Origin of the sequence: Flavobacterium sp. C3NV (assembly GCF_046825355.2) — a bacterium.
In the GTDB taxonomy this organism is placed as follows: domain Bacteria; phylum Bacteroidota; class Bacteroidia; order Flavobacteriales; family Flavobacteriaceae; genus Flavobacterium.
On sequence record NZ_JBKQBJ020000015.1, the window covers coordinates 115,343 to 173,013 of the forward strand.

General features: G+C 36.2%; 32 protein-coding genes (1 of these 32 cut by a window edge). 16 read left to right on the forward strand and 16 right to left on the reverse strand.

The window, feature by feature from the left end; all coding sequences use genetic code 11:
• The 8 genes from ACIDC4_RS19430 to ACIDC4_RS19465 form a co-directional block, all read right to left on the reverse strand.
• On the reverse strand, positions 1-3,035 hold the 5' portion of the coding sequence (locus ACIDC4_RS19430) for a hybrid non-ribosomal peptide synthetase/type I polyketide synthase (RefSeq protein ID WP_412044017.1). It extends 7,951 nt beyond the left edge of the window; only the first 3,035 of its 10,986 coding nucleotides appear in the window; the start codon lies at positions 3,033-3,035; its stop codon lies off the left edge, out of view.
• Between the two features lie 74 nt (positions 3,036-3,109).
• On the reverse strand, positions 3,110-7,468 hold the full coding sequence (locus ACIDC4_RS19435) for a beta-ketoacyl synthase N-terminal-like domain-containing protein (RefSeq protein WP_412044018.1): 4,359 nt from the start codon (positions 7,466-7,468) through the stop codon (positions 3,110-3,112).
• A 30-nt stretch (positions 7,469-7,498) separates the two neighbouring features.
• Positions 7,499-15,148 (reverse strand): amino acid adenylation domain-containing protein, encoded by a 7,650-nt coding sequence (locus tag ACIDC4_RS19440; RefSeq protein WP_412044019.1) that lies wholly within the window; start codon positions 15,146-15,148, stop codon positions 7,499-7,501.
• 6 nt (positions 15,149-15,154) lie between these two features.
• Positions 15,155-21,538 carry an amino acid adenylation domain-containing protein gene (locus ACIDC4_RS19445; RefSeq protein ID WP_412044020.1) on the reverse strand — a complete coding sequence of 2,128 codons (6,384 nt, stop codon included), beginning with the start codon at positions 21,536-21,538 and terminating at the stop codon, positions 15,155-15,157.
• Positions 21,539-21,900: 362 nt separating this feature from the next.
• A complete protein-coding gene (locus ACIDC4_RS19450; protein WP_412044021.1) occupies positions 21,901-30,591 on the reverse strand; it encodes a non-ribosomal peptide synthetase in 8,691 nt (2,896 codons plus the stop codon).
• 15 nt (positions 30,592-30,606) lie between these two features.
• A complete protein-coding gene (locus tag ACIDC4_RS19455; protein WP_412044022.1) occupies positions 30,607-31,128 on the reverse strand; it encodes a UpxY family transcription antiterminator in 522 nt (173 codons plus the stop codon).
• A 267-nt stretch (positions 31,129-31,395) separates the two neighbouring features.
• Positions 31,396-33,315, reverse strand: coding sequence for an ATP-binding protein (locus ACIDC4_RS19460; protein WP_412044023.1), 1,920 nt, complete (start codon positions 33,313-33,315; stop codon positions 31,396-31,398).
• Between the two features lie 162 nt (positions 33,316-33,477).
• The gene (locus tag ACIDC4_RS19465) at positions 33,478-33,696 is read right to left on the reverse strand and encodes a hypothetical protein (RefSeq protein WP_412044024.1); all 219 of its coding nucleotides are present in this window, start codon (positions 33,694-33,696) and stop codon (positions 33,478-33,480) included.
• Between the two features lie 314 nt (positions 33,697-34,010).
• Here ACIDC4_RS19465 and ACIDC4_RS19470 point away from each other — a divergent pair, with 314 nt between their 5' ends.
• The 3 genes from ACIDC4_RS19470 to ACIDC4_RS19480 all read left to right on the forward strand — a co-directional run bounded on the left by ACIDC4_RS19470 (position 34,011) and on the right by ACIDC4_RS19480 (position 37,518).
• Positions 34,011-34,679 (forward strand): response regulator, encoded by a 669-nt coding sequence (locus ACIDC4_RS19470; protein ID WP_412044025.1) that lies wholly within the window; start codon positions 34,011-34,013, stop codon positions 34,677-34,679.
• A 1,118-nt stretch (positions 34,680-35,797) separates the two neighbouring features.
• Positions 35,798-36,034: a DUF6965 family protein gene (locus ACIDC4_RS19475; protein ID WP_412044026.1), complete on the forward strand. Its 237-nt coding sequence runs from the start codon at positions 35,798-35,800 to the stop codon at positions 36,032-36,034.
• A 638-nt stretch (positions 36,035-36,672) separates the two neighbouring features.
• Positions 36,673-37,518 carry a GNAT family N-acetyltransferase gene (locus ACIDC4_RS19480; protein WP_412044027.1) on the forward strand — a complete coding sequence of 282 codons (846 nt, stop codon included), beginning with the start codon at positions 36,673-36,675 and terminating at the stop codon, positions 37,516-37,518.
• 520 nt (positions 37,519-38,038) lie between these two features.
• Here ACIDC4_RS19480 and ACIDC4_RS19485 read toward each other — a convergent pair.
• A complete protein-coding gene (locus ACIDC4_RS19485; RefSeq protein WP_412044028.1) occupies positions 38,039-38,596 on the reverse strand; it encodes a hypothetical protein in 558 nt (185 codons plus the stop codon).
• Positions 38,597-39,325: 729 nt separating this feature from the next.
• Between ACIDC4_RS19485 and ACIDC4_RS19490 the strand changes: the two genes are divergently transcribed.
• Positions 39,326-39,550, forward strand: a complete 225-nt coding sequence (locus ACIDC4_RS19490) for a hypothetical protein (RefSeq protein ID WP_412044029.1) — start codon at positions 39,326-39,328, stop codon at positions 39,548-39,550.
• A gap of 124 nt (positions 39,551-39,674) precedes the next feature.
• On the opposite strand, the gene ACIDC4_RS19495 is transcribed toward ACIDC4_RS19490, so the two are convergent.
• The 3 genes from ACIDC4_RS19495 to ACIDC4_RS19505 are packed head-to-tail and all read right to left on the reverse strand — an operon-like array spanning position 39,675 to position 41,291.
• Positions 39,675-40,118 carry a putative quinol monooxygenase gene (locus ACIDC4_RS19495; protein WP_412044030.1) on the reverse strand — a complete coding sequence of 148 codons (444 nt, stop codon included), beginning with the start codon at positions 40,116-40,118 and terminating at the stop codon, positions 39,675-39,677.
• Positions 40,119-40,129: 11 nt separating this feature from the next.
• A complete protein-coding gene (locus tag ACIDC4_RS19500; protein ID WP_412044031.1) occupies positions 40,130-40,870 on the reverse strand; it encodes a carboxymuconolactone decarboxylase family protein in 741 nt (246 codons plus the stop codon).
• Positions 40,871-40,880: 10 nt separating this feature from the next.
• On the reverse strand, positions 40,881-41,291 hold the full coding sequence (locus tag ACIDC4_RS19505) for a cupin domain-containing protein (RefSeq protein WP_412044032.1): 411 nt from the start codon (positions 41,289-41,291) through the stop codon (positions 40,881-40,883).
• Between the two features lie 286 nt (positions 41,292-41,577).
• On the opposite strand from ACIDC4_RS19505, the gene ACIDC4_RS19510 reads away from it, so the two are divergent.
• Positions 41,578-42,474 carry a helix-turn-helix domain-containing protein gene (locus ACIDC4_RS19510; RefSeq protein WP_412044033.1) on the forward strand — a complete coding sequence of 299 codons (897 nt, stop codon included), beginning with the start codon at positions 41,578-41,580 and terminating at the stop codon, positions 42,472-42,474.
• Between the two features lie 381 nt (positions 42,475-42,855).
• Here ACIDC4_RS19510 and ACIDC4_RS19515 read toward each other — a convergent pair whose 3' ends face one another.
• Positions 42,856-43,311, reverse strand: coding sequence for a response regulator (locus tag ACIDC4_RS19515; RefSeq protein ID WP_412044034.1), 456 nt, complete (start codon positions 43,309-43,311; stop codon positions 42,856-42,858).
• A gap of 323 nt (positions 43,312-43,634) precedes the next feature.
• Between ACIDC4_RS19515 and dinB the strand changes: the two genes are divergently transcribed.
• The 7 genes from dinB to ACIDC4_RS19550 all read left to right on the forward strand — a co-directional run bounded on the left by dinB (position 43,635) and on the right by ACIDC4_RS19550 (position 51,835).
• Positions 43,635-44,819: a DNA polymerase IV gene (gene dinB / locus ACIDC4_RS19520; protein ID WP_412044035.1), complete on the forward strand. Its 1,185-nt coding sequence runs from the start codon at positions 43,635-43,637 to the stop codon at positions 44,817-44,819.
• Positions 44,820-44,829: 10 nt separating this feature from the next.
• Complete coding sequence (locus ACIDC4_RS19525) at positions 44,830-47,886, forward strand: DNA polymerase III subunit alpha (protein WP_412044036.1); 3,057 nt, start codon at positions 44,830-44,832, stop codon at positions 47,884-47,886.
• A 56-nt stretch (positions 47,887-47,942) separates the two neighbouring features.
• Positions 47,943-48,563, forward strand: a complete 621-nt coding sequence (locus tag ACIDC4_RS19530) for an alpha-ketoglutarate-dependent dioxygenase AlkB family protein (RefSeq protein WP_412044037.1) — start codon at positions 47,943-47,945, stop codon at positions 48,561-48,563.
• A 114-nt stretch (positions 48,564-48,677) separates the two neighbouring features.
• On the forward strand, positions 48,678-48,884 hold the full coding sequence (locus tag ACIDC4_RS19535; RefSeq protein WP_412044038.1) for a DUF3606 domain-containing protein: 207 nt from the start codon (positions 48,678-48,680) through the stop codon (positions 48,882-48,884).
• Between the two features lie 4 nt (positions 48,885-48,888).
• Positions 48,889-49,095: a DUF2188 domain-containing protein gene (locus tag ACIDC4_RS19540; RefSeq protein WP_412044039.1), complete on the forward strand. Its 207-nt coding sequence runs from the start codon at positions 48,889-48,891 to the stop codon at positions 49,093-49,095.
• The gene (locus ACIDC4_RS19545; RefSeq protein ID WP_412044040.1) at positions 49,082-49,309 is read left to right on the forward strand and encodes a hypothetical protein; all 228 of its coding nucleotides are present in this window, start codon (positions 49,082-49,084) and stop codon (positions 49,307-49,309) included. Before ACIDC4_RS19540 ends, ACIDC4_RS19545 begins: the two co-directional genes overlap by 14 nt.
• Positions 49,310-49,459: 150 nt before the next feature.
• The gene (locus ACIDC4_RS19550; protein WP_412044041.1) at positions 49,460-51,835 is read left to right on the forward strand and encodes an ATP-dependent helicase; all 2,376 of its coding nucleotides are present in this window, start codon (positions 49,460-49,462) and stop codon (positions 51,833-51,835) included.
• Positions 51,836-52,258: 423 nt separating this feature from the next.
• On the opposite strand, the gene ACIDC4_RS19555 is transcribed toward ACIDC4_RS19550, so the two are convergent.
• Positions 52,259-52,507, reverse strand: a complete 249-nt coding sequence (locus ACIDC4_RS19555) for a hypothetical protein (RefSeq protein ID WP_412044042.1) — start codon at positions 52,505-52,507, stop codon at positions 52,259-52,261.
• Positions 52,508-52,733: 226 nt separating this feature from the next.
• On the opposite strand from ACIDC4_RS19555, the gene ACIDC4_RS19560 reads away from it, so the two are divergent.
• Both ACIDC4_RS19560 and ACIDC4_RS19565 read left to right on the forward strand, forming a co-directional pair.
• A complete protein-coding gene (locus ACIDC4_RS19560) occupies positions 52,734-52,973 on the forward strand; it encodes a hypothetical protein (RefSeq protein WP_412044043.1) in 240 nt (79 codons plus the stop codon).
• Between the two features lie 120 nt (positions 52,974-53,093).
• Positions 53,094-53,318: a hypothetical protein gene (locus ACIDC4_RS19565; RefSeq protein ID WP_412044044.1), complete on the forward strand. Its 225-nt coding sequence runs from the start codon at positions 53,094-53,096 to the stop codon at positions 53,316-53,318.
• 293 nt (positions 53,319-53,611) lie between these two features.
• Here the strand turns inward: ACIDC4_RS19565 and xseB are convergent, their stop codons facing one another.
• Both xseB and xseA read right to left on the reverse strand, forming a co-directional pair.
• Entirely contained in the window at positions 53,612-53,821 is a 210-nt protein-coding gene (gene xseB, locus ACIDC4_RS19570) for an exodeoxyribonuclease VII small subunit (RefSeq protein ID WP_412044045.1), read from the reverse strand.
• Positions 53,799-55,235 carry an exodeoxyribonuclease VII large subunit gene (gene xseA, locus ACIDC4_RS19575; RefSeq protein ID WP_412044046.1) on the reverse strand — a complete coding sequence of 479 codons (1,437 nt, stop codon included), beginning with the start codon at positions 55,233-55,235 and terminating at the stop codon, positions 53,799-53,801. The genes xseB and xseA overlap by 23 nt, the downstream gene beginning before the upstream one ends.
• A gap of 408 nt (positions 55,236-55,643) precedes the next feature.
• Between xseA and ACIDC4_RS19580 the strand changes: the two genes are divergently transcribed.
• Together ACIDC4_RS19580 and ACIDC4_RS19585 are read left to right on the forward strand one after the other, a co-directional pair.
• Complete coding sequence (locus ACIDC4_RS19580) at positions 55,644-55,931, forward strand: hypothetical protein (RefSeq protein ID WP_412044047.1); 288 nt, start codon at positions 55,644-55,646, stop codon at positions 55,929-55,931.
• Positions 55,932-56,558: 627 nt separating this feature from the next.
• On the forward strand, positions 56,559-56,960 hold the full coding sequence (locus tag ACIDC4_RS19585; RefSeq protein ID WP_412044048.1) for a lipocalin-like domain-containing protein: 402 nt from the start codon (positions 56,559-56,561) through the stop codon (positions 56,958-56,960).
• The last annotated feature ends 711 nt before the right edge of the window (positions 56,961-57,671 follow it).

A 57,671-nucleotide genomic window follows, 5' to 3' on the forward strand; every position in this document is an offset into this window, starting at 1 on the left:
GGAAGCTTTGCTCTGTCTATTTTTCCGTTTGAGGTTGTCGGCATTTCGGGTACCGGAATAATTAACGAAGGAATCATGTAATCCGGTAGATTTGCCCTTAAGTAATCTAATAAGGCACTTTCTTTATATTCTTCACCTGCAAGTATATAACCAATCAAATTCTGGTTTTCAAATTTATCTTTTTTGATTAATACGACACATTGTTTTACAAGGCCTGATTGTTCCAGAACAGATTCTATTTCTCCAATTTCAACTCTGTTTCCTCTTATTTTTACCTGATTATCAATTCTTCCTATATATTCTATATTGCCATCTGGCAGCCAGCAGGCCAAATCTCCTGTTCTGTAAAGTCTTTCTCCTTTTTTAAATGGACTTTCAATAAATTTTTCCAAGTTTAATTCAGGACGGTTCATGTAACCTTGTGCCACCTGTACACCGCCAATGATAAGTTCTCCCGCAACACCTATAGGCTGCAGTCTCAGTTCTTCATTTGTAATGTATATAGAAGTATTGGCAACAGGCGCCCCAATTGAAACCCTGTTCATGGTATCCTGTTCCGTAAGATCTATTGCCGTGACATCTATCGCAGCTTCGGTTGGGCCATAATAATTGTGGATTCTTACCTGTGGCAGTTTCTCTTTAAATTCTTTTACAACAGCAACAGGCAGACTTTCACCGCTGCACACCACATGTTTTAAAGAGCTACATTTATCTGAATCTACATCTAAAAGAAACACGCCAAGCATAGAAGGCACAAAATGCAGCAGACTTACCTTATTTTCTTCGATCAGGTTTTGCAGGTATACTGGATCCTTATGACCATCTCGTTTTGCAAAAACCAATTTGCATCCTGTAACTAAAGGCATGATAAGTTCCCAAACAGAAACGTCAAAAGTATAAGGTGTTTTTTGTAATATAATTTCGTTTTGGGTGATGTTTAAATCGTCTTTCATCCACATCAAACGGTTAAATAATCCCGCATGACTGTTCATCACTCCTTTTGGAATACCTGTAGACCCTGATGTAAAAATTACATAGGCCAAATCATCGGTATTAATAACTGGTTCCTGGAAAAATCCGGAATACGTATCTTGATATTTCTGAAATGCTTTTAACTCCTCATCATCAATAGACAGTGCATAGTTACTATCCTCTTTTATGTATTCTATTCTTTTCTCCGGATAATCAGGATCAATTGGCACATAGGCTTTGCCCATTCTCAATATTGCCAGAATAGATACCAGCATCCATTCGCTTCTGTAGAGCTTAACTGCTATTATTTGTTTGGATTCTAAATCATAATTAGCAGAAAGATAATTGGCCAGCTGACCTGAAAACTGATCTAATTCTCTAAATGTTAACTCTTTATCTTCAAAAACAACCGCTATATTATCTGGATTCTCTTTCAACTGCTGTTTAAACAGATCAATAACTGTTTGATTTTCCGGATAATCTGTTTTGGTACCGTTAAATACTTCTAAAATCTGTTTTTTCTCTTGTTCTAACAGAAAGTCAACAGTTCCAATTTCTTTTTCAGGTTCAGCCAGTACGTTTTCTAATAGGTTAATATAGTGTGTGATCAGGTTAGACACCATCTCTTTCTCATATACCTCTGTGTTGTAAATAGTTTCAAAAAACAACTCATTAGCTGTGTTGTAGAAAATTATTTCAATATCTAATTTTGCAGGCCTGTTACCGCGATCTGCTATAGCATTATCTTTTGACAAGTTAAGTTTTACAGCGCTTGATTCCTGAAGTACAAGCAGTACATCAAATAATTTATTTCTGCTGGTATCTGTAGTAATTTGTAATTCTTCTAATAAAACATCAAAAGGATATTCCTGATAGTTGTAAGCTTCTAACGTAGATTCCTTGATGCTGTTTAAGAAACCAACAAAGCTTTTTTGCGAATCTATTTTGTTTTTAAAAAGTATCGTATTAACATAAAATCCTATCTGATCCCTTAAATCAGTATGATATCTTCCTGATACCGGAGAACCAATTGTGATCTCTCTTTGAGAGGTATAACGATGCAGCATTATATTCCAGCTGGCCAGCAATCCCATAAAAAGGGTGGCATCCTGTTCCTGACATATTTTTTTAAGTTTGCCTGCCAAAGAAGATGGAATTTCCGCTCCCAGACAATGTCCGGAATGCCCCATTAAATTTGGACGTACTTTTTTTGATGGCAGGTTTAATATGCTGTTTTCACCCGAAAACTTATTTTTCCAGTATTCTTGATGAGGAGCAAAAACGCCTTCTTCTAATTTTTTCTTCTGCCAGGCTGCGTATTCTTTATATTGAATTGCCAGCTCCTTCAAAACGGGTTTATTTCCGTTTTTATAGGCATCATGACATTCTAAAATTTCTTTTATAAGGATTTTCAGCGATTCTCCATCGCTTATAATATGATGCATGTTGAAGTAAAATACAAAATCAAGATCAGAAATTTGTAGTATAGATACTCTCAATAACGGTCCATTTTCTAAATCAAAATGACGGTACGAATCCTTTTTAATATAATCCTGAACATTCAAATCTTTACTTTCTTCTTTACGGAAATCTCTAACTGTAACATTTAATTGCAGTTCGTTTCTTGTAAGTACCTTTTGTCTTATTTCATCCGAAGCAGTTTGGATAAATACAGTCCTTAAAACTTCATGTCTGTCCATAACTGTTTCTACCGCTTTTATAAGGCTTTCAATATGATAATCACTGCCCAGTCTTGTATGAAAAGGCATATTGTAGGCTATTGATGCTTCTGAAAACTGACTCAGAATCCATATTCTTTTTTGGGAAGAAGAAACAGCATAATCATCTTGCGGCTGTACCTGAAGAATCTCAGTGTGGCTGCTTTTTCTAGAGATGCCTTTTAAATACTCAATTATAGCCTCTTTATTGGCCTTCACTAAGTTTATAGCAGCAGCATCTATTTCCAAATCATTGATTTGATGCATTTCCAGATTCTCTTCCGAATAATTCAGTACAATTCCTTTAGTTCTAAGTTCCTTAAGTAAAATTTGAATGTTGGTCATTTTTAAATTGTTTTAAAAGGCTGTAAAAGCTATATTTCAATTATATTATCTTGAATGCGTTTAAGGCTGTTTTATTAAATAAGAATATGGTTTGACGTTTTATGTTTTTCAGTCAGCCATAGTTTTTCATCAATTAATCCTGCTAATTCCTTGATTGTATTCTTTTTATAAAGCTCATCGATGTTGATGCTTACTTCAAATTGCTTTTCTATTCGTTTTGTAACCGAAATGCCTTTGAGGGAATCCAAACCATACTCAAAGAAATCTTCTTCTGTGCCTATTCCTGAAATCCCAAAAAACTCTTCAAATAAGCTCGTGATCTCTTTTTCTGTAGCGGTTTCAGCAGCTTTGTAATTTTTATTGGCCAAAGAATCTTTATTTGTTCTTTTTTGAGGAACTGTATTTTTAACTTTCTCTGAAGTCTCATTAAAGACCAAAAGCTGTTTGATTTGACTGTATTTAAAACTGTTTTCAAAAGCCTGAGCAAACTCTTCAGGAGAAACAGTCTGGGCTGCTGTCGCAGAAATACCACATACATTTAACAAGGACCAGGATTTTGTATGAGCACTAATATTCAATACGATATCATCTAATAAAGCATAAGAGGCCGCGTAAGTTCCATAAGATATTCCTCCTGAAAAAACAGACATGCTGGAAATCACTTTTACAAAATCAAGATCTTTATTTTGCAGGATTTGATATAAATTCGAAATCCCATTTATTTTTTCAGAAAAATGAGCTTCCAACGTTTTTTGCGAAATAGATTCTATTACCGGAAAGTTTTCCAGACCCGTATTTCTTTCGGCGTAAATTAAACCGTCAATTTTACCGTAACGCAGCTCAATATCCTGAATTTCATTAGTTAATTTATCGAAGTCTAATAATGAACAATTGATATGAGTCAGTTTCCCGGAACTTCTGAAAACATCAAAAAGCTGATTATCTTCTTTTGGAGAATCGTAATCTTCTTGATTAATAAGAAAAACGTTTGCCTTATAATTTTCAATTAACTGACTCAGTATAATACGGTTATGTGCATGAAGTTCTCCAATCACCAGATAATTTCCTCCTGCTTTGATTTCTTTTTTACCCGAATGCTCTTGCACAACAGCTGGCAAAGGCTCAAAAGCACATTCCCATTTTCTTTTATTTCTATAGGCAATTCGAGAAAACTTCTTTTCCTTTTTTATTTCATTTACTATTAATTCACAAGTAAATGCATCGAAATTATCTACATCAATGCTGATGCTTTTCAAACCTGGGTTTTCTTCTGAAAAAACCTGTAAAACCGACGCTAATCCTGAAGTATAGTGGGCTTTTTCTCCGCCTAAAACTTCAATATTGTTTAAGCTTATATTGACAATTTTTAAAGGATTATCGACTAAATGCCCGCTTAATTCTTTAAGAATTGTGATAAAATCCTTTGTGGTTTTTATATATTCTGAATAATTCCCGTTTAGCCCTTTTGGTGAATCAACGCCCCAGCCATATATTACGGTCGAAAAAGCAAGATTGTTGTTCTTTAAATAATCAAACAGTGCTTTATAATCTTCCGGAGATTCTGGATTAATGCCAATTGAATTTCCGTCTACTCTAAACGTTTCTTCTTTATTTACTACGATTGTATCTACATTGTGTTTTGACAATATTGCAGCTAACTGTCCGGCCTTTTTTTCTTTGTCTATAAAAAGCAGCACGTTTTGGATTTCTTTTTCTTCGTGTTTACTTTCAACTGGGCAATATTTCCAGGATTGGTAATACAGATGTTTTTCCTGATTGTCGTTTTTCCTGATTTTATTCTGACTTAAATTCTGATAAGGCTTTACTCGAACTGGAAAGGTGTAATCATCAAAAGCATAAGTAGGTAACGATATTTTATTTCTTGTTTCCTGTTGATAGTAGGATTCCCAATTTAAACTGAATCCATAGCTGTTTAATTTTGAAATTGCTTTTAATAAAAATGCTTTATCACTGGTTTCTTCTTTAGGATGTTTTACGGTTTGGATAACAACATTCTCTTTTTCAGGACTATTAATCTGCCTGAACAATCCTGTAAGCGTTTTTCCCGGGCCAACTTCTACAAATACGGTATTACCCATATTGGTTAGTGTTTTTAAGCCTTTTGCGTAATAAACAGGTTCTAATAGATGTTTTATCCAATAATCAGAAGAAGATACTTCTTCATTAGTAATTAACTGTCCTGAAACATTTGAAATGTATTGAATTGAAGGTTTACTTAAAGTGATATTTAACAAATATTCTTTTAATTCGTCTACTATAGGAAGCACCATTTTTGAATGAAATGCATGAGACGTTTTGAGCTGTACACACGAAATATCATTTAAAAGACATAAAGCCTTTATATTTTCTATTTCATCCTGCGTTCCTGACATCACAAAATTACCCGGCGAGTTTACTGCTGCCAATGATACTCCTGCCAAAATCGTTTTATCAAATTTCTCGTAATCTGCTTCAATGCTAAGCATTATTCCTTCTTGTAAAGAAGACATTAGCTTTCCTCTTTTAACGATTAGCTTTAAGGCATCTTCAAAAGAAAAAACTTCACTTACGGCAGCTGCAACATATTCTCCTAAACTGTGTCCTATTAAATAATCAGGCTGGATTCCCCATTTGATAAGCGTTTTGGCCAATGCATATTCAAAAAGAAACAAAATAGGCTGTGTATATTCTGTAACGTTGATGAGAGAACTGTCGGCATGATTAAATAAAATTTCTTTGTAATTCGTATTGTCAATCTCAGATAAGATTTCAAAGCCTTGGTCAAGTATTTCTTTAAAGTATGCTTCTTCTTCGTACAACTCTGCTCCCATTTTATAGTATTGGCTTCCTTGTCCCGGAAACATAAATACTATTCTTTCTTTTTTATCAATCTCCTGATATGGGTTTTGTTTACTTTCTAATACCGCTATAGTTTCTTCGATATTTCTTTCAATTATGTATTTGGAATATCCAAATTGTTTTCTGCCGACTTGAAACGTATAAGCTAAATCTGCGAGGTTTGTATTTTTATTTTCCTTTAAAAACTTTGTTAATTTTGCCTCATAAGCCTCCAACGAACTAAGGGTTTTAGCTGAATATTGTATTAATTTATACGCTCTCTGGGCAGTTGATGATGCATTGTTACGGTTTTCGTTTTCCTGTAAAACGACATGAACATTTGTGCCGCCCACACCAAAACAGTTTACACCCGCAATTAATGGGATATTATTTTTTCTTTCCCATTTTTTAGTTTTGGTGACTACGGAGAATGGTCCGTTTTTGAAATTAATTAACGGATTCGTATTCTCGAAATTAATACTGGCCGGAATTATTCCGTTTTTTATCGATAAGGCTGTTTTTATAAGACTTACAACACCTGCAGCTTCATCTGAATGGCCTATATTAGATTTTACAGAACCTATATCGCATTTGTGATTTATGTCATTATCAAATGCTTTGTTTAAAGATTCAATTTCTATAGGGTCGCCTACTTTGGTAGCGGTGCCGTGAGCTTCGATATACGTTATGTCTTTAGATTGTATACCAGCAATTTTGTGAGCTAATTTTATGCATTCAACTTGTCCTTGAATACTTGGCATGGAATAACCCGGTTTACGATTACCATCATTATTCATGGCCGAAGCTTTAATTACGGCGTATATCTGATCGTTATCGTTTATTGCATCTTCTAATCTTTTTAAAACTACTAAGCCTGCACCTTCCGCGCCAATAGTTCCGGAAGCATCAGCATCAAATGTTTTGCAATGTCCGTCTATAGACTCAATCATCCCTTCCTGATACAAATATCCTACATCACTAAAGGAATTAACCCTGATTCCGCCAGTTACAGCCACATTGCACTCATTTAACAATAAGCTTCTGCAAGCCAAATGAATTGTACTTAAAGAGGTCGAACAAGCTGTGTCGACATAATAACATGGCCCTTTTAGGTTTAACTTAAAAGCTGCCATAGAAGCCATAAAACTAGGATCTGATAAATATGTTTTTGAAAAAGAATCTATAGAATTATCCTGTGATGTGGCTGCATAAAGGCTCCAATTCAGATCATTATGAGCTCCAACAAAAATCCCGATTTTCTTAGCGAATCTTTCTGTATCGCATCCGGCATCTTCCAGCGCTTCCCAAACGAGCTGGTGAAGAAGCCTTGTTTGAGGATTCATAAAATTAACCTCGGCAGGAGTGTATTTAAAAAAAGGATAATCAAAGCTTTCTACATTGTCTATAAATGAGGCAGCCTTTACATAATTTGCATTGGAAAGGTCTTTTTGCTGAACACCTAAATTTTCCAGTTCAGAATCTGAATAAAAGTGTATTAATTCCTTTTCATCCAATAAGTTCTTCCAAAACCCATCTATAGTGTCTGATTTCGGGAATCTTCCTGACATTCCAACAATAGCTATATCTTTTTTCATTTAGTAAATCACATTTAGTTTTTCGCGGCTTTATAAATCACTCATAAAATCCATCAATTCCTCTACATTTTCCATCTCATCTTTTTCTGTTTCAATTTCATACGATACTGCAGTCTGAGTTAAATTTTCTGCCAAAGTCCTGATGGTTGGATATTGGAAAAAAGAAATGATCTCTAACTCCACATTTAATGCAGCATTTACTATCGATAGCAGCTGAAAGGCTTTCATTGAATTACCTCCAATTTCAAAAAAGTTATCCTCTACACTTATCTGCTCTAATTTTAAATAATCGCTCCACAATACGGACAGTTTTTTTTCCATTTCGCTTTTAGGAGCTGCATAGTTTTTAGCTTTTGTTATTCCTCCATTCGGAAGAGGCAGTTTTTTAAAATCTATCTTACCACTAGGTGTTTGCGGAAAATCATCAAGCGTAACTATTTGCTGCGGAATCATATAGTGAGGCAGACGTAATCGAAGGAATTCTTTAACCTTTTCTTCTTCAATAGCACTCGCTGTTTTTATATAGGCTGCAATGAATGTCTGCTCTTTTTCTTCAAAAGCTGTTACTGCACATTGAACTACAGCTTTGTGCTGCAGGATTACATTTTCAATTTCTTTTAATTCTATTCGGTGTCCTTTAATTTTTACCTGGCTGTCTATCCTGCCTTGATATTCTAATTCGCCATCTGGTTTCCAACAAGCCAGATCACCTGTTTTGTATATTTTTTGGCCAGACTCAAAAGGATTATCTATAAACTTTGATTGTGTTAATTCATCATTATTTAAATACCCTAGAGAAACTCCGTCGCCTCCTATACACAATTCTCCCGAAACACTTACCGGACATAACTGGTTAAAGGCATCCAGAATGTAAATTTTTGTGTTTGAAATAGGATTGCCAATAGTAATATCGCTGCTGGTTTTTACCGTTTTTACAGAAGACCAAATGGTTGTTTCTGTTGGCCCGTACATATTGTGAATGCCGGTTTTTATTTCGCTGATTAGTTTTTCTGCAAGTGATTTTTTTAAGGCTTCACCACCAACTAAAAGTGTTTTTATTTGTTGTAATGCTTCTTTGGTTTTAACATCCAGCAAAAGCTCCTCATAAAACGATGGAGTGGCTTGCATGTGTGTAACCTTATATTGGTGGATAAGTGCTGCTGTATCTTGCTCTTTGGTTAATCTTTTCATTCGTTCAACAATACAATCATATTGTACTTTAGATCTTCGCACCATTTCTTTTAAACGGAACAAATGATCCAGATTTTCCAGCACCATTTTTTCCTCAACGCCAAAATCAATTAAACAAGCTATTTCATCTACTTTAATACTGTAAGCTTTGTTTATTATTTCCAGACATTTTTCGGGTGTTCCAAACAAGCTTCCGCTTTTGTAATATCTTAAGAATCCCATATCCAGTAACTTTTCAGCATCTGCATTTAAATCCAGTCCCTGTTCTTCGGCAATAGGCTTTAAAAGATCTAAGGAGTTTTTGAGATAGTTTTTAAAAGGTTCTTCAACAATTTTTTTAACCAAATCTTCGTCGTCACTTACATACGTGTGCAGCATTAAAGCAACTTTTCCTTTTTCTGGATCAAATCCGTTATCTTGAAGGCTTTGTCTGTAGACTTCTATTTTTTCGCCTAAATCTTCCATACTCTGACCTAATAAATGTGTCAGAACGTTTGAGCCAATACTTCCGGCATATTTAAATGTCTCTACACTTCCGGCTGCGGTAATCCATATAGGGACTTCTTTTTGTATTGGCTTGGGATGAATTGTAAATTCAAAATCTTTTCCTATTCCGTTCTTACGAATTAGGGAATCGCCTCTCCATAAGTTTTTTAGTACTTCTATTTTTTCGCGCATCAATTGATGACGATTTTGATAATTATCTGGTGCTAAAACAAAATCATTGGGATGCCATCCTGAAGCGATTGATAATTCTACTCTTCCTTCAGATAAATTATCGATCATCGACCATTCTTCGGCAACTCTAACAGGGTCATGCAGTGGCAGCACGACACTTCCTGAACGAAGTTTTATGTTTTTAGTAATGGTCGAAACCGCTGCAGCTGCTATAGATGGATTAGGAAATTGGTCTCCAAAATCATGAAAATGTCTTTCCGGAACCCAAATAGCCTTAAAACCATGTTTATCAGCGTACACCGCTCCTTCTGTAAGCAGTTTGTATTTATTGCTTTCGGCACTTGTTCCGGAAGGAAAGTAAAACAAACTGAAATCCATTTCGGGTTTGGGCTGCGCATACACTGGTCTTTCTAGATGAATTACTACTTTACATCCGCGGGTTAAAGTCCATAATAATTCTAACACAGAAATATCAAAACTTATACTGGTCATGGCTAGCCAGACATCATCTGGAGAAGATTGTGTAAACTTCTGGTTCATTGCTTCCATAAAACTAGTTAGGTTTTTATGGGATATCTTTACTCCTTTTGGCTTACCGGTAGATCCTGAAGTATAAATAACGTATGCCAATGATGTGTTTTCAATTTTAGGCAGAGGAGATTCTTCCTGTATCTCCATATTTTGTGAATCGACACAAATGACATTTACATTTTTAGAAATCATGTCTTTTGTATGCTGGTCTGCCAGAACAATTTTGGTATTACTCTGCTTTAGAATGTAATCGATCCTGTCTAAAGGATAAAATGGATCTAATGGCAGATAAGCTCCTCCTGACTTTAATATTCCCAGAATGGCTGTCATCATTTCCATAGAACGTCCCAAACAAACGCCTACCATAGTGTTTGGCATTACTCCTTGTTTATGAAGGTATAAAGCCAATTGTGTTGATTTTTCATCAAGTTCTTTATAGCTCATTTCAACACCTTCGCATACCAAAGCTGTCTTTTCCGGAAATCTTACTGCCTGCTTTTGAAATGCCGCAATATTTGTTTCCTCCTGATCGTATTGATGTGCCGTATTATTGAATTTATATAACAATTGCTCTGTTTGGTCTGCATTCAGATACTTTATGTATTTGATATAGATATGAGAATTATCGATACTTTGTGCCAGGAAGTTTTCATAATTAACAGCCAGGTTCTCTATAAATTTTTTCTCAAACAGGTCTGTATTATACTCTATAGATAAACTCAAATTATCTTTGTCTTCAAAAAAAGTAAAGGTGATATCGTATTTGCTTACTGTACTTTCGAAATTGTTGTAAAACGAACATTTTAACCCATCAAAACCCGATTCAAAACCAACTGATTCGTCATTCTTTTGCTGATGTGCTATCAAAATATCAAACAAAGGCGAACGGCTTATATCCCTTGTCAAATTAAGGTTATCAACCAATTGGTCGAATGAATAGCCGGAATTCGAATACGCTTCTTCTAAAATTTGCTTCTGCTGCTTAAATAAAGCCTGAAAAGAGCTGTTCTCTTCAAATTGCATGCGAATAGGCAGCGTATTAATGTACAGACCAATCTGGTTTTGAAGCTCGGCATAATTTCTGCCGGAAACAGGAGTTCCTAAAATAATGTCGGTTTGAGAAGTATATCGGTACAATAAACCGTTGACTGCGGCCATCAGCGACATGAAAAGGGTTCCTTTGTTTTCGCTTGAAAACGCTCTTGCTTTCTTTAAATTTTCTTTGCCTATTGAATGTACATAAGCAGCACCATTATAGGTTTTTATAACTGGTCTTGGTTGATAAACAGGTAAGTTGATAAGAGGCAATTCGCCTGAAAATTTTTCGAGCCAGTATTTTTCTGCACTTTTTACATTTTCTTTATCGTTAACCCACTCCGCATAATCTTTAAATTGTATTGCCAGTACTGGTAAACTAACCGGATTCTCTGAGTTTATATTATTATAGATTTGTGCTAAATCCGACAATAAAATCTCTAAAGAAGCCCCATCTGATATGATATGATGTATGTTAATGCATAAGTAGTTTTCAGTATTACTTTTGCGTAATAACAATATTTTCAGGAAAGAAGATTCCTTTAAGGCAAACGGTGCTTTTATAAACTGAGTTATTTTATCCTTAGTTTCTTCTTCTGAACCGGCATTCTGTATTTCTATCTGTAAATTGGTTTCTTCTAAAACTTTCTGAGCTATTACTCCGTTTTCCTGAACTACAAAATGTGTTCTTAGAATTTCATGACGCTTTACCAGTTCATTAACCGCCTGCTGCAATTGATTCGCATTTATATCTCCTTCTAATTTTAAGATAAGAGGCAAGTTGTACGCGCTGTTTATATTTTCCATTTGGCATAGAATCCAAAATCTCAATTGCGAAGATGTGAGCGGATACATCTCTTTTAGAGTTGCCTGTGGAATTTCAGTTACTTGATTTTGTAATGCTCCTAAATTTTCTATATGCGCTACTATAGATTCAATTGTGGGATTACTTAAAAACAGTTCGAATGTGATCTCCACGGCTAAATCGGTTTTTATGCGATTCAACATTTTATGCATCTTAAGGCTATGCCCGCCTAATTCAAAAAAATTATCGAAAATCCCCACTTTATCAACACCAAGGAGTTCTTTCCATATTGCTGATAATTGTTTTTCTAAGGCTGTTTCCGGAGCTGTATATTTTGCGGTAATTAATGCATTGTCATCAATTTCTGGTAATGCTTTTTTATTGATTTTTCCGTTAGATGTCAGCGGGATTGCATCTACTAAAATGATATAAGAAGGCACCATATAATCCGGAAGAACCTTACCTAATTCTTTCTTAAGGTAAAACCTGTCTATAGGTTCATTTGCAGCAACATAAGCAGCTATAAATTGTTCATTCCCTTTAGTTACAACCTCAACAAAGGATTGAGTTACAGATTCCTGCATTGATATAGCACCTTTTATTTCGGCTAATTCTATCCTGTATCCTCTAATTTTTACCTGATCATCATTTCTTCCTAAATATATAATGCTGCCTGTATAGTCTTGGTATGCTAAATCGCCTGTTTTATAGAGGTTCCCTGCTTTTTGAAACGGATTGGCAATAAATCGCTCGTTAGTAAGATCAGGCAGGTTTAAGTAACCTAATGCTAAATGTTCGCCCCCAACATAAATTTCTCCAATTACTTTTTGCGGCACTGGCTGGTGGTTCTTATCTAACAAATAGATAGTTGTATTGGCAACGGGTTTTCCTATTGGAACATAGGACGGAATGTCGTTTTCTTCTTCACACATTGTACAACTTGTCACAACGTGGGTTTCTGAAGGACCGTAATGGTTATGTAATTTTACTTTAGGATTCTCTAACAGGAATTTTTCTAATGCACTGCTTAAGATTAATTGCTCTCCTGAAGATATAATATGTTTAATCTTATGATTTTTAATAAAGCTTTCTTCTAAAGAGTCAAAAAAGTTAATCAATGCCGAAAACGGAAAGCACAGTACTTCAATAGCATTGAATGCAACGTAATTTGAAAGCTCTTTAAAATCAATTTTCATTGATTCTGGAGTTACATACAGCGTTCCGCCTGTACTGAGTACAAACCAGCAATCTTGCAGCGAAACATCAAAACTGAAAGAAGTGTATTGTAAATGTTTTAATCCTGATTCAATTCCAGAATCATAAATATTCCATTGAATTAAGTTACTCAGCATTCGGTGCGTTTGTACAACTCCTTTAGGGTTTCCTGTAGATCCCGAAGTATAAATGATGAAAGATGCATCATCTAGCTGATTTACAATATTTAGATTTGCAGTATTCCATTCTGAAAATTCAAATTGATCTAAATTGATTATTTCCGCTTTTTCGGATAATTCTTCTGCTGCTATATCTGCCGCCGAAATTATTATTTCTATTGCAGCATCTTCTAGAATATATTTTTTACGCTCTGCATTGTATTTATAATCAACTGGGACATAACAAGCTCCAGATTTTATAACGCCTATCATAGCCAGAACATTGAAATGAGAACGTCCTAAGTAGACTCCAACATTGGTTTTGACAGTTACACCATGTTTTTCACGCAGACAATGCGCCAGCTGATTGGTGTATTCATTAATTTGTTTATATGTTAGGGTAATATCTTCATATTGTAGGGCAATATTTTCCGGTGTACGTTTTACCTGATTTTCAAAAAAATCGATTACACTCCTTTTTACATATTTTCCCGTTTCGGATTCTTGTTTTAGTATTCCTTCGTTTTCTGTCAGGTAATTTATTGCGGCTATGGTTTGCTTGTGTTCTGTCAGCAATAAATGGATCATCTTTTCATAGTGCCTGATAAACTGTACGATAAGAGCTTCTTCAAATAAATCAGTATTGTATTCCAATTTAAATGTGATAACATTATTTGGTGCTTCATCTGCATAAAATAATAAATCAAATTTGCTTGTTGTATTTTTGTCCTTTGTTATAGACTGAAGATCTTCGCTGTTATTGAAAGTATTCTCTCTAAATTCTTTTGATGAAACAACTAACATTACATCAAAAAGAGGATTTCTTGACGGGTCTTTCTTTAAATTCAAATCCTTTACCAACTCTTCAAAAGGATATTGCTGATTAACATACGAATCTAATACGCCTTGTTTTACTTTTGAAAAGAAAGCATCGAAAGAATCCGAATGTTCGAGTACGTTTCTAATTGCCAGCGTATTGGTATAAAACCCTACTTGGTTTTGTAAATCTGCATGTTCTCTGGCCGCAACAGGTGTGCCTATTATGATGTCGTCAGCTCCTGTATACCTGCTCAACATGATATGCAGTGTTCCTAACATTACCATGAATAGAGAAGCATTATTTTGATCTGCATACGCTTTTAATAACGCCGAGGTATGGCTGCTAAAATTAGTTTTAAGAGTCTGTCCGTTGTATGTTTTTACAACTGGGCGTGTCTGCTTTAAAGGAAATTCTAAAACCGGAATCTCATTACTGCATTTTTCTCTCCAATAGGCTTTTTGTTTTTGAAGCGATTCACTATTTAATTGCTGCAAATGCCAAGCACTATAATCTTTGTACTGAATTCTTAAAGCTGGTAATGCTGGTTTTATATTTTGGCTAAAAGCCTGATAGCTCGTTAGGATTTCTCTTTTTAATACAGGAATTGACCAGGCATCGCAAATTATGTGGTGTAAATTACAGTAAAAGACATATTCATCATCTTTGTATTGTAGTATAGCGGCTCTCAGCAATGGCCCTTTTTCCAGATTAAACGGTGTTGCGGCATCCTTTTTAATATAGTTATTGACTTTATCTAAAGAATGATCATACTTTCTGTAATCTTCGAACCTGATTTCAAAAGTTACTTCAGATTCCGGCAATACATATTGTCTTAACTCCTGATTTTCATCTAAATTAAATACAGTACGCAATATTTCATGTCTCTTTATAACATGATGAAGTGCTTCTTTAAAAAAGGGTACTTGATAAGTTCCTTTTAATAAAATTTCAAAAGGCATATTGTATGCAGCAGAAGCTTGGTTAGACTGTGATTCAAGCCATATTCTAAGCTGGGCATTAGATACTGCATAAGAGGAATCAATCGCTGTTTTAGGTATTTCTGTAAACTTGTTTTTTGTAGAAATAGAAGACAAATAAGCAATAACTTCCTGTTTGTGCTTTTTAAGAAGCTCGAGTGTTTCGTCATCAATATGGTCATGAAGCAATGTAATCTCTAATTGATTTTCAATTAGTTTTAACACAACTCCTTTTTCTCTGAGTTCTTTAATAAAAAAGATTATTTCCATATTGAATTATATTACTATTTTCTTAACCGATTGACTGTAATCAGCTTCTTCAAGCCATTTTGCATTTTCAATATTCAGTGCTAAATTCTGAATCGTAGGACGCACAAAGAGTTCCTGTAAACTGATAGTCACATCAAATTGTTTATGTAAGATTGACAGCAGTTCTGTTGCTTTTAAACTATGTCCGCCCAGTTCAAAAAAGTTGTCTGTTATTCCTACTTTGTCTACACCTAGTATTTCCTGCCACATGGTTACAATCTGCTTTTCTGTTTCAGATTCAGGAGCGACATAATGTGAGGTTTTGATTTTATGAACTTCCAGTTCTAAAAGCGCTGTTTTGTCTACTTTACCATTTGGCGTTAACGGAATTTCATCCAATAAAAGATAATAGGTTGGTAACATGTAACCTGGCAGTTTTTGCGACAGCTTGCTGCGTACTTTCTGAATATCAATCTTTTCTCCTTTTAAATAAGAAACAATTTGTTTTTCTCCAGCATGATCCTTGGAAAGCACTACTGCACTACCAACCGATTCGTCTTCTTCCAGTGCATGTTCTATTTCTCCAAGCTCTATACGGTAACCGCGAATTTTTATTTGATGATCTTTTCTGCCTATAAAACCGATGTTTCCATCAGGCATCCAATATCCCAAATCGCCTGTACGATACATTACTTTATCAGGGTTAAAAGGATTTGGAACAAATTTTTCCTTCGTCAGTTCAGGCTTGTTCAGATAGCCTAATGACAATCCTTTTCCGGAGATACAGAGTTCGCCAACTAATCCTTCTCCTTGTAATGATAATTCGTCAGATAGTATATAAAATTGTGTATTCGAAATAGGTTTTCCTATAGGAAGTGAATGTTCATGAATTTTATCGATTCTATAACAACTACTATAGGTTGTATCTTCTGAAGGACCATAGAGATTTCTAATCTCTACAGGATATTGAATCAGGCTGTTACTCAATCCAATTGGAATAGGTTCTCCGGCCATGTTTATAACCGTCACATTTTTTAGCGACACTTCTCTTTCCAGCAAATTATCTATTACCGAAGGAACTGTATTGATTAATATCTTTTGATCCTTGTTTACATAATCGGAAATGGATAATCCGTTTGTAATAATTCTAATTTTCTTTCCTATAGACAGCGGATAAAACATTTCAAAAACAGACAAATCAAAACAATGAGACGTTGCTGCATATAGAATGTCAAAATCAGCAGAAGCAAATTCCTGCATACTCCAATCTAAAAAAGCCACTGCATTATCATGTGTCAGCATTACTCCTTTAGGTTTACCTGTAGAGCCAGAAGTATATATTAAGTAAGCTAATGAATTGGGAATTATTTTAATTTTAGGCAGCTCCGTCACTGGTACATTCGCCTGTTCAAAATCCTGCAGTAGTTTTTCTGCTATAGTTATTTTACAAGAACTGTCCTGTTCTATGTAGACAATTCGGTCTTCCGGATAATTTAAATCTATAGGAACGTAAGCCGCTCCGGTTTTTAATACCGCTAATATTGATATGATTAACCATTCGTCTCTTTTTAGCTTTACACCAACAAAATCTCCCGGTTTTACCACGTAGTTATCCAATAAATATTGTGCTAATTGATTGGATTTTTGCTGTAGTTCTCTATAAGTAACTATTTTGTTTTCAGAAATAAGTGCAATGTCATCTGGTGTTTTAATACATTGAGATTCTACTAAATCTACAATTGTTTTATTATCTGAATAGTCACTGTCTGCTGCGTTGTAAACGTGCAATAATCGCTGTTTTTCTTCATTTCCAACATAGTCAATTTTAGCAATACTACTTTCTGGTTTTTCTATACCTTCAGCAATAAACTTTTCAAAATAATGCAATAGTTTTTGAACAAATTTTGATGTATATATATCAGTATTATAAGTAAGCGTTACGCTTAAACTGTCTTTTTCTTCTACAAAAGAAAAACTCAAATCAAACTGGCTGGACTTCTTTTGTACTTTATTATAGGATGAGATTTCTATTTCTGAAAAAGTTTCTTCTTTAGAAAAAATATCCTGCTGATTATGCAAAACCACCATAATATCAAACAATGCTGATCTTGAAAGGTCTCTTTTTAATGATAATTGTTCAACCAGAACATCAAAAGGATAAGATTCGTTTGCATAGCCATCCAGAAGTACCTTTTTTTGTTTTTCTAATAAACTGCCATACGTATCTGCAGCTTCAAAACGTGTACGAATGGCTATTGTATTGAGGTAAAGTCCTATTTGATATTCTAAGTCTGAATGATGTCTTCCTGCTACCGGAGTTCCGATTATGATATCGGTTTGGCCGCTGTATCTGTAAAACAATCCGTTTAATCCGGCCATTAATGCCATAAACAGAGTAGCTCCGTTTTGTTGGGAAAAGCTTTTTAAACCAGCTGTAAAATCGGCAGGAAAAGTATATGAAATACTATCTCCATTATACGTTTTTACTTTTGGGCGGTTGGCCATTGTCGATAATTCCAATACAGGAAGATCGTTTGCAAATTGCTCCAGCCAATAAGTTCCTGATTGGGCTAATTTTTCCTGATTTGATGCACTGTTATACCAATACGCATAATCTTTATACTGAATAGGCAGCTCTGGCAGCGCTATTGTTTTGGATTGTTTAAAATTATTGTATTGCGCTACTATTTCTCTCGAAAGTATTTCCATAGACCAGCCATCACCCACAATATGATGAAGATTGAACAACAACAAATGATGTTCATCGCTGAAACTTATAATTTTAACTTTAAGTAATGGTGCTTTATCCAGATTGAAAGGATGGTCAATATGGCTGCTTATTATTGCCGAAACATCTTCATCTGGTAATGCATGATGTACGTTCACCAGACAGGCAGCTTCATACGCAGGCAGAATATATTGATGTAATGTTCCCCATTCATCTCTTTTAAAAGCAGTACGAAGGCTTTCATGACGTTCAATCAGTTTATCTACTGATTTTTGAAATAATGAAATATCTAATGCCCCTTTCAATTCCAGTACATTCGTAATATTATAAGCTGCACTTCCACCATCAAATTGGCTTAAAGTCCATAATCGTCTTTGTGAAGAAGTCGCAGGATAGTATTCCTGCTCCGGTGCTTTAGTAAGCACCTCTCTGGAAGATGCATGTAATTTTTCTACCATTCCCATTATGGTAGGGCTTTCAAAAACGTCTTTTACCTTTAATTCATAACCCAGCTTTTCTAATTCGTTTATCAGCCTAAGTATCTTCAAACTGTGCCCGCCTAAGTCAAAAAAGCTAGTTGTGATTCCTATTTTAGATATTCCTAAAATCTCTTCCCATATCAATGCTATTTGAGATTCAAGTTCGTTTCTTGGTGCAGTATACTCCGCATTTTTTATGCCTAAATCTTCTATAGCCAGCAGTGCGTGCTTATCAATTTTTCCGTTAGGTGATAAAGGAATTGAATCCAGTTCTATATAGAATCCGGGAATCATGTATTCCGGCAAACGGCTTCTTAAGGAATTTTTTAATCCTTCGACATTTATATTTTTACCTGTTAGATAAGCGATAAGAACTTTCTCTCCAGCATGCTCTTTAATGAGCACTACTGCGTTGGTTACTGTTTTATCTTCTTTTAAAGCATATTCTATTTCGCCAAGTTCTACACGGTAGCCGCGAATCTTTATTTGGTGATCTTTACGGCCAATAAAATTCACGTTACCATCTGGTGTCCAATAGCCAAGATCTCCAGTACGATACATTAATGCATCAACGCTGAAAGGATTTGCTGTAAACTTCTCTCTGGTTAGTTCAGGCTGATTCAAATAACCCGCCGCTAATCCTTTTCCGGAAATACAGATCTCACCCACAATTCCAACAGGACTTAATTGTGCAGCATCAGGTTCAATAATATAAACTTGTCTGTTTGCTATAGGTTTACCAATAGGAATCGTAACTTCTTTATTTGTTATTTGATGATACGTTGCACAAACTGTACTTTCTGTAGGGCCATAAGTGTTATACACACAAACTTTATCCCATAGGTTATTGACATAATCTGCTTGTAATGTGTCACCGCCGCTAATGAGTATTCTTATGTTAAGATTGAACTTGTTATATACCGCATTTAAATATTGCAAGGCATACGGATTCGTACTTAAAACTGTTATTTTATGGCGTTCGCAAAGGCTGAATAATTCTTCGAAGTCACCTTTTTCTTCATGAAATACTAACGTTCCTCCACTTATAAGAATTGGAAATATTTCTTCTATAGAAGTATCAAAAGAAATACTGGCTTGCTGTACTACACTATCTTTTGGTGTTAATTGAAAATGATTTTTAAAAGTTATTACGTAGTCTGCAAAAGATTCATGTGTAATTTGAACTCCTTTAGGATTTCCTGTTGATCCCGAAGTATATATTACATAAGCTAAATCTTTTTGAGTTATTGCAGCTGTATATAGTGCAGGATAATTATGTGAGTTACTTTTAAACGCTGCTAATATTTCGCTATTGATAATCAGTTTACAGGCGCTGTCTTGCTGTATATAATTTTTACGTGCTTCAGGATATGCAGGATCTATAGGTACATATACAGCTCCGGTTTTTAGTAAGCCGATGATGGTAATAATAGTCCCCGAATTTCTTTCTAACTCTATTCCAACAAAATCACCTTTTTTTACATTGAATTGCTGCTCCAGGTAATTGGCCAATTTATTACTGTATTCTTCTAAATAAGCATAGCTGCTTTTTTCTCCTTGGTGAATGAATGCCGTTTGATTTGGATTTTCCTTGGCTATTGATTCTATAAGGTTCACAACCGTTAAGGAACAATCATAAGGAGTTAAAGCATGATTGAATTCGTTAAGAATCGTATTTTTTTCTGCTGGAGATACAATTTCAATAGCATTAATTGCTAAATCCGGTTTTCGAATACCCGCATTTACAAATACTTCAAAATGATTTAATAAATTAACTATAAAAGTTTCTTCGTAGATATCTGTATTGTATTCTACACTAAGCGATAATCCTTTTTCATTTTCTACAAATACAAAACTTATATCTAACTGGCTTACTTCTCTTTCTACTTCATTGTAGTGAGAAGCCACAACTCCGTTTATTCCTTTCTGATCGTTTATTTCCAATCCCTGGTGATTTTGCAATAACACCATAATGTCAAAGAAGGGTGATCTGCTTTGGTCTTTAGGAAGTGATAATTGATTTACAATTGCTGTAAAAGGATATTCTTTGTTTTCATAAGCTTTTATAAGCGTCTGCTTTTGTTGCTGCATCAGCTTCAGGAAGCTGTCTTCTTTTTCAAATTGTGTACGAATCGCCAAAGCATTTGAGTACAATCCTATTTGATTTTCTAAATCTGAATGCTCTCGTCCAGCAACAGTAGTACCCAATGTTATATCGGTCTGACCTGTATATCTTGAAAACAATCCGTTAAGACCTCCAAGTAATAACATAAACAAGGTCATCTGCTGTTCTCTGGCAAATGCATTTAAGTCTCCTAAAAACTGTTTCGAAAATTCATGCTGATGGATTTGCCCTTTATAGGTTTTCATAACCGGACGTTTTCCCGGAACTAAATTCAATGCCGGACAGTTTGTTTCAAACTGCTTTTTCCAGTATTCTAATTTGCTGTTATATTCAGTGCTTACAAGCTTTTCGTTAAGCCATTCGCTGTAATCTTTGTATTGTATAGGAAGTTCGGATAATTTTATTTCCTGATTACCAGCCAAACTATTATAAACTACCATGACTTCTCTGGTAAGTATTTGTAATGACCAGCCATCTCCTATAATATGGTGAAGATTGAACAAGAGAATGTGTTCTTCTTCATTTCTCTTAAATAATGTGGCACTTAATAAAAGACCTTTCTCTAAATCAAAAGCTTTTTGGTATTGTTGTTTTATTTGCTGATGAAGCTGCTCAATAGAAGAATTTTCTACAATTACCGTTTGAAGCTTAAATTCTATTTCCTCATTTCTCAGGATGTACTGTTGTATTTCTTCGTTTTGATTTTTTCTAAAAACGGTTCTAAGTGATTCGTGTCTTACTATTACCTGTTTAAATGCTTTTTCCAGAAGTGCACTATCCAATTTTCCGTCCAGCTTTAATGTCGAAGTAATGTTATAGGCTTTGTTTCCTCCCAGATGTTCATGAATAAACCACATGAAGTATTGCGTTGGAGTCAAGGCGTAACTTTCTATTACTTTAGCTTTTGGAATTGAAGTATTTGAAGATATCAAACTGATTAAATATGCTTTGTGCTCTTTAATTTCTTCTAATAATTCTTTTGTTAATACTCCTTTTGCAGCATTTACCTTAAGATTACCATCAATTATTTTCAACTGAACTCCCAAAGAAGTAAGTTTATTTATAATTTCATTCTTCATAAAAAAACAGTTTAAATCTAGTATTAAACAAACAGCTTCGCTATCCTCAACAACTGTAATTTGTTTTTGAGAGTTATTTTGCGAGCATTAAAGCATCAAATATTTTATATAAAAATATCAGCAACATCTCTATAAAAATTACGGACTTTTAATCTATAATTTACGGACTTTCCTACAAGCCATATAAATCACTAATAATCAGCAAAATGATTATACAAGCTGTAGGTAAAGGCAGCATTTTTTTTACTGAAATTTTACATACAGAAGCCAAAAAAGGGCTTACTATTAAAAGCAACCCTTTATCTTTAAAATGTTTAATCAGTTAATAATGTGAAACATTCCATCTTCTATTTTGAAAATCATTACAAAATAATTTCGTCTTGATCTTGTTCCTGAAGTACTGTATCTAATTTATGATTTTGAAGGATTGAAAAGTTCAGCAGCGCTCCTAAATCTCGTATGTTTAAGGTATCATATAAGTTTGTTATAGAAAGTACCGTATTGTATGTTTTGTTTATTTTATTAATCAAAACTACAGCCTGCAGACTATTACCTCCCAATTCAAAGAAATTATCTTCAGTTCCTACTATCGCTGGATCGAGTTTTAGAACTTCGGCCCAAATATTTACCAATGCACTTTCTATATCGTTTTTAGGAGCAGCATAAGGCACCGTTTTCAAATCGGATACTGTTGGGTCTGGCAATGCTTTTCGTTCTATTTTTCCGGTTCTTGTTAACGGAAATTGTTCCAGAGTTATATAGATTGTCGGGATCATGTATTTAGGTAATATTTGTCCTAAAGCTATTTTTACTTTAGCTGCTTCAAAATCTTCAGTCACCCTTATATACGCCGTTATATAACTATTCCCTTGTAGTTCCTTCAGTAAAACTACTGCTTCTTTTATTAATTCAACCTGTTCTAATTGATACTCAATTTCAGATAGTTCTATTCGCAGTCCGTTGATTTTTACCTGAGAATCTTTACGCTGCAAAAATTCAATTTCACCAGTAAGAAGCATTTTTCCTATATCGCCGGATTTATAAACTCTGCCTTTTCCTGTTGCCGGATCAGTTATAAAAACTTTCTCTGTTAATTCCTCTCTGTTTAGATAACCTAATGAAAGATACTCACTTTTGAAAACAATTTCTCCCGTTTGATAAACACCTCTCGGTTTGTTGTTTTCATCTAATAAGAAAATTTCTGTTTCTTCTACTACTCTGCCCAGAGGGATATTGTTTCTCGTTAATTGAGACTCATGTTTTAAGAAATTTTGAGCTACAATAGTAGATTCAGTTGGTCCATAATCGTTTACTAAAAAAGCGCCTTCAATGAAATGCTTTTTAAATAAATCCAAATCTGATTTGTGGCATGATTCTCCACCTAAATCAATTAATCTTATACCAGGCAGCAATTTGCCTTCTTCCAGTCCTTTTAAAAAGTTCCTGTAGATAGTTGGCACCATGTGTATAATTGTAATATTTTGATTCGACAACCAGTCTGAAAGCGGATCAAGTCCATTTTCAGTTATATCATAAATACTAACTACAGCACCATTTAAAATGGCACCATAAATATCTTTTACAGAAGCATCAAATGTATAAGTAGAGAAAACACTTAAATTATCCTGTGCTGAAATGTGAACATTATTCGTATATATTCTAATAAAATGAAGTACATTTCTTTGGTTTTGCAAAACTCCTTTTGGCATACCCGTAGACCCTGAAGTATACAATACATAAGCTTCCGCAGAAGCGCTTACCGTATTCTCCGGATTTGAAATTTCCGGAAGATTATAATTTTCAGACAGTTTTATGATAGATAATTGCGGTAATTCCTGTTGCAGCTGTTGTGCTTTTTCTAAAGTCGAACCATTGCAGACCAACTGATCGCATCCTGAATCTTCAATAATAAACTGAATTCTATTTAATGGGCTGTTTGCATCTATAGGCACATAAGTAAATCCGGCTTTAAGCACGCTAAGCATTCCTATTACACAAGTTTCATTGTGATTTAAAAGCAAGGCAATGCGCTTTGTTGACTGATTCGCTTTTTCTATAATTTGCTGTGCTAAATGGTTGGCACAATTATTCAGCATTTGATATGTAAGTGCCGTATTATTACAATATACTGCCGTACGATCTGGAAATCGTTTTACTTGTTTTTCAAATCGCTGTGCTATACTTTGCTGGATTTCTTCTGCCTCAAAAAATTCAAAATCATTAGTTGGTTTCAAATATTCTTCCTGACCAATATAGTTTTCAAATATTTTTACAGATCGTAACGGTTTATCGCTATCGACTGCTATTTGATCTATAATCGACAAATAAGCCTCTATCCAATACACAATGGTTTCTTTTTTAAAGAGCTCATGATCGTAAACACAGTTGATGCTGTAACCATTAACAAAACTTTTTATATAGCATTCTATATCAAATTTTGGAGCAGCTTCTAACACTTTGTGGTTTGGACTAAAGTCTGCTATTGTTTCCAGCGTTTTTGTATCAAAATCAACCATGTTTAAAAACACCGGACTTAGAGGAAAACGATTATCATTAAGAGGAGCATCAATCAATTCTAATAACCGTTCAAAAGGATAGTTTTGATGTGCCAAAGCGTTTATTAAGGTTTCATTCACCTGCTGTAACCATTTTCCAAAAGATTCATTTTCATTTATTTTATCACGCAGCATAAGCGTGTTTATAAAACAGCCTACCAGATCTTTTAATTGATAATGATTTCGGTTGGCCACCGGGATTCCGATGATAATATCTTCTTCTGAAGTAAGTCTGAACAACAGCATTTTTAGCGTAGCAGCAAAAACGGCAAAGACACTTGTTCCGTTTCTTGAAGATAATTCTTCTATCTTTTTCTTCTGTTCTTCGGTAATGTAAACTGTATAAGAGGATGAAGTGCTGTCGTTCGTTTTTAGTTTAGAGATGTAATCAGATGGTAATTGCAAATAAGGCAATGGTCCGGCTAACTGTTCTTTCCAATAATTTTCCTGAGCACTAACTTGCGATGATTGCAGCACCTTATTCTGCCATTGTGCATAATCTTTATATTGTATCGACAATTCCGGAAGTACAGCCGTTTTTCCTGTTATGGCAGCATTATAGATGTCCATTAAATCTCTGGATATAACGCCCATAGACCAGCCATCGCATATACTATGATGTATGTTAAAGTACAATCTATGAGCTGACCCATCTTTTAAAATGGCTATTTTAAACAAAGGATAGGTAGCAAGATCAAACTCATGCTCGAACACTTCGTTTTTAATTTCTGATTCCAATTCAAAATACGGAATAGCCGCCGACAGATGAGACAGTACTTTTTGTTTCGGAATACCTGCATCTTCTACAAATATGCTTCTTAAAATCTCATGACGTTCCAAAAGAGCATTAAACGAAGCTTCAAAAGCTGCAGGATTTATATTCTCCGGTAAATCAAGCGTGCTGTAGATATTAAATTCTCTGGATTTTACGTCGATTTTATAAAGTAACCAATATCGAATTTGTGAAGGAGATAAATCATAATATTCCTGAGAAGCTAATTTTTCGATTTCATACACTTTTTCTACTGAATCATTTAAAAGAACCGCATGGTTTTTTAGATTGGTATTCGTATAAAGTGTTTTAAGATCAAGCGCTGTTTTAAATGTTTTCTGGTATTCGCTTAATAGTTTAGTTAATAATAAACTATGTCCGCCAAGTTCAAAGAAATCGTCAGTAACACCAATTTTTTGATGTCCTAAAAGTTCCTGCCAGATTACTGCAATCTTTGCTTCGGTTTCGTTACTTGGAGCAGCATATTCTTTTTTCAGGATATCTGATTCTGAAATATCCGGTAATTTTGAAAGATCTACTTTTCCGTTTGCGTTTAATGGTACAGTTTCAAGTGCGATATAATAACTGGGTACCATATAATTAGCTAAATGCTCTTTTAAATAATCTCTAAGTGATTTTTTATCGATAGCTGATGCAGCATTATAATAGGCGATTATAGCTTGTTCATTATTTACTTCTTTTACAAGCACTAATGCATTGGATATTGCAGCGTCATATTCTCTGATAACATGCTCTATTTCTCCTAATTCAACTCTATTGCCGCGAATTTTTACCTGATTGTCTTTTCTTCCTATAAATTCAAGATTTCCGTCAGGCAGCCATCGGGCTAAATCTCCCGTTTTATACAGCTTTTCTTCTGCTAAAAATGGGTTTTGAATGAATTTTTCTTTTGTGAGTTCAGGCTGATTCAAATAACCTTTTGAAAGTCCAATTCCCGAAACGCATAACTCTCCAATAACGCCAACTGGCTGCAATTTTAAGTTATCGGATAAGATATAAACCTCAGTATTAAATACTGGTTTTCCAATAGATACTTTTTCTTCCAAAGCTTGTTTACAATCATAATAAGTCGTTACAACAGTATTTTCCGTCGGGCCGTAATTATTATAGATTTGCAAGGACGTGTTAACATTATAATTTAAGCGTTCTCCTCCAGTAAGTATTATGGTTGATAATGTTAGATTGTCTTCTGCCATAAGATCCTGGCATATTTTTGAAGGCAGGTAAGCGTGAGTAATCTCCTTTTCTTGCAAAAAAGACACTAATTTAGAGGTCTGAAGACGTATTTCTTCTTTTTGGATTGGATAAAGCGAAGCACCTGATATAAGATACGGGTAGATTTCCCAAACGGAAGCATCAAATGCAACTCCGGAAAATAAAGTTCCTCTGCTGGATTCATTAACCTTATAGGCTTCTATATGCCAAAAACACAAGTTTACCAAACTCTGGTGCGTAATCATAACGCCTTTTGGTTTTCCTGTAGAACCCGAAGTAAAAATTACATAAGCCAAATCTGTACTCAATCTTTTAACTTTTGGCTGTACAGATGAGGTTTCTTTGCTATAAAATACATCAAGAAAAGCATCGTCTAATACGGCTTTGGCGTTTACTTCTTCCAGTATATCTTTAATTCTGTTTTCAGGGTAGTTTATATCGATAGGCACATAAGCGGCACCTGTTTTTAAAATTCCTAATAATGATATAAGCAAATGTTCGCTTCTCTCCAGTTTAACAGCGACCAAATCCTGTTTCGTGATTTGATAATTATCGATTAGATAATTTGCCAATCGATTAGACAATTCATCTAATTCAGTATAAGTCAAAGTCTTACCCTCTGCCACAACAGCTATTTCTTGGGGCGTCTTGCGTACCTTATGCAAAAAGTGGTCTATAACGGTTTGATCGTTATCAAAAATAAAATTAGTATCGTTAAAAGTGTTCAATAGAATTTCTCTTTCGTTTTCAGAAACTAAATCTATTTCTTCCAGCGCGATTTCAGGAGTTTTTACAATCTGAATAAAAAGATGTTCCAAATGCTCTGCTATTCCCTGAACAAATTCTGCAGTATAAATATCGGTATTATAAAGAATTTCTAAATGAAGTGATTCTTTTTCTGTAAAAGTAAAGACGATATCAAACGGAGAAACAGCACTGCTGATTTCGAAATCTTCCATAACAATATCAGAAGAATTATTATTTGCAAAGCCAGATACCTGATGCTGATTTTGAAGTACCACCATTACATCAAATAAAGGTGATCTTGAAGTATCTCTGGAAATTTTTAATTGCTCTACCAAAGCATCAAATGGAAAATTCTGATGTTCGTAAGCTTCTAAAAGTTGTTTTCCTGCTTTTTGCAGCAATGTTGAAAATTCTTCTTTCTGGTTTACTACTGTTCGTATGGCAAGTGTATTAATATACAAACCAATCTGATTTTCTAAATCCGGATGCTCTCTTCCGGCAATAGGTGTTCCTATAACAAGATCGTCCTGATTGCTGTATCTGGATAACAATGCATTTACTCCTGTCATTAACATGGTAAATAGTGTTACCTGATAATTCTTAGAAAGAGTTGTTAATTCGTTCAGTAATTCTTTTGAGAAATTATAACGCAGCTGATTTCCTGAATATGTTTTTACAGCAGGGCGACTGGTATAGCCCGGTATTTGAAGCACTGGTACTGTTTCTTCAAATTGTTTTAGCCAATATTCTTTTGCCGTTTTATAGTTGTCTTTATTCTGTTCGTCATTTAGCCATACCGCATAATCTTTAAACTGAACCGGATTTTGAGGTAATGTAATAGTATATCCTTTTTCTAAAACTGCATAATTTTCTAATACTTGTGCAGTTAATACTTTCAGCGACCATCCGTCGCTTATAAGGTGGTGAATTGACAAGTAAAATACAAAATTATCGTTAACAGTTTTTAACAACGAAACTCTAAATAAAGGTGCTTCGGCCAGATTATAACTTTGCTTGTTTTTTTCTCTTATATAGTTTTGAACCTCATTATATGGTAATTCCTGATTAGAAAAATCTTGATTTTCTACAACAAAATGAAAATCCTGATTTGGAATACTATATTGTTTTACTGTTCCTTCGTTATCTTTCTTAAAAATTGTTCTAAGGACTTCATGATGTGCGACTACCTGCTTAAATGCTTTGATAAAGTTATCAGCATGAAGTGCTCCTTTTAATACTACTGCTCCCGAAATTTGATAGGCTTCGTTACCGCCCTCTAACTGGCTTAATAACCATAATCTGTTTTGAGAATGTGTCAAAGGATATGATTCTGAATAAGGAGCCAAAGGAATTGGCAGGTACTCCTTGTTTTTCAGTACTTTTCTTAAATCACTGATGGTAGGATTGGTATAAAATACTTTATACGGAACACTCTTATTAAGCTCTTTGTAGATGGCATTAATAATCTGCGAAATCATTAAACTATGGCCTCCCAATTCAAAAAAATGATCGTTCATGCCTATAGGCGAAATTCCCAGAATTTGCTCCCAAATTTGAACTAATTCTCTCTCTACGGCATCTGCAGGCGCTGTATAATCTTTTTTAATAATAGTAGTATTCGATATTTCAGGAAGGGCATCCGTGTTTACTTTTCCGTTAGGAGTTAACGGAATCGTGTCTACTTTTATAAAGTAGGAAGGAATCATGTAAGCCGGAAGCTGTTTTTCTAAGTAAGTTCTTAATTGTGTTTTATCTACAGTAGTATTTTCTAAATAATACCCTGCTAAAATATCTGCTCCCTTATTCTTTTTAACAGCAACAACCGCTTGTAATATGTTTTCAGAAAACGAAAAAATGGCATTTTCTATTTCTCCGAGTTCAATACGATAGCCTCTGAGTTTTACCTGATGGTCTTTTCTTCCTAGAAAGGCTAAGTTTCCATCCGGCATCCATGTTGCTAAATCGCCCGTATCATACATCTTCTCCCCTTCTTGAAAAGGATTTTCTATAAACTTAGCAGCGGTTAATTCCGGCTGATTGAGATAACCTTTGGCAATTCCATCTCCGGAAAGATATAATTTTCCAATAACACCCGCCGGCACTAATTGCAGCTCTTCATCTAAAATATAAGCTTGTGTGTTGCTGATAGGTTTTCCAATAGGAATGCTTCGATATATTTTTTCTGATGATAATTGATAACAAGTACTATATGTTGTGTCTTCTGACGGACCGTATAAGTTTCTTATTTCGGCATTAGTCTGCAATAGTTTATTAGCTATATCTACCGGAAAGGGTTCTCCTGCTAGATTAATTACGCTGACATTTTCAAGAGAAAAACCTTCCTCTAAAATATTTCGCATACTCGAAGGAACTGTATTCAATAAAATATTTTGATCTTTGACTAATTCACTTCCAATCTCTAAAGAATTGTTTAATACTTTTATTTTTTTACCAATTGAAAGCGGATAGAACATTTCATACACTGAGAGATCAAAACAATGCGAAGTCGCTGCGTAAACAATGTCAAAACTTTGACTATTAAATTCCTCTTGCGCCCAATGAATTAAAGCAACCGCATTTTGATGGGTTATCATTACACCTTTAGGGTTTCCTGTAGTGCCCGAAGTGTAAATAATATAAGCCAGACTACCAGATGTTGTCTTGTGTGATGGATTTTCTTTAGCACATTGAACTTGGTTTTCCTGAAAATTACGGTATACTGCAACATCAACAACAAGCTTGCAATTACTATCTTTTTCTATGTGGGCAATTCTTTCCTCAGGATATTTAACATCTATTGGAACATAAATAGCCCCTGCCTTTAAAACAGCCAATATAGCTATAAGCAGTTTTTCACTTCTTTCCATTTTAACCCCAACAAAATCACCTTCAGAAATGCCATGCTCTTTAATAAAATAATTAGAAAGCTGGTTTGCTTGTTCATTAAATGATTTATAAGTAAGTGCCGTTTCCTTACAAACAACAGCAATATTTTGAGGTGTTTTATCTGCTTGTCTTTCTACAATTTCAGCAAGTGTTATGGTTTGGTCGTATTTCGAAGCATTTGAGGTATGTAACAGAGCTCTTTCTTCTTGTTTGGAAGTTAAAGGAATCTTAGATGCCGATATATTAATATACTGTTCTAATTCTTCAAGCCAGATTTTAAAATTATTTAAAAAATGCAGGACAATATTACTTTCAGCAAATTTATCAGAATAATATAATGAAATTTTTAAATCCTTGTTTTTAAGCTTTTCAATATGAAGTGACAATCCATTATACTCTTCATAAGATTCATTATCACCTCCATAATTAAACTGAAAGGGAATATAATTTACAAAGGATATTTGTTCAGCAAATGCATCTTCATAATAAGGTGCATACTTATAAACTTCTTGAATTTCTTCTTTAGTTTCCTGCATAAACTCCTTTATCGTTTTTTGCCCAATCGATTGAAATTCATAGCACAGCAGCGTTTTTTGAGAAGACGAAAATGATTTCGAAGACAGAACATTACAATCTTCAAAATACCGCTGCAACAACATATTATAAAGTGTAATTAAAACAGTAAATTCTGCAATAGTATTTTCCGTTGTCAATTTGTAGAAATAAGAAAGTTCTTCAGCATTAACTATAATAAAATCTATAGAAGAACTTCCCGGAAAACTTTCTTTAGAATAAACAATTCTACTGTTTTTTTTATGCCAATAATCTTTAGCTATTTTGTTGTTGATGTGATCCATTTTATTATAATTATTTTATACCGTTAGTTTATTAAACAAGAAGCTGGCTGGGATAGTCGCAGTTATGTTTTGCTGCAATGATTCTATACGAACAATGATCTTATGTTCATTATTTATTTTTACAACTTTGCAGTTGAAACCCGAAAGCGGACCATCTGTAATCTCCATTAAATCGCCAATTTTTAACACCATAGAACTAGTCTCTATGTTGGTAATATATTCCTTACCAATTAGAAGCTTAATTTTATTAATTTCCTCCTCAGAAATTTTAGCATACTGCATTCCAAAACGAATATACATGCATGCCCCGTTTACTGACAGTGCTTTGTAAAAATTGAGTGAAGAATTAATGTATACAAAAACATAAGACGGGAAAAGCGGCTTTTGAACAACTGCCTTCCTTTCGTTCCATTTGCGATGTTCTTTTACTAAAGGCAAAAAAACTTCTATTGATAAATCTTTAAGCGCTTCGTATACTTTTTTCTCATGGCGAGATTTAACATATAGAACATGCCAGCCATTGTTAGTTCCATTCATAATAAGATAAAGTATAGGCTTTTAAACATAGCTTCCCTATCCTCTGTTACGAAAATAACAGTAACATCTATCTAAAAATTACGGGCTTTTGATATAAAAATTACGGGCTTTTATATCCAATGTACAAACAATTAATAATGAGCGGATAACTCTAAATGTAGCGCAAGAAATACTATTGATTATATTGTTTGTAATCAATAGTATCTTATGAAGAATTTGAAATTATGGACTTAGCTGAGAATGCTCAATTTTGGGTATAGATAAGCTCTAAAAATTAAATGTAACTTCAATTTTTGTTCCTTCTCCAATTTTCGATTCAATGTTAAATTGACCTTTTAAAGAATTTGCCCTTTCTTTCATATTACTTAATCCAATACCATTTTTTTTACTTTTAATATCAAATCCTTTGCCGTCATCAGTAATAATCAGTTTTAAAAGATTGTGATCCTCCAACTGAATTCTTACCTCACAATTTTCTGCATTTGCATATTTATTAATATTTAAAATAGCCTCTTGAATTATACGATATAAATTTATTTTATATATATTTTGAATTGTGGACCAATCAAAAGTTTCTTCATTTATATACTTAAACTGGGTACCACTTATATCTCTTAGATTTTCGATTAAACTTAATAACAATACATTGAAATCATTTCCTTCAAAAAAAGAACCTCGACTTAAGTCATGTGATATAGTTCTAATTTCATTCTCAATGTTTTGCAACTCATATATGTATACTTTTCTTTTTTCAATTATTGCTGCATCTGTTTTAGAATTAAAAAAACCTAGATTCATTCTAACACCATAAATTTTATTCATTACACCATCATGTAATTCTTTTGCTATTCTAGCTTTCTCACTCTCTTTTGCAACATCTATTTTTTCATGCTGCTCAGTCAGCAGCTGATATATTTCTTCATTCGCTTTTTGCTGTTTCTTTACAAACTGTAACTCTTTATTTTTGTATTCTAAATATCTTAAAACAAAGATTATTACCAATAACAAAATTAGTCCAAATGAAATAATTAAAATGTAAAAGTTCTTTTTTGTCAACACTTTATTTTCATCCTCTATCCTTGAAGTTTCATACTCAATTCTGGCATACTTATTATGAGTGTTTTTTTGAGATACATTAATACTGTCACTTACTTTAATATATTTATTGGTATAAAATAACCTGTTCTTTTTATCTAATTTTGAGAGCAGTTTTAATGAAGTCAAAACCTCATTAAAATTTTTAATTTTATTTGCAAGCTGATTCGCTTCTTTTAGATTTTCAATTGATTTTAGCGTATCTTTTTGAGTTAAATAATACTCGCCTATATAAATCTTTTTATACAAGACATCTGATTCAACTCCAATACTCTCAACAATTTTCAGAGATTCTAAAAACATTGATTCAACATTTTTATAATCTCCATTCCTCATTTTAGAATAAGCCAGATTACTTAGAACATTGGCGTACAATTTTGGCCATTTTTTCTTTAAATCATCAGTAACAAGACCTTGTAATTCTTTTATAGATTTTGAATACTGTCCCTGAAGGTCATATAAATTGCAAATATTAATAATTGAGATGACATTATAATTATTGACATCATCTGTAATTTGCATTTTTTTTATCTCTGTCAACGCCAGATTATGATATCTTAATGCCTCATTATAATTTAATGACTTCTCTAAGCAGTTTCCCATTAAGGTGTAACAAGAATATAACAATTTATGATTTCCAGATTCTTTTAAATACTGCAATGCTTTTGACACCTCAATTTCGCATTCTATATAATTACCATCATAAAACAAAACACGTGCTTTGCTAAACAACATTCTCGCTACATTGTCATAGTCATTTACTGCATAGTATATTTTCTCTGCTTTTAAATAATAAAAATAGGCACTGTCTTTTTTAGAATTTTCGTAGCAATCTCCAACAAAGTAAGATGCCTTTGCCATTCGAATACTATCATTAACCTGAGTAGATAAATTCAAGGCCTTGAAACTTGATCTTAAAGATTTTTTTAAATTATTGAGATAATAATATTCCGAAGCAATATCTAAATAAAGATTTCTGGTACCCGAATCGTTTTTCCTATTTTTCAATAAAACCACTATAGAATCCAGATAATATTCTTTTTTACTTTCTGATAATTCATTAATATGAATTTTATCAAATAAGATACTCACATTCTTTTTACATGAAAAAAAAGAAAATACGAGGAAGAAAAAAAGTATAATTCTGGAAGGAGTTTTCAATATCAAATTATTTTTAACAGTTTCAAATATACTATATTGAAACATATAAAGAGTATGTAATTTTTAAATAAATTACATACTCTAATTTGTCTTTTATGATCTTGGAGGTTTTGGATTATTTGGTTCACCAAAAGGTCTATTTACTCCAATTGAGTCAGTTTTAATTTCATTTAACTCTTTTTTTAAGCTATCTGTTGATTTAACTTTTAGATTGTTGCTTTTAGCATCCTGAATTTCATAATCATCATTTGAACATGAAAAAGTTAATAAAGCTAAAGAAAGTAATCCTAAAATTTGCAATTTGTTTCTCATAAAAAAGTTTGTTTTTGATTATTTATTTTAACAAAAGAACAGCGAATACTTAATTGTCATTTACGGTAAATCCGTAATATTACACTTACATACTTAAAAAAAAACAAATCAATAACAATCTATTAATCAATACATAACAATAAACCCTAAACTTTACAATTTAATGACGAATGGCCTATAATACTTGCTCTTTTTTACAAAAACTAAAATTTTCCTAAGTTATTTAATAGTAAAAAAAAACTGATTCGAAAAATTGTACGTAAAGTCCGTAATATTTTTATTAGATTTGTTCTCAATAGAATTCCAAATAAATTATGAACCTAAATATTTTGATAGTTGATGACCATCCTATGACCATGGATAGTTATGTTAACCTTTTGTCGGATAGTGAATTTCAAGAAAATCCGCCCACCTTTACAAAAAGTCATAATTGTGAAGATGCTTATAATAAAATCATGTTTCACTTCAAGCAAAATATCAATATAGATTTTGCTTTACTTGACATTAATATGCCTCCTTACAAAAAAATGAATATTAATAGTGGTATTGATTTGGCATCTTTAATAAGAGAAAAATTTGTTAATTGTAAAATAGTTCTTCTTACAATGCGAAGTGAACCTTTGACTGTAGACAAAATTATAAAGGGAATACAGCCTGAGGGTTTTGTAGCAAAAAGTGATATCAACTTTGAATTATTTTCGATAATCTGCAAGAATATTATTCAAGGAACAATATATAGAAGTCCTACAATAATAGAATCCCAAAGAGAACTATTTAAGAAAAATATAAATTGGGACAACCATGATAATCAAATTTTAATCTTAATTTCTGAAGGAGTAAAGACGGTAAATCTTCCGGATTATATACCTCTTTCGATGAGCGCTATAGAGAAAAGAAAAGCAAACATTAAAGATCAGTTACTAAAAGGAAAAGGAAGCGATAAAGATTTAATAGAAAAAGCTAAAAACTTAGGATTATTATAATTGTAAAATAAATTATTTTTTATTATATACATCAAATTCAAGGCAAATTGATTTTTTATTTTTAGATCTAAATATTATGAATAGCCAGACGCTGATTAAATTTACATTTCTCTAATAATAAAGGTTATGCCGCATGCTATAAAACTAACACAAAAAAGAAACCCCATATTATTCAACTTTGAGATTTATATATCTTCAAAATGAAGTTGTACTGCAGTCGTTTAATAAAAGTGCTGGAATAAGCCTTCAGTCGGTAACCTATGGCTTTGAATCTTCCTTTCCCTAGTTTATTTTTCCTTAGTTTGCCTAATCAATTTTCGAAGCAAAGTTCGTAAGATTTTGTCAATGGAGTGGATACCGTTTTTGCCACAAAAAGTTAAGGCGGTATTTAAAGATATTTCACCAATCTAAGTTTTGTGGCAGAATCGTGGCACACGGCAAGTTGAAAAACGTAAATCACAATATTTCAACAACTTAAAACATTAGGTTCGAATCTGCAGCTGATTTCAACAATAGTCAAAATAGTCGCAGGAAAAGTAAGACAACTGATTCACAGCTGTTACCTTTTATTTAAGTAAATAAATTACAAATTTTATAATCCTATTTTATTGCAAGATAGGTCCCTGTATTTTGGTTGTTGATTGATCTTCTGCTTCTGCAGCCGAACACATTATTTGTTTTTTTGACTGGAAGCAATAGCAGCTTTGTGAAAGAATTGCGGCTGATGGTATTTTAAAAACAAAAATTGAGTATTGATTACAAGTACAACAATTGGGTTCCAATATGCAGTTCTCCAAAACAAAACAGGGCTGATCATCAGCCTTAGCCCCGATAGAAGTGGAAATCCTTTTGTGCCGGTGTTCGGCACAGAAGATTGCTTCGCCAGTTCGCTTGCGCTCGTGTGCAACGTATAGCGGGAAAAAGCTCCTAAAAGAGAGCAATATTTTCACAACACCAAAGATTCTCCAATAATGGAAAATATCAATTGGATGCATTTCGGCGGCAATTACATGAGTATCAATATGCTTAAAAGAAACACCTCCAAAACAGTAAAAATAATTCATCAGTAAACCCGCCAAACCCTTGACAAACCTCAACTTTTTACCTAATTTTGCCCCATGACCCCAGAAGAAATAAAACGCTATTTTGAAGCCACTCCCCCGCCCCAGGAAGTGGAGTTAAAGCCATGGGCGAGAATCACAGATTCCCAGCTTTTCCTTAAAAGCTGTTTCCTAACCATATACCATTATAAAGGAGACCTTGAGATGTGCCCTGCATGGTGGCATTTAAAAGAGTTTTATACACTGGTAAGACGAGGTTCAAAGGAAACTAAAAGCGAGAATCAATCGGAATAGCCGGAAATTTGCAGCCCTGCTTTAAACGCCTCTTTATGCTTACTAAATAGTGATGGACCTACCCTGGTCCAGATTTTCCCGGCAATTGCTTATACTGGATCAATCCAGGTTTAAAACCAAACTGATTTCCACCTACAGCAAAAACAGCAGTCAGACAAGTAATATAACCATTCATAGCTATTGCTGCGCAACTAAAAAATTAGTTAGCATTACTTACTAAAGGAACGACGAAATAACATATAGAACTGAACAATATCTTGAACTAGATAAAAATTGCACTATAATAATAAATGGCTATTATGGTATTGGAAAAACTCATTACATAAAGAATCAAACTTCCCTGAGTAAGGTATTGATCTCTTTAGAGAGAAGCTGAAAATTCGATAAAATATACCCGGAAAATGAGAGAAGACTAAATAAACTCTCGCTAGTAAGGAACTGTTGTACAACAACATTTTTTTGCAAAACCGGAAATACTTTGAATAATTCAACAAAAATCAAAATGAGATAGCATTAACACTAAGTTTTAATCCAACCACTTTTTCAATCCCCTTAAATGGAGTATATTTACAAAAAACAGGTTCAAAAAAATTAGCCAATGTTGATTTTTAAGCCAACACATCTTAGCAGTTAATTTCATGACTACCTTTCAAACATTAGAGAACATTGCGATCGAAGAACTTTTAGAAGTTTTCAATTTATCATTCTCAGACTACATAGTGCCGTTTTACCTGACAAAAGAACAACTCGAAGATAAAATAAAAAGCGACAGTATTACCCTTGAATTTTCCGTAGGCGCTTTCCAGGATAATCAATTAATTGCTTTCATACTTCACGGCTATGACCTTGTTGACCAATTGAAAATTGCTTATAATGCAGCAACAGGTGTAATTCCAACAAAAAGGGGAGCTAAATTAACGGAGAAAATGTACCAACATGCTTTACCCATTTTGCAGGGAAATGATATTGACAAGTTGTTGCTTGAAGTGATAACCACAAATGAGCGTGCAATAAAAACCTATAAGAACATAGGGTTCAAAACTATCCGGGAATTGAATTGTTATAAAGGAGCAATCAATATAACCAATAGAAAAAATGATTTTGAAATTCGCAAATTGGAAGTGTATAATTGGCCAGAACTTCAATCCTTTTGGGACTTAAAACCATCGTGGCAAAATTCGATTACACCCCTTGAAAAACTGAAAAACTACAATATCTCTCTGGGAATATATGATAATGAAAAATTGTTAGGATACACGATTTTTAATCCCAAACTAAAAAGAGTTCACCAACTTTCAGTTGACAAAAATCACAGAGCAAAAGGAGCTGGCCGGCAACTTTTAGAACACATCGCAAAAAATTATGGAAAGGATGTTTCTGCTACAAATATTGAAAATACTTCGAAAGAAACACTACATTTCATGAAAACCATAGGAATGAATATTTTCATTAAACAATATGAAATGGAATTTCCTTTGAAGTAAAAACCAGCGCTTACTGATCGCTGCAGGACATCCAAACCAAGTTTCCCGTACTGTTAAGACAGCCCCTACTTATAATAAGACAATCAGGCTCTAATGCCCTTTGAGTGTTTTGGGATTTATTCCAGTGGAGAGTACAATAATATCGTTTTGCACGTATGAACGCAGCAAAAGCTTTATTAATGTAGCGAGTAACTACTTATCAGGAGTTATAATCCCAGGTGTTTTCTCAAATATTCGCCCCTTACAGATTCTCTGCTTTTAAATTATAGAGAAACATTTAGATGCCAGGGATAAAGCCCTTAATGAATTTGATACAGAGTCTAATTTTGGAAACAATGCTGAAGCTCTTAATAATTGGAAAGAGAAACTCCTCACTAACGAAATACAAAATATACTGCCTATAACAGATTTGAGCAAATGGGATCAATTATAGCGAAAAGTAGCAGAGTAATCCCACAGTTCCATAAAAAAAACCGTTAAAATAAATAACGGTTTTTTTATTGGCATCAAATCTGGTACCTTAAAATTTTCGCTGGGAAGGTTTAGTATTGCCCGGTGTACCATTACGCGATTCATCCCTAGTGCGTTCATCTTCCTGAAGCTCCTGGTTGCCAAGTTCCCCTATTTCGAATTCCTTGCGAACAGGATTGTCCTGATCTGGCTCAATGGTTGTAAAGGGGTCACTCTCAGCCTCATCGCTCTCAGAAGTATCAATTTGTGTTTCAAAACCTTCAGACGGATCATTATCTCTAAGATCCTCTTCAATGTCCTTCTCGGTTATATCTTTGGATTCACTATCCGATTCATTGTCAAGATTCTCTGAATCATAAGGATTACCGTTTGTATCGCTGCTTTGTAGGTCTGAATTGGGAATATTGCTATCCTGCTTATCTTGGTGAGCGGATTCCCTGCTGATCTCCTCGGTACTCAGATCACTTCCGTAATCGGGTTCGGCATTCTCTGTAAAGGGTTGATCTTTAAGGGAGGAAGCTTGTTGCTGTCCCTTTTTACCTGTGTCTGCGTTTTGAAAATTATTGTCATCCTGACCGTAATTTTCCGGTTTGTCTGAATTCATCATTTTATTTTTTAAATTAAATTTTTAGGATTGTTTTTTTTTAAAGGAGTGCCCTGAGCAAGTTTGCGGTTGCCGTGCTTGCCTGCATTTGTCCTTTATCAAATGTAAAAAGTATAAAAACATTTTTTTTACAGAATAATGATTTCCATTTATAAAATAGCTATCAGATAATCAAGCAGGTAGGCAACCAATATTGTAGAATTAATAATGTTGCAGCTTATGAATTAGTAGTAAAAAACTAAAAGCCAAAAAATAAAAAATGGATTCAATTCTTAGCCCCGATTGCTTCGCCAGTTCCCTTCGCTCGTGTGAAGTGGAAATCCTTTTGTGCCGGGGTTCGGCACAAAAGATTGCAACGGATAGCGGGACGAGCTCCTGAAAAGTACCACTATAACCACTTAACGATAAATGATCACTCAATTAGATTCCGGCAAGAATTTTCAAAACTTGATTAAGTCAACCCTTACAGCATTCTGTCCATTTTTACATCATTACTCCCAAGGCGATACCGTCACATCTGATAACCATCAAAAAAAAAACACGATCAAGTTCACTATAATACTAATAAACAAGCATAACCACCTGAAAATAATATAATTAAACTTAATCAGATTGTAATTTAATCCATGCCCTAATTTTTAATTTTATACTACCTTCTTCGCAAAGCTTAAAAAAGCCCGAAACACAAAGAAGGACTTTAAAGCAATTACAAACCATTTAAATTAAAAAATTATGATACCACAAGAAAACTATGATACGTACAATCAGGACGATAGTACCTATCAAATGGGAGAAGAATCCATCCACTCGGAAACCATGGAGCACACCGATCCGGCCATCAATCAGCATTATAGCGATGAAAGATCAGCAGACCACCAGCCTACCGAACTGGACCATGACGATGCGGACAGAAGGACTTTGGACGAATCCGAAGCCGATGAAGATGACGAGGAGTAAGATTTCGTCCTAGCGAAACAATATCCAAAGAGAAAGCCTGCGAAATGACTGCATTTCGCAGGCTTTTTTTAGTTCCTGGCTTTTTTATTTATAAGGCGTAGTATTAATTTTCAGTCTTTCGAATTTAGTACTGTTTCATTTTCCGAAACAGCATTTTCATGGATTCGGGGTCAATTGCATTCATGTCAACCAGCTTTAATGACTTGACCATTTTAACTGTGGTTGTTTTATATTTTTGAAAATGGGGTGTTTTTAAATGGGATTGATAAGCGTCCTGATCCTGGTACATTTCCAGGATCCTTATCTGGGTTGAATCTTTTTTTTCAAACATGGGAAAGATTGCCAAGACACCCGGTTCTAACTTTACCGAAGCGGAAGATTCTTCTCTTAGTATCGCTTTATATTGTAATAAATATTCAGGATAAATTTCAATTTCTGAAATACGGACCATAATATCTTTGTTTTGAGCCGACATAATATTGGAAGTAAAAATTGTCATTATAAATATTAAATACAAAAAATGACTTTTTGAAATAATGCCGTGAAGGTTGTGGATAGACTTTGTCATATAATAATTTATTATTGCTCTTTATTTATCTGGATCACTTTTTCCAGCACTTTTTTAAGTATTCCGGCCTGCTCTTTTCCAATTTGTCTTTCAATAATTGCACTTAATTCGCTGATTTGTCCCTCTGTAATTCCTGTATTGAATCCCATTGAAATGTGCGCCTGCAATTGAGGTTCTACACCGTGCATTGCTGAGAGTATGGAAATGGTTACCAATTCACGCTGGGAGTAATGCAGTACATCACGACTGAAAATATCGGCAAAGAGATGCTCTTTTAAAAAAACATCAATTACCGGCGCAAAAGCACTCGCTCCTGTTTTTGGTCCTTTTTCTTCCCGACCTGTTAATTTCTGCAGTGTTTCTTTTCCAATATTATATTTATCAGCTGTTTGGGCAATAAGGGATGCTTCCCTTCCCTCTGCATCTTTGATTCCCTTGGCTTTTCTTTGCTCAAGGACTTCCATAAATGCAGTGATGGCGTTAAGACTGCGTGGGAAACCACAATAAGCATAAAGCTGTACCAGCGCTTCCTTAATTTCATTAATTGTAAGTCCCGCATCAAGACCTGTATTTAAGTGCGTTTTAAGCTGCTGGATATTTCCAACTGCTGACAATGCGGCTATACTTGCCATGCTTTGCTGATGAGTATTTAAAACTGTACTGCCTTCATTTTTATTTTGTGCGTTCATTATGTTGCTATTTATTAAAAGAATTGTAAGGTATAAACTGCTGAGAATAGCTGCTTTTTTCATTTTTCCAAGATTATTTATTTGCTTCTGAGTACTCTTGATCTGTTACCGGACTTAACCAGACGGCATTGACCTCTCCCTTAAAATTTGTAATGGCAATATGAACCATTTTTGAGCCCGCTAAGGCGCCGTGCCAGTGTTCTGTATTTTCGGGTATATTTATAATATCGCCTTTTTTAATTGATTGCGCAGGTTTTCCTTTTTCCTGGTACAGGCCTGCTCCTTCTGTAACTATCAAAACTTGTCCTTTTGGGTGTGTATGCCAGTTTGTTCTTGCTCCTGCTTCAAATGTCACGCTCCCAATTACAAAATCGTTATTTTTATCTTTTGGCAATAATAGCTGTAAATAAGCGTCTCCGGTAAAATATCCGTTAGTTAATTTTTCACCTTTCGCAAAAAGCGAAGTTGCGTTTTCTGTACTCATTTTTTGTTGAATTAATTTATTATTGCATGCTGTGAGCATTATTAACAGTCCTAAAATTAGTCTTTTCCTTATGATTTTTTTCATAGATTCCATCTTTACAATATTATAATTATCAAATTTTATCTAACTCTTATAAGAGGAAATTACCTTCAATGCAAATTTCATCACTATTGTTTGTTCTGCATGTAGACAGAATACTGATTTATTTACCACTTTTACTGATATTGGTTTTCAAGTACAGCCGGATAAATTAGTTTATTTAAATTTGTCTGATAATTTTCAGGTTATGGAAAAAGTCGAGAGGATAGATACCGTTAAGCAATACAATGACTCTGTCGGTGTTGAGACACTGCATCCTTTGGTAAGTGTTGTAAATTTTGATGAAATACCAACGTATCAATACTTTAAAAGATATATGGGTGTTTATGCCGTTTTTCTAAAATACATAAACTGCGGGGATATACGCTATGGATGCCAGCCTTATGATTATGAAGACGGCACATTGGTTTTTATAGCCCCCGGTCAGGTTTACGGAATTGACAGTAAAGGCAAGCTTATAAAACCTGCCGGAAAAGCCCTCGTATTTCATCCTGATCTAATTGCCGGCACCTCCCTTGGAAACCACATAAAAGAGTATTCTTTTTTCTCGTATGAAGTTAATGAAGCGCTTCATTTATCAAAAAAAGAAAGAACAACAATAAATGACTGTCTGGAAAAGATTGCAGTTGAAATTGATTTGAATATCGACAAACACAGTAAAACCTTGATTGTCTCCAATATTGAACTTTTCCTAAATTACTGCATGCGTTATTATGACCGGCAGTTTATTACCCGTACCCATATCAATAAAGATATCTTGGTTCGTTTTGAAAATTTACTCCATAGCTATTTCAAGTCTGAAATGCCAAAAAAAAATGGATTGCCAAGTGTTTCCTGGTGTGCAGAACAGCTTCATTTATCACCCAATTATTTCGGTGATCTGATAAAGAAAGAAACAGGCACTACAGCATTAGAATACATCCAGTCCAAACTAATTGAACAGGCAAAAGCAAAAATGTCTGATTCTGCTAAATCGATAAATGAAATAGCAGATGATCTGGGATTTAAATATCAACAGCACTTTACGCGTCTCTTTAAACAAAAAACAGGGATGACGCCCAATGAATATAAAAACGCCAATTGACTTGTAATAAATAAAGGTATTGCAAAAGCATTTTCTAATTTTACTTTCGATTAATAGATTTTCTGGCAGATCAAATGATTAAAGTTTTAACTTCAGGGCATACAGCTTGGCGGCACAAACAGTTTTTTCTTTCTTGCTCGCAGCTCCCCTAGCCCCGATTGCTTCGCCAGTTCGCTTCGCTCGTGTTAAGTGGAAATCCTTTTGTGCCGGGGTTCAGCACAAAAGATTGTAACGGATAGCGGGAAAAAGCTCCAAAAAAAAGTATTAAAATAAACCCCCTGTTAAGTAAACCGCATTTTTTATAACGAGAAGTTTTATAAAAGTACTTATGGCCAGCCTTAACTTAACTTAACTTAACTTATCTAAACTAAAAAAAAAAAACTAAACCAAAAGAAACTTTTTCTTTTCGCTGACAGTCCCAACAAGATTCATCGAAAGCACCTCTTCAAGCAGGGATTTGAGCCTCTCAAAACAGCTTGGCTTTACCGCGTAGAATGTAGCGCCGAGTTCAGAAGCTTTTTGGATGTTTTCAGGATCACTGCTTGTGGAGAGCATCACAATATTTACTTTTTTCAGCACTCCTTCGCAGCTTCTAATCTCAGCAAGGCATTCCAGTCCTGATTTGCCGGGCATATTGATATCAAGGAAAATAAATTCGGGAAGCTCTGAGAGAGAAAGAGCAAGCAGGCTGTCCATTAAATGCATCCCGTCCGGGACTTGTTTTAAAATAACATCGGGGTCAATTTCAAGAACCGCATCAGCAAAGAACTCCCTGTCATCGCTGTCGTCATCGGCCAGGTAAATAAATCTCTGGGAATTGTATTTTTCAAACGCCATTTTACTAAAATTTACATTAAAGAAAACTACTTCGGATAAACGGTATTCCAAACTAACGGGCCTGCGCAATTATTAAAACTGCAAAATGATATTCAATTTTGATTTTGGAACCTAAAGATAATTCAAATTAGGAAAAAACACATTAAAAAAATATTTTTTAACATTTACTAATGTATCCCTTCTCAGCAAAGTTCCCCCTGTTTACAGGCTGTAAGGATGTACGAAAAATATGATTATACAAATTTGTTATAAATTAGAACACACCGTGCTTTACTTTTTGTTACAATCTGTAATAATTTTGTCTTATATAAAAGAAGAAGACTATGGAAAGGGCGGTTGTACATATCGATATGAATACGTTTTTCGTGTCCTGCGAAAGACTGACTAATTCCGAACTCGACGGGATTCCGCTCATTATTGGCGGCGGTGAAAGGGGTGTTGTGGCCTCGTGTTCCTATCAAGCCAGACGATTCGGTGTGCGCTCAGCCATGCCCATCCATATGGCCATGAAGCTTTGCCCTCAGGCTAAAATCATGAAGGGCGACATGGAATTATACTCACGCCTTTCCCATGACATCACCGAGATCATTCAGCAAAAAGCGCCCGTGGTGGAAAAAGCCAGCATTGATGAATTTTACCTGGACATTACCGGGATGGACAAATTCCATGGCAGCTACAAATGGACAAACGAACTTGCCCATACGATCACAAAAGAAACAGGCCTGCCCCTCACCTTTGCCCTGTCCATTAACAAGACCGTATCGAAAATAGGAACCGGGGAAGGCAAACAAAAACAGAACCTGGAAATACCCGAACACATGGTACAGCAATTCCTTAATCCCTTATCGGTTCAGAAAATACCAATGGTAGGGGAAAAAACCTTCCAGCTGCTCTCGCGGATCGGAATCAGGACCATTAAAACCCTCTCTGAAATGCCCGCTGAGGCCCTGCAGAAGATGATCGGGCAAAACGGGATCGAACTCTGGAAAAAAGCCAACGGGATTGACCATAATCCGGTAGAACCCTATACCGAGCGAAAATCGATATCCACCGAGCATACTTTCCAGCAGGACACCATTGATATGGACAGACTCAAAAGGGTGATCCTGGGAATGGTGGAAAAACTGGCCTTTCAGCTAAGATCCGAGCAGTGGCTTACCTCGACTGTTACCATCAAGATCCGTTATGCCAACTTTGATACCGAAACCAAGCAGTGCCGCGTCCAGTACACCTCGGCCGATCATATCCTGACCCAGACTGCTGTTGATTTGTTTGAAAAGCTCTACCAGCGCCGAATGAGGCTGCGCCTTATAGGGGTACGCTTTAGCGGTCTGGTACGCGGTACCTACCAGATCGATCTTTTCCAGGATACCCAGGAAATGCTCTCGCTCTACCAGGCCATGGACCGGATGAAAAGCCGTTATGGTTTTGATGCGGTGATGCGCTGCGCCGGGGCATCTTTCAAACCCAACAATAAAAATGAAATTTTAAAACGAAAAGATAAATAAACCAAAGCAGATGTATCTCAATTGTCATTCCTTCCACTCCCTGCGCTACGGTACCATTCCCCTGGAGGAGTTGATATCCAAGGCCGCCGCCTGCGGTGTGGGTGCCATGGCACTGACCGACATTAATACCGTGACGGGAATTTATGATTTTATAAAAGGATGCCAGTCCGCGGGCATTAAACCCCTTATTGGGATGGAACTCCGAAGCGAAAACCAGCTCCGCTTTATAGGCCTTGCTAAAAATGCATCGGGGCTCGCCGAAATGAACCGTTTTCTGACCGGTCATAATTTTGAGAAAACCCCGTTGCCAACCTACGCCCCTGACTTTGAAAATGTGTTTGTGATTTATCCCCTGGAGAACGTGCCTGCTGCTTTAAAGGAAAACGAGTTTATCGGAATCCGCCCCGAAGAGCTGCCGAGACTCATCCTCACGGACTGGAAAACCAAAACAGATAAAATGGTCATACTCCAGCCTGTAACGTTCCGCACCAAAACAGAATACCAGCTGCATAAAATACTGCGCGCTATTGACCTGAATGTCATTTTATCAAGGCTTTCCCCGGCAGATTACTGCCGGAAAACCGAAATAATGGTCCCGCCCGAAAGGCTGATCACCTGTTATGCAGAATACCCAGAGATCATTGCCAATACCGAAAAAATAATGGCCGGATGCCATTTTGAATTTGATTTTCAGGCGCCGAAAAACAAAAAATTTTACACCAATAACAGAAAAGACGATATCAATTTGCTCAGTACCCTGGCGCAGCAGGGCCTGGAGTGGCGCTATGGCAAAAACAATGCCCAGGCCAAATCCCGCATGTTCAAGGAGCTTAAGGTCATTGACCAGCTCGAGTTCAGCGGCTATTTTCTCATTACCTGGGATATTATCCGTTTCAGCAATTCGCAGGGATTCCTGCATATAGGGCGCGGCAGCGGCGCTAACAGCATTATTGCCTACTGCCTGGGCATTACCGATATCTGCCCTTTAGAACTGGACTTATATTTTGAAAGGTTTTTGAACCTGAACCGCAAAAGCCCGCCGGATTTTGATATTGACTGGTCCTGGAAAGAGCGCGACCGGATCCTGGAATATATTTTCTCGCGTTACGGTTATGACCATGTGGCTTTCTGCGGTACCAACGTGGAATTTAAATACAGATCGATCTTTCGGGAAGTAGGTAAAGTTTTCGGGCTTCCCAAGGAAGAGCTCGACACGCTGGCCAAAAACCCAATGACCCTGCACCCCACCAATAAAGTGGTCAGGGAAGTACAGCAGTATGGGATGATGCTCGAGAAATATCCCAACCAGAGAAGCATGCATTCCTGCGGGATCCTGATCTCCGAAGAGCCCATCACCAATTACACCCCGCTGGAAATGCCTCCCAAGGGTTTTCCTATTGCGCTTTTTGATATGCATGTAGCCGAGGACATCGGTCTTGAAAAGTTTGATATCCTGAGCCAAAGGGGTATCGGCCATATTGATGACAGCGTCAAACTCATTGAAAAAAACCGCGGTATCCGCCTGAATATCCGAGACACGGCCATTTCAAAAAATGAGGCCGCCTGCAATGCGTTTTTGGGAATCGGCCGCACTATCGGCTGTTTTTATATCGAAAGCCCTGCCATGAGAGGACTGCTTAGAAGGCTCAAATGCGACAATTACAAGACACTGGTAGCGGCATCCTCTATCATACGTCCCGGTGTGGCCCAAAGTGGAATGATGAAGGAATATATTTTCCGCCATAACCATCCCGATAAATTCGAATACTTCCATCCTGTGTTTGAGCAGCAGCTCGGAGAAACTTACGGAATCATGGTCTATCAGGAAGACGTGATCAAAATCGCCCTGCATTACGGCGGGCTTCCGGCGGCGGACGGCGATATCCTGCGCCGTGCCATGTCGGGCAAAGGGCGCTCCAAGGAAGCGCTCCAGAAAGTGAAGGACAATTTCTTTGCCTCCTGTACCGCGCAGGGGCATCCAGAGAGGCTCAGTGAGGAAATCTACCGCCAGATTGAATCCTTTGCCGGATATTCCTTCTGCAAGGCGCACTCGGCATCGTACGCCGTGGAAAGCTACCAGAGCCTTTATCTTAAAGTGCACTACCCGATAGAATTCATGGTGGCGGTCATCAACAACCAGGGCGGATTTTACCGCACCGAAGTCTACGTGCATGAGGCAAGGATGTCAGGGGCTGTCATCCACAATCCATGCGTGAACAAAAGCGAATTGGAAACCACACTCTACGGCAAAGACGTCTATCTGGGCTTTATGCACCTGCAGAGCCTGGAATCCAAAACAGCCATTTTGATACAGCAGCAGCGCGAGAGCAACGGCCCCTACAAATCACTGGAAGATTTCATCAACCGTATCCCAATTGGTATTGAGTCCCTGCAGATCCTGATTTTTATCGGCGCATTCGGTTTTACCGGAAAAACAAAAAACCAGCTGCTGGTCATTGCAAGGCTTATCCTGGTGAACTTCAAACCCGAGAACCGGGGGCTCATGCTGCTTCAGGAGCCCGTTAAGGAGTATGCGCTTCCCGAGCTTGCCCGCTCCGAATTTGAAGATGCCTTTGATGAGATCGAGCTTTTGAGTTTTCCGGTTTCCTGCTCCCCTTTTGAGCTGCTTCAGACCAAATTCCGCGGCGATGTCATGGCAAAGGATTTACTCACGCACCATAAAAAAACAGTCCGGATGCTGGCCTATCTGATCTCGCGAAAACACGTGCCTACCAAAATGGGCGCCATGTATTTCGGTACCTGGATTGATGCCGAAGGTGAAATGTTCGATACGGCCCATTTTACCAGCTCCCTCAAGGAATATCCCTTTCAGGGCGGCGGCTGTTACCTGCTGCTGGGCCATGTGGAGGTTGACTATCATTTCCCGACCATTACGGTAACCAAAATGGCCAAGATGCCTTTTATACCCGATCCCCGATACTCCAATGCCGATGAGCGCCAGTTCACGGTGCATCAGCAGATTCGCGAGGATGTGAGCATGACCGACCGCCAGCCTTATCCGCAGGAACATGAAATCAACCTGCCAAGGCTTAAAATGAGTAATTAGGATTGCCTTTTTTTGCTCTGTAGTTTGTAAAAAGTGTATAATTAAAACCTATGAAAATGATGCTATTTGATGACACTGAAATTTTTTCATCAGGCAATGGCGGTAAAAGAATCTTTGACGCCCCTGATGCGGACCTAATGCTGATTGACAATTTTTTCAGCAAGGAAGAATCCGATTACTACTATAATTTTTTATACCATAATTCCCAGTGGAGGGAATATGAAATGCCCATGTACGACAAAGTGGTCACGGCTCCCAGGATGATCACATGGTACGGCGAGTCAAGAAGGCCCGAGCGTAAGGCAAACCCCGACTGGCCCTCAGAGCTGCTCCAGATCCGCGAGCGTGTGGAGCAGCATACCAATATCCAGTTCAATGCCGTGCTGCTCAACCTTTACAGGGATGGCAGTGACGGGGTTGGATGGCACAGCGATAAAACCACCAGCACCAACAAGGACATGAACATCGCCTCGGTAACCTTTGGAGAAACCAGGTTGTTCCGTCTTCGCCATAAATTCCTAAAGCACATCCCCCAGATTGAAATCCCCCTGCATCACGGTACTTTTTTGCTTATGGCAGGACATACCAATACCTATTGGGAGCATCAGGTACCCAAAACAGCCAGGGAAGTGCTGCCAAGGATCAACCTCACTTTTCGGCAGGTAAAGGAAAAGTAATATCCATAATTTTTTTCAAAAGGATGTGAGCTCCTTAAACTACTGGCAGTCATAGCAATCGTGTAAAAATCCTAATTTATAATATAACAGGATGGGGGAGCTTATAAAGTAACTTTGGGTAAACTATTAAATTTAAAAATTATGGATGATAAAACCAAAACAGGAAAAGCAGATGATTCGCAGATTAATATCAATGAATCGTACGAGGTGCAGTATTGGTCTGAAAAGTTCAATGTGCCGCAGGAAACATTAAAAAGTGCCGTGAGGGCCGCAGGTACCAGGGTGGATGACGTCAGGGATTATCTGACAGAAAATAACTAATATCATGCCGTGGTACGACGGGGATTATCCCCCATCCTATAAAAACCAGCCCGCAGAACTCCGCGAAAAGGCTGTCGAGATTGCCAATGCCCTACTTCAGGACGGCGCAGAAGAAGGAATCGCCATAGCCACCGGACTCAAACAGGCCCGTGAGCTTTTGGAAAACCATAAAGAGAAAACTCATAAAACTGAAAATCATGGAAACGAATAAACAAACACAACAGGACCAGGAAAATAACAATGAAAATGCCAACAGTGCCTACAGCGGTTCGGGAAGCTTGCAGCCCGGAGCGGGTACCGGAGAAGCCGGCCGCCTTAATGACTACGAGGAAGATGACCTGGATAATGCTTCAGACAAAAAAAACAATCCTGAGGGAAAAAGCATTGCCGAGGCCACTGACCCTTCCAAGCTGTCGGATATTTAACAGTGGCGTATTATATGACACCCGAAGATCTTGAAAAGAATTTAGTATTTTTATGGTAAATTCTTTTCAGGATTTTTGATTTTATCCCAAGGTGTGAAAATGAGCCTTATACATTACAAAAACAAAAATATTTCTTCAAATCAAAATACAATGACTGATCCGATTTTACAGAACCTAAACCAAAAACAGCTTCAGGCAGTGCAAACTACCGAAGGGTATGTGCGCGTGATTGCCGGGGCCGGATCAGGAAAAACAAAAGCCCTCACCTCAAGGTTTTCCTATATCGTAGACAGGCTTGGGATCAATTCCTCCAACATACTTTGCGTGACCTTTACCAACAAGGCAGCCCAGGAAATGAAAAAAAGGGTAAAAATGCTCATAGGCGATACTTATGATGTGAGCCTTATTACCACCTATCATGGTTTTTGTGTGCGGTTTCTACGCGAGGAAATCAACAAAATTCAGTATCCGAAAAATTTTATCATACTCGATGCGGAAGATCAAAAGACGATCCTTCGCGAGGTATTTAACGAGCTGGAGATCAACTGCAAAAACCTGACTTTCAAGCAGGTCCTGCAGTTTATTTCCAAATCAAAAGGCACCTCTGACTATTTAAGCTACATTCTGGCCAATAAAAGTTTTGAGGACGAGCAGACCGACAATCTATCGCTTAAGGTGTTTCACAAATATCTCGATAAACAGAAGCGGAATTATGCCCTTGACTTTGACGACCTTATACATTTCACGGTATATATCCTGACTACTTTTAAGGAGGTGCTTGTAAAATGGCAGGAAAATATGCATTACATACAGGTTGATGAGGCCCAGGACAGCTCCGACAGCCAGTTTGAGCTTGTTGAAATGCTCTCGCGCATTCATCAGAATTTATTTGTCGTTGGGGATCCCGACCAGACCATTTATGAGTGGCGCGGTGCCAAACCCGAATACCTGGTGGATTTTGACAAGATGTTCCCAGACTGTGAAACAATTATCATGAACCAGAACTACCGCTCTACGCCCAACATCCTGAAAGTTGGAAACCACATCATTAAAAACAATAAAATAAGGGTCGATAAGGATATGATAACCGAAAAGCCCGAAGGAGTTGAAGTGGTCCACTTTCACGGCAAAAATGATTTTGAGGAATCCCTGTGGGTGGCCTCGGAGATCAAGGAGATCATTAAAACCGAAAGGGCAAAGTATTCTGATATTACCATACTGTACCGTGCCAATCATATCTCCAGGAACATAGAGCAGTCACTGATCAAGGAAAATATTCCCTATACCATTTTTGGCGGTGTTAAATTCTTTGAAAGAAAGGAAATCAAGGATGTTTTGTCTCTTTTACGCCTTATTGTAACGGGCGATAACATTTCATTTCTTCGTATGCTCAACCATCCCTCCAGGGGTCTCGGCAAGAAGTTTATCCAGCGCCTGAGTTATCTGGGACGCGAACAGAACCTTTCGCTTCTGAGAGCACTTGAGCAAAACATCACCGACAAGGAGCTGTCCAAAAAAGGGGCCGCTGAATTTCTGGATTTGATCGCTGAGCTAAAGGAGCTTGCCAAAACAAAATCCATATCGGATCTGGTCAAAGAGATACTAGAGAGAAGCGGACTGGCCGCGTTGTACCGCAAAGACGGTGATGAGGACCGATTGGAAAACATCAAGGAGCTGGTGAGTTCCATGCTCCTGCTTGAAAAAGAAAACAAAGAACCTATCAATGTCGAGGAATACCTGCAGGAAATAGCGCTGTATACTGATTTGGACACCCATAATGAAAACCAGGATAAGGTAAAGCTGATGACTATCCATATATCAAAAGGATTGGAATTTCCCTATGTATTTCTTTGCGGTTTCACTGAAGGCGTGCTGCCAAGCGCACTGTCGATCAAAGAGAGAAGAAGCCGCGCCATTGAGGAAGAAAGAAGGCTTACGTACGTTGCGGTGACGCGGGCCGAGAAAAGATTCTACATTACAGATTCCGAAGGATATAATTTCACCACGGGGCTCAATAAATATCCATCGCGTTTTCTTTTTGAAATCAGCGAGGAGTTTTACATCCGTAAAGGCAAATTAAGCCCTGAAATTTTGCAGGCTGCTAAAGTACCGGCTAGAAACTCCGATGCTGAAAATAAGGAGCTTTTTGGCGTCGGGGATCTGGTCTTCCATGAGGTATTAAAAAAAGGGAGAATCAAGGCAGTCAACCTGGATAAAAACCAATATACAATCAACTTTTTTGAAATCGGCAAAGAAAAGCCAATAGACTTCAATTTCCGCTTCCTTAAAAAAATAGACGACGATTCCACGTCAGAAGCCAATGAGAAGGATCATGCTGATTCTACCCAGGATTTACAATCCCATTTGAAGTCCCAGGAAAATCCCTTTGACAAAGATGACAATACCCAGTCAGATCCTTTTTCTGAGCTATTGCCTGAAGATAAAAAGGCGGTCCCACTTAAAGAATTCACTGAAAACAACACTGATACTTCTAAGGATAAGAATAAAAAATGGTGGAAGTTTTAAAAGTAAAATTTCTATCTATAACTTGTTCCTTTAAAGCTCTGGCCAGCGGCGCCGGTTATTTGTTATACTTACAAAACGGGCTCCTCAGCAACCCTAGCCCCGATAGAAGTGGAAATCCTTTTGTGCCGTTGTTCGGCACAAAAGATTGCTTCGCCAGTTCGCTAGCGCTCAGGTGGAACGTATAGCGGAATAGCTCTAAATAATATTATATACAATTCACACTGGTTCGGCAAAATTGATTTGCTTTGCCAATTCGCCAGCGCCCGGATGGAACGAATAGCGGGAATAGCTCCTGAAAGATAATATTAAATATCCTCTTCCTGCTATTTTACTATCACCTATAAAATCAAAGCGTCACTTTCATTGAAAAGCACGCCTTTTTATACTTTTATTAAAGGTTGCTTAAAATTAAGCAAACCATAATTAACTAAAAATAGAAACACTGTCCTCAAGCTGCTCCCGGGCAATAAATGCCGTAATAAATTCACGCACTTCAATGCCCGTTCCATTCTCAATGTCAAATGAATTGATATGGAATTCATCATCCTGATCCAAAATATGTATGATCTCCGTGTAGCCCTTTGAGATCAGACTTCCTTTTAATTTAATAATATTCGACTGCTGCCTGCCGTCGAGTTCTTTTCGAACCTTTAGCTTCATCCCCTTTTCCATTGCCAATAATTTAAAATAATATGTTTTTGGTATTTCATATCAAATATAAAAAATAATAAATAATAAATAATATTTAGTTTCAATATGGGAATTTAACTTGGTTTTTTTTGATCAAAAACGAAGCCGCATTTGAATGAAAATTAGATAAGAATTCCGCTTTTTCATATAAAAATAATTGATGCTATAGTTTTAATTTTAAGCGTATTAACTACTTAAATAAATAATCATGGATAATTTGCCATACTACAGCGCCGAAGAACTTCAGAAATGTCCTTTTCATAATCAGCAAAATGCGCAAAACAACGTGAAAGCTGAAAAAGAAACCAGTACAGGGCCCGGAAGGCCCGATGAATCAGCAACAGATCCCAAACGTTATGAGCCCGGTAAATTTGAAAAGGGTTCCAATGAAAACTCAGGGGGTGACGGCACTACGGAAAGTGCAGCCGAACATCTGGATAATTTGTAGAAATACGGATCATCAATCCATTGTTTTCAGCGAAGGGCCACTACTTTTTCTATAAGATTATAAATTGATGATTTCTCTTTAAAAACTTATTCTTTAATTTTATTTAAAAACCAAACCACAATGGACGATATGATACAACAATTCGAAAAAGATTTTAAAGCCTGGCTAGAAAATAAATACCTTCTTTCCGGTGAGCCAGACCAGGTTAAAAAACTCAATAACATTGAAAAAGCTTCTGATGAGTATGTAGATCAATACATTCTCGAAACAAACCTGATAGCCGGGGATCTTGCACTTTCAGTAAAGCATGTATTGGATGATTTTATTAAAGCAAAGATGAAATAAATTTAAAATTTCTTTTTTGCAAAAATTACTTCCTGAAGTATATTACCTCTAGTTTGTCCACAGTCTTTTTGGGAGTAAAACACCAATATAAGGTGATATTACCGATGAAGATCTCCTTTTTATTTGTCGCTGGAATCAAAGACATAAAAAAAGCCCCATTACGGGAGTAATGGGACTTACAAAGTAAGAGGCAAATATAATTGAATATTAAAACTTGTACTTTAAATATTCCTGTTTGATCGGGTTATATATCTTCATAACGAAGAAATCTTTTGCATAGTATATACATGCTGTTATCCGTTATCAGGATTCTCCATCCTGCTGATGATACTGGTAACCTCTGCTTCTGTGTTTTTAAGCTTGGTCTGGCAGAACTCAATTAGCTCTGATGCCCTTTTGACTTTTGCGGCCAGCTCGTCTACTGATATTTCTTCGTTTTCTATTTCTTTTGAAATGGCTGTCAGCTCGGACTTTGCCGCCTCATAGGTCAGTTTCTTTTCCATCATATTGTATTTTTTCCTTAACGGTACTTTTAAGTTTAGCATTTTTGAGTATAACCTCTATCTCGTGGCCAGCCTCTATATTCTCGGCGCTGCTGATAATTTTTCCATTGGTCTTTACAATTGCATACCCTTTACGCAGGATATTTTGTGGGGATATCATCCGGATGCTTTTCCGGTGGTATTCCAAAGCAAGTTTCTCGTGTCGAAGATACTCACCCGCAGCATTCTTTACGCTGTTCTTTATATTCCCTAGATCATTCTTTTGCTGCTGAAAGAGCATTCTGGGACGCTGCACCAGGTGGTTTACTGTTATCAAAAGTTTCTTTTGATGCCCGTGCAGAACTGCCCTTGAACTGCTTATAATCTGATGATTGGTTCGTGTCAATTCTTCACCGTGCAGCTGTACAAGTTCCCTTGCGCTGCTTGAAATGGCGTTTTTGAGCTCGCTCAGCCCTTTGTACTGGAGATGAAAAAGCTGTTGTGCTTTTATGACAATATTTTGCTGGAGCGCGAGTATCCCAAGCTCAAAACTGCGGTTATGGGCAATGATAAACTCAGCCGCCTTGGTTGGTGTTTTGGTATGGGTGTTGGCCATCAGGTCCGCGATACTGACATTTTTCTGGTGCCCGATCCCGGTTATCACCGCAATGGGAAACTTTGCCACCGCCCTTCCTATATTATAGTTGTCAAAGATCAAAAAATCAGACTGTGAGCCTCCGCCCCTGTTAATCACAACAGCATCGTATGGGATAAAGGTATTATAGATCTCGATGAGTTTATTTAAGAATAATTTGGCGTTGTTATCTCCCTGTACGACGGTATAATAATCATCGATCTGGAAAACGTACCCGAAATCATTGTGCTGCATAGTATGGCGGAAATCCTCATTCCCTGCAGAGCTGCTGGAAGAGATTACAGCCACTCGCTGAATTACTGCAGGAAGTTTCAATCGGCTGTTAAACGTGGAATAACCATCGCCTTTTTTTTGTATAAAATCATTTTCCCTGACCAAACGCTCCAGGGTGGCATTGCGCTGCTGCTCGAGTATGCCCAGCATAAAATTGCTGTCGATATCCAAAACATTCACAGACAATCCGTATAACGGATGATAATCCACACTCACCTGTACCAATACATGCAGGTTATCGGTAAAGACCTGTCCTGTGCTTTTTTCAAACTCCTCAATACGAGCAGCGCCCCCACCCCATGATTTGCCCATCATCCTGGCTGTGATCGCATTGCCGTTCTGTGCTTTTTCCACCAGCTCAAAATAATGGATCTTTTTATCTGCCTTATAGGAATGATTGGTGATATCGGCCAATACCCAGAAACGCTGCCCATCAAAACGCGCGTTTAGCGTGTCATGGATCATATTATTTAGCAATGAGAGTCTGATATACTGCCGGGGTTCCATTGGTTGGGATTTCTTGTGTATGGCTAAGGTACTACTATTGCCCGGAATCTCAAAAAGGCTTAAAAAAAGAGAGCCTTATTTTAAAGAAAACCTATGCCAGATCCGGATCCTTTGAAAATATAAAATAATTGGATTCCAATAAGCAGTTCACCAAATACCAAACGAGGCTTCGGCCGCCCTAGTCCCGATTGCTTCGCCATTTCGCTTCGCTCGTTTGTAGTGGAAATCCTTTTGTGTCGAACATAGCGGGAAGAGTTCCTAAAAAAATACATTTGCACCCACGCTACTCTTAATCGCGTTTTGGATAGAGCGCAAAGAAGATCTGATTTTTAATTTTAATGCTGATTTGAGCGCTTAAAACAATCCAAATAGATCTGTTTTTCGTAAATTTAGGTAAAGGCTATACTTATGGAAACACTACCAGTATTTCATATCAAAGTTTTGCAGCACCTTGCTGCGCGATACGGCTTAAGCTGTACTTTAGAAGAGATTACCCGGCTTCTTGCTCCAGTGATTAATGATGAAACCGTTTTTAACGGCACTGTATCTTCTGAGAGGGCTTTCGAGGCAACAGTGCTCGATGCATTAATCGTTTTGAATGATAAGGGCCATATTTTTTTAAACTCAGTTACAGATAAAAGCGCCATCACCATTAAAGGCCTAATTGCAGTAAACAGTAAAGCCTTGTGCAATTAATAACATTGTCAAATTCTTAAGGTAAAATTATTATTTTAATTTTCATTTTGAACATTAGTAGAGCTGTCCGTTTTCATATAAAATTATTGGCGCTATAGCTGAAATTTAAAAGCGTTAACCGCTTAAACAAATAAGTAACAAAGACCATTACGCCCTGATGAGCTTTTAAAATTTCCTTTTCCCAACCATCAAAAACAGCTTCACCGCTCCACTGCCAAATTTTGATTTATTTTATATAGTTTGGCGCCACGCACTTCAGCCAGTATTCAATAACGGTTCTCATCGTATCTTCAATATCGGTAAAACTGACTGGTTTTATAAAAAAGCCCTGGGCCGATTTTGAATACGCATCCAACTGACTGCCGGCCAAGAATAATAAACATTGATAAAAGCTGTTCTAATAACGCAGCTATCAGAGTATATAACATGCGTTCGTTCTTAAAAATTAAAATTCGGCAGTGTAAATATCTCAACAATATTATAGCACAGGACCTTAGATTTATTAAATGGAGGATTCAAAACGGATTAGGCTTAAAAAAATTTCTAAAATTATCCTATATTTGATTTCCGTTATTTAATTCTGATAATAATAACTACCTCTAAAACTATAAAAATTAAACCTACTCCATGAAAAAACTACTCCTGCTACCCCTTCTTCTAATGGTCCTAACCTCGTGTACACAAGAAAGCGATACAATTCCCGACGACACTTCTGGGGATATTCAGGGTACATGGCAGTTAAAAGCCCTGTACGTTTCAGGCGTAAGACAATCTCTAAGTCCCTGTCGACTGAACCAAAGCATGGTCTTTGAGCAAAACTCAGTTGTCATGGTACAGCCTGATGAAACAGGCAACGCATCATGCACACTAAGTACCATAAAAGGTACCTTTACAAGAACAGACAAGAACTTAACCATAGCATTTAACGATGAGAACTGGAAAATAAAAATAAAAGAACTCACCGCGGTGAAGTTGCTTATCTTACCGGAAAATTCCGAGGAAGCACTACAGTACGAAAAAGCACCTTAAAGATTTCTAAATCCCTGTAGCAATTTACAAATTAAATTGTGCCCTACTATTAATTTGCTTGCCGCAAGAAGACCTTTTGCTCTGTACGACTTAAACGTTAATTTAATGTTGAGCAATTGCATTAATTTTCATACTAAAAGACATTTCGGACTTTAAACTATCTCCTGAACAAATGCAGGAACGAATGAATTGGTTAGCAGGGATTGTATCACAAAGCAAAAGGCGAATTTTAAATATTTCTTTTCACTTTAAACATGTGATTTAAAAAAATAAGGGTGCAAAAATGCGCTCTTAACTTTATCTTCATTTTTCGTTAGCAAATCCATTAAACCTTAGACAGAAATTCTTAAAGCCAAAGAAAGAAAACTCTACCTCAAGCATAACAATCTTTTCAGATCCTCCATAATTATTTGCCGAATTGTATATTTAGTTTAATGCGATAAACAAATTGAGTTATTATATTTTTTTTGCATAAATCCCCAACCGGACATCTAAACCAAATTTACAAAGCCAATGAAAGACAGTCACTATATCCAGTAAGCCAATCTCTTCAAATCTTCCATAAAATTTCTAGAAATTCGTCCCGTAGAGGTCCCTTAACGGGACAAAATAAACCGCATTTTATTCACCATCAATTCTTAGTTAAATAGCGTAAAAAGACATTAAAAAAAAACCACTTTTCCAATCAACTGGGATTTCAAAAGTAAAACA

Bases quoted from the DNA above. Each gene is read 5' to 3' on its own strand.
- ACIDC4_RS19580 (WP_412044047.1), top strand. From the start codon at position 55,644: ATGGAAACACTACCAGTATTTCATATCAAAGTTTTGCAGCACCTTGCT.
- ACIDC4_RS19435 (WP_412044018.1), bottom strand. From the start codon at position 7,468: ATGAAAAAAGATATAGCTATTGTTGGAATGTCAGGAAGATTCCCGAAA.
- ACIDC4_RS19475 (WP_412044026.1), top strand. From the start codon at position 35,798: ATGACCCCAGAAGAAATAAAACGCTATTTTGAAGCCACTCCCCCGCCC.
- xseA (WP_412044046.1), bottom strand. From the start codon at position 55,235: ATGGAACCCCGGCAGTATATCAGACTCTCATTGCTAAATAATATGATC.
- ACIDC4_RS19480 (WP_412044027.1), top strand. From the start codon at position 36,673: ATGACTACCTTTCAAACATTAGAGAACATTGCGATCGAAGAACTTTTA.
- ACIDC4_RS19565 (WP_412044044.1), top strand. From the start codon at position 53,094: ATGGACGATATGATACAACAATTCGAAAAAGATTTTAAAGCCTGGCTA.
- ACIDC4_RS19550 (WP_412044041.1), top strand. From the start codon at position 49,460: ATGACTGATCCGATTTTACAGAACCTAAACCAAAAACAGCTTCAGGCA.
- ACIDC4_RS19490 (WP_412044029.1), top strand. From the start codon at position 39,326: ATGATACCACAAGAAAACTATGATACGTACAATCAGGACGATAGTACC.
- ACIDC4_RS19525 (WP_412044036.1), top strand. From the start codon at position 44,830: ATGTATCTCAATTGTCATTCCTTCCACTCCCTGCGCTACGGTACCATT.
- ACIDC4_RS19510 (WP_412044033.1), top strand. From the start codon at position 41,578: ATGGAAAAAGTCGAGAGGATAGATACCGTTAAGCAATACAATGACTCT.
- ACIDC4_RS19440 (WP_412044019.1), bottom strand. From the start codon at position 15,148: ATGGAAATAATCTTTTTTATTAAAGAACTCAGAGAAAAAGGAGTTGTG.
- ACIDC4_RS19530 (WP_412044037.1), top strand. From the start codon at position 47,943: ATGATGCTATTTGATGACACTGAAATTTTTTCATCAGGCAATGGCGGT.
- ACIDC4_RS19585 (WP_412044048.1), top strand. From the start codon at position 56,559: ATGAAAAAACTACTCCTGCTACCCCTTCTTCTAATGGTCCTAACCTCG.
- ACIDC4_RS19545 (WP_412044040.1), top strand. From the start codon at position 49,082: ATGGAAACGAATAAACAAACACAACAGGACCAGGAAAATAACAATGAA.
- ACIDC4_RS19455 (WP_412044022.1), bottom strand. From the start codon at position 31,128: ATGAATGGAACTAACAATGGCTGGCATGTTCTATATGTTAAATCTCGC.
- dinB (WP_412044035.1), top strand. From the start codon at position 43,635: ATGGAAAGGGCGGTTGTACATATCGATATGAATACGTTTTTCGTGTCC.
- ACIDC4_RS19495 (WP_412044030.1), bottom strand. From the start codon at position 40,118: ATGACAAAGTCTATCCACAACCTTCACGGCATTATTTCAAAAAGTCAT.
- ACIDC4_RS19560 (WP_412044043.1), top strand. From the start codon at position 52,734: ATGGATAATTTGCCATACTACAGCGCCGAAGAACTTCAGAAATGTCCT.
- ACIDC4_RS19465 (WP_412044024.1), bottom strand. From the start codon at position 33,696: ATGAGAAACAAATTGCAAATTTTAGGATTACTTTCTTTAGCTTTATTA.
- ACIDC4_RS19445 (WP_412044020.1), bottom strand. From the start codon at position 21,538: ATGAAGAATGAAATTATAAATAAACTTACTTCTTTGGGAGTTCAGTTG.
- ACIDC4_RS19555 (WP_412044042.1), bottom strand. From the start codon at position 52,507: ATGGAAAAGGGGATGAAGCTAAAGGTTCGAAAAGAACTCGACGGCAGG.
- ACIDC4_RS19500 (WP_412044031.1), bottom strand. From the start codon at position 40,870: ATGAAAAAAGCAGCTATTCTCAGCAGTTTATACCTTACAATTCTTTTA.
- ACIDC4_RS19450 (WP_412044021.1), bottom strand. From the start codon at position 30,591: ATGGATCACATCAACAACAAAATAGCTAAAGATTATTGGCATAAAAAA.
- ACIDC4_RS19485 (WP_412044028.1), bottom strand. From the start codon at position 38,596: ATGATGAATTCAGACAAACCGGAAAATTACGGTCAGGATGACAATAAT.
- xseB (WP_412044045.1), bottom strand. From the start codon at position 53,821: ATGGAAAAGAAACTGACCTATGAGGCGGCAAAGTCCGAGCTGACAGCC.
- ACIDC4_RS19515 (WP_412044034.1), bottom strand. From the start codon at position 43,311: ATGGCGTTTGAAAAATACAATTCCCAGAGATTTATTTACCTGGCCGAT.
- ACIDC4_RS19470 (WP_412044025.1), top strand. From the start codon at position 34,011: ATGAACCTAAATATTTTGATAGTTGATGACCATCCTATGACCATGGAT.
- ACIDC4_RS19505 (WP_412044032.1), bottom strand. From the start codon at position 41,291: ATGAGTACAGAAAACGCAACTTCGCTTTTTGCGAAAGGTGAAAAATTA.
- ACIDC4_RS19540 (WP_412044039.1), top strand. From the start codon at position 48,889: ATGCCGTGGTACGACGGGGATTATCCCCCATCCTATAAAAACCAGCCC.